General features: G+C 65.6%; 47 protein-coding genes and 4 tRNA genes (1 of these 51 only partly in view). 31 read left to right on the top strand and 20 right to left on the bottom strand.

Annotated elements, in window-relative coordinates; genetic code table 11:
• Nucleotides 1-275 precede the first annotated feature (275 nt).
• Genes V9L21_RS12145 through V9L21_RS12130 form a run of 4 tightly spaced genes read right to left on the bottom strand, consistent with a single transcriptional unit; the run spans nt 276 to nt 6833 of the window.
• Entirely contained in the window at nt 276-3386 is a 3111-nt protein-coding gene (locus V9L21_RS12145) for an efflux RND transporter permease subunit (protein WP_337312127.1), read from the bottom strand.
• On the bottom strand, nt 3383-4618 hold the full coding sequence (locus V9L21_RS12140; protein ID WP_337312125.1) for an efflux RND transporter periplasmic adaptor subunit: 1236 nt from the start codon (nt 4616-4618) through the stop codon (nt 3383-3385). The genes V9L21_RS12145 and V9L21_RS12140 overlap by 4 nt, the downstream gene beginning before the upstream one ends.
• Nucleotides 4615-6114 carry an efflux transporter outer membrane subunit gene (locus V9L21_RS12135; RefSeq protein WP_337312123.1) on the bottom strand — a complete coding sequence of 500 codons (1500 nt, stop codon included), beginning with the start codon at nt 6112-6114 and terminating at the stop codon, nt 4615-4617. The genes V9L21_RS12140 and V9L21_RS12135 overlap by 4 nt, the downstream gene beginning before the upstream one ends.
• Nucleotides 6111-6833: a CerR family C-terminal domain-containing protein gene (locus V9L21_RS12130; protein WP_337312121.1), complete on the bottom strand. Its 723-nt coding sequence runs from the start codon at nt 6831-6833 to the stop codon at nt 6111-6113. The genes V9L21_RS12135 and V9L21_RS12130 overlap by 4 nt, the downstream gene beginning before the upstream one ends.
• A gap of 157 nt (nt 6834-6990) precedes the next feature.
• Here V9L21_RS12130 and V9L21_RS12125 point away from each other — a divergent pair, with 157 nt between their 5' ends.
• The 9 genes from V9L21_RS12125 (at nt 6991) to V9L21_RS12085 (ending at nt 16738) form a co-directional block, all read left to right on the top strand.
• A complete protein-coding gene (locus V9L21_RS12125) occupies nt 6991-8544 on the top strand; it encodes a sigma-54 interaction domain-containing protein (RefSeq protein WP_337312119.1) in 1554 nt (517 codons plus the stop codon).
• A 193-nt stretch (nt 8545-8737) separates the two neighbouring features.
• Nucleotides 8738-9925, top strand: coding sequence for a substrate-binding domain-containing protein (locus tag V9L21_RS12120; protein WP_337312117.1), 1188 nt, complete (start codon nt 8738-8740; stop codon nt 9923-9925).
• Nucleotides 9926-10096: 171 nt separating this feature from the next.
• Nucleotides 10097-11554 carry an extracellular catalytic domain type 2 short-chain-length polyhydroxyalkanoate depolymerase gene (locus V9L21_RS12115; RefSeq protein WP_337312115.1) on the top strand — a complete coding sequence of 486 codons (1458 nt, stop codon included), beginning with the start codon at nt 10097-10099 and terminating at the stop codon, nt 11552-11554.
• Nucleotides 11555-11592: 38 nt separating this feature from the next.
• On the top strand, nt 11593-12357 hold the full coding sequence (locus tag V9L21_RS12110; RefSeq protein ID WP_337312114.1) for an ABC transporter ATP-binding protein: 765 nt from the start codon (nt 11593-11595) through the stop codon (nt 12355-12357).
• Nucleotides 12354-13073 carry an ABC transporter ATP-binding protein gene (locus V9L21_RS12105; RefSeq protein ID WP_337312112.1) on the top strand — a complete coding sequence of 240 codons (720 nt, stop codon included), beginning with the start codon at nt 12354-12356 and terminating at the stop codon, nt 13071-13073. Before V9L21_RS12110 ends, V9L21_RS12105 begins: the two co-directional genes overlap by 4 nt.
• 154 nt (nt 13074-13227) lie before the next feature.
• Nucleotides 13228-14211, top strand: coding sequence for a branched-chain amino acid ABC transporter permease (locus V9L21_RS12100; protein WP_337312109.1), 984 nt, complete (start codon nt 13228-13230; stop codon nt 14209-14211).
• A 13-nt stretch (nt 14212-14224) separates the two neighbouring features.
• Nucleotides 14225-15292 carry a branched-chain amino acid ABC transporter permease gene (locus V9L21_RS12095; RefSeq protein ID WP_337312108.1) on the top strand — a complete coding sequence of 356 codons (1068 nt, stop codon included), beginning with the start codon at nt 14225-14227 and terminating at the stop codon, nt 15290-15292.
• Nucleotides 15289-16179 (top strand): alpha/beta fold hydrolase, encoded by an 891-nt coding sequence (locus V9L21_RS12090; protein WP_337312106.1) that lies wholly within the window; start codon nt 15289-15291, stop codon nt 16177-16179. Before V9L21_RS12095 ends, V9L21_RS12090 begins: the two co-directional genes overlap by 4 nt.
• A gap of 52 nt (nt 16180-16231) precedes the next feature.
• Complete coding sequence (locus V9L21_RS12085; RefSeq protein ID WP_337312104.1) at nt 16232-16738, top strand: DUF1993 domain-containing protein; 507 nt, start codon at nt 16232-16234, stop codon at nt 16736-16738.
• Here V9L21_RS12085 and hemH read toward each other — a convergent pair.
• On the bottom strand, nt 16735-17769 hold the full coding sequence (gene hemH, locus V9L21_RS12080) for a ferrochelatase (protein ID WP_337312102.1): 1035 nt from the start codon (nt 17767-17769) through the stop codon (nt 16735-16737). The genes V9L21_RS12085 and hemH overlap by 4 nt on opposite strands.
• A gap of 15 nt (nt 17770-17784) precedes the next feature.
• On the opposite strand from hemH, the gene V9L21_RS12075 reads away from it, so the two are divergent.
• The gene (locus V9L21_RS12075; protein ID WP_258506880.1) at nt 17785-18516 is read left to right on the top strand and encodes an HAD family hydrolase; all 732 of its coding nucleotides are present in this window, start codon (nt 17785-17787) and stop codon (nt 18514-18516) included.
• A gap of 8 nt (nt 18517-18524) precedes the next feature.
• Here V9L21_RS12075 and V9L21_RS12070 read toward each other — a convergent pair whose 3' ends face one another.
• From V9L21_RS12070 to hpnC, 5 genes are all read right to left on the bottom strand, one after another.
• Nucleotides 18525-18830 carry an NIPSNAP family protein gene (locus V9L21_RS12070; RefSeq protein WP_337312100.1) on the bottom strand — a complete coding sequence of 102 codons (306 nt, stop codon included), beginning with the start codon at nt 18828-18830 and terminating at the stop codon, nt 18525-18527.
• Between the two features lie 42 nt (nt 18831-18872).
• Nucleotides 18873-19175: a hypothetical protein gene (locus V9L21_RS12065; RefSeq protein ID WP_337312099.1), complete on the bottom strand. Its 303-nt coding sequence runs from the start codon at nt 19173-19175 to the stop codon at nt 18873-18875.
• Entirely contained in the window at nt 19172-20431 is a 1260-nt protein-coding gene (hpnE, locus tag V9L21_RS12060; RefSeq protein ID WP_337312098.1) for a hydroxysqualene dehydroxylase HpnE, read from the bottom strand. The genes V9L21_RS12065 and hpnE overlap by 4 nt, the downstream gene beginning before the upstream one ends.
• Nucleotides 20432-20585: 154 nt before the next feature.
• Entirely contained in the window at nt 20586-21425 is an 840-nt protein-coding gene (gene hpnD, locus V9L21_RS12055) for a presqualene diphosphate synthase HpnD (RefSeq protein ID WP_157614314.1), read from the bottom strand.
• Nucleotides 21422-22279, bottom strand: coding sequence for a squalene synthase HpnC (hpnC, locus tag V9L21_RS12050; protein ID WP_337312095.1), 858 nt, complete (start codon nt 22277-22279; stop codon nt 21422-21424). Before hpnC ends, hpnD begins: the two co-directional genes overlap by 4 nt.
• 126 nt (nt 22280-22405) lie before the next feature.
• Between hpnC and V9L21_RS12045 the strand changes: the two genes are divergently transcribed.
• The 13 genes from V9L21_RS12045 to V9L21_RS11985 all read left to right on the top strand — a co-directional run bounded on the left by V9L21_RS12045 (nt 22406) and on the right by V9L21_RS11985 (nt 37495).
• Nucleotides 22406-24328 (top strand): potassium transporter Kup, encoded by a 1923-nt coding sequence (locus tag V9L21_RS12045; protein ID WP_443304727.1) that lies wholly within the window; start codon nt 22406-22408, stop codon nt 24326-24328.
• A 110-nt stretch (nt 24329-24438) separates the two neighbouring features.
• Nucleotides 24439-25638 carry an efflux RND transporter periplasmic adaptor subunit gene (locus V9L21_RS12040; RefSeq protein WP_337312093.1) on the top strand — a complete coding sequence of 400 codons (1200 nt, stop codon included), beginning with the start codon at nt 24439-24441 and terminating at the stop codon, nt 25636-25638.
• Complete coding sequence (locus V9L21_RS12035) at nt 25635-28790, top strand: efflux RND transporter permease subunit (protein WP_337312091.1); 3156 nt, start codon at nt 25635-25637, stop codon at nt 28788-28790. Before V9L21_RS12040 ends, V9L21_RS12035 begins: the two co-directional genes overlap by 4 nt.
• A gap of 122 nt (nt 28791-28912) precedes the next feature.
• Nucleotides 28913-28999: transfer RNA gene (locus V9L21_RS12030), tRNA-Leu, on the top strand.
• 26 nt (nt 29000-29025) lie between these two features.
• Entirely contained in the window at nt 29026-30342 is a 1317-nt protein-coding gene (gene tig / locus V9L21_RS12025; RefSeq protein ID WP_157614310.1) for a trigger factor, read from the top strand.
• Nucleotides 30343-30467: 125 nt separating this feature from the next.
• Nucleotides 30468-31076: an ATP-dependent Clp endopeptidase proteolytic subunit ClpP gene (gene clpP, locus V9L21_RS12020; RefSeq protein WP_337312087.1), complete on the top strand. Its 609-nt coding sequence runs from the start codon at nt 30468-30470 to the stop codon at nt 31074-31076.
• A gap of 120 nt (nt 31077-31196) precedes the next feature.
• Entirely contained in the window at nt 31197-32462 is a 1266-nt protein-coding gene (clpX, locus tag V9L21_RS12015) for an ATP-dependent Clp protease ATP-binding subunit ClpX (RefSeq protein WP_126749562.1), read from the top strand.
• A gap of 130 nt (nt 32463-32592) precedes the next feature.
• On the top strand, nt 32593-35031 hold the full coding sequence (gene lon / locus V9L21_RS12010) for an endopeptidase La (RefSeq protein WP_337312085.1): 2439 nt from the start codon (nt 32593-32595) through the stop codon (nt 35029-35031).
• Between the two features lie 55 nt (nt 35032-35086).
• Nucleotides 35087-35162: transfer RNA gene (locus V9L21_RS12005), tRNA-Gly, on the top strand.
• A 63-nt stretch (nt 35163-35225) separates the two neighbouring features.
• Nucleotides 35226-35299 (top strand) — tRNA-Cys (locus V9L21_RS12000).
• 105 nt (nt 35300-35404) lie between these two features.
• Nucleotides 35405-35496 (top strand) — tRNA-Leu (locus V9L21_RS11995).
• Nucleotides 35497-35518: 22 nt separating this feature from the next.
• Complete coding sequence (locus tag V9L21_RS11990) at nt 35519-36151, top strand: DUF6806 family protein (protein ID WP_337312083.1); 633 nt, start codon at nt 35519-35521, stop codon at nt 36149-36151.
• Nucleotides 36152-36193: 42 nt separating this feature from the next.
• Nucleotides 36194-37495, top strand: coding sequence for an MFS transporter (locus tag V9L21_RS11985; RefSeq protein ID WP_337312081.1), 1302 nt, complete (start codon nt 36194-36196; stop codon nt 37493-37495).
• Between the two features lie 8 nt (nt 37496-37503).
• Here V9L21_RS11985 and V9L21_RS11980 read toward each other — a convergent pair whose 3' ends face one another.
• From V9L21_RS11980 to proV, 6 genes are read right to left on the bottom strand one after another with little or no spacing between them, the layout of a single operon-like run.
• Nucleotides 37504-38286, bottom strand: coding sequence for a hypothetical protein (locus V9L21_RS11980; RefSeq protein ID WP_337312079.1), 783 nt, complete (start codon nt 38284-38286; stop codon nt 37504-37506).
• An 11-nt stretch (nt 38287-38297) separates the two neighbouring features.
• Nucleotides 38298-39110, bottom strand: coding sequence for a glutamate racemase (gene murI, locus V9L21_RS11975; protein WP_337312077.1), 813 nt, complete (start codon nt 39108-39110; stop codon nt 38298-38300).
• 58 nt (nt 39111-39168) lie between these two features.
• Nucleotides 39169-40722: a fumarate hydratase gene (locus tag V9L21_RS11970; RefSeq protein WP_258506846.1), complete on the bottom strand. Its 1554-nt coding sequence runs from the start codon at nt 40720-40722 to the stop codon at nt 39169-39171.
• A gap of 57 nt (nt 40723-40779) precedes the next feature.
• Nucleotides 40780-41787: a glycine betaine/L-proline ABC transporter substrate-binding protein ProX gene (proX, locus tag V9L21_RS11965; RefSeq protein WP_337312075.1), complete on the bottom strand. Its 1008-nt coding sequence runs from the start codon at nt 41785-41787 to the stop codon at nt 40780-40782.
• Nucleotides 41788-41810: 23 nt separating this feature from the next.
• Complete coding sequence (gene proW / locus V9L21_RS11960; RefSeq protein WP_337312073.1) at nt 41811-42998, bottom strand: glycine betaine/L-proline ABC transporter permease ProW; 1188 nt, start codon at nt 42996-42998, stop codon at nt 41811-41813.
• A gap of 23 nt (nt 42999-43021) precedes the next feature.
• Nucleotides 43022-44275 carry a glycine betaine/L-proline ABC transporter ATP-binding protein ProV gene (gene proV / locus V9L21_RS11955; protein ID WP_337312071.1) on the bottom strand — a complete coding sequence of 418 codons (1254 nt, stop codon included), beginning with the start codon at nt 44273-44275 and terminating at the stop codon, nt 43022-43024.
• 502 nt (nt 44276-44777) lie between these two features.
• On the opposite strand from proV, the gene fumC reads away from it, so the two are divergent.
• A complete protein-coding gene (gene fumC, locus V9L21_RS11950) occupies nt 44778-46175 on the top strand; it encodes a class II fumarate hydratase (RefSeq protein ID WP_337312069.1) in 1398 nt (465 codons plus the stop codon).
• A gap of 66 nt (nt 46176-46241) precedes the next feature.
• Here fumC and V9L21_RS11945 read toward each other — a convergent pair whose 3' ends face one another.
• Complete coding sequence (locus V9L21_RS11945) at nt 46242-46859, bottom strand: NAD(P)-dependent oxidoreductase (protein ID WP_337312068.1); 618 nt, start codon at nt 46857-46859, stop codon at nt 46242-46244.
• A 101-nt stretch (nt 46860-46960) separates the two neighbouring features.
• On the opposite strand from V9L21_RS11945, the gene V9L21_RS11940 reads away from it, so the two are divergent.
• Nucleotides 46961-47878 (top strand): LysR family transcriptional regulator, encoded by a 918-nt coding sequence (locus V9L21_RS11940; protein ID WP_337312066.1) that lies wholly within the window; start codon nt 46961-46963, stop codon nt 47876-47878.
• Between the two features lie 24 nt (nt 47879-47902).
• Here the strand turns inward: V9L21_RS11940 and V9L21_RS11935 are convergent, their stop codons facing one another.
• On the bottom strand, nt 47903-48538 hold the full coding sequence (locus V9L21_RS11935) for a YqhA family protein (protein WP_258506833.1): 636 nt from the start codon (nt 48536-48538) through the stop codon (nt 47903-47905).
• A gap of 145 nt (nt 48539-48683) precedes the next feature.
• Between V9L21_RS11935 and acs the strand changes: the two genes are divergently transcribed.
• Nucleotides 48684-50684, top strand: a complete 2001-nt coding sequence (acs, locus tag V9L21_RS11930; RefSeq protein WP_258506831.1) for an acetate--CoA ligase — start codon at nt 48684-48686, stop codon at nt 50682-50684.
• 140 nt (nt 50685-50824) lie between these two features.
• Nucleotides 50825-51325 (top strand): LapA family protein, encoded by a 501-nt coding sequence (locus tag V9L21_RS11925; RefSeq protein WP_337312064.1) that lies wholly within the window; start codon nt 50825-50827, stop codon nt 51323-51325.
• Here the strand turns inward: V9L21_RS11925 and V9L21_RS11920 are convergent, their stop codons facing one another.
• Nucleotides 51326-51631 carry a c-type cytochrome gene (locus V9L21_RS11920; protein WP_157614294.1) on the bottom strand — a complete coding sequence of 102 codons (306 nt, stop codon included), beginning with the start codon at nt 51629-51631 and terminating at the stop codon, nt 51326-51328.
• 106 nt (nt 51632-51737) lie between these two features.
• Here V9L21_RS11920 and V9L21_RS11915 point away from each other — a divergent pair, with 106 nt between their 5' ends.
• Both V9L21_RS11915 and V9L21_RS11910 read left to right on the top strand, forming a co-directional pair.
• On the top strand, nt 51738-51986 hold the full coding sequence (locus tag V9L21_RS11915; RefSeq protein ID WP_126749684.1) for a TIGR04438 family Trp-rich protein: 249 nt from the start codon (nt 51738-51740) through the stop codon (nt 51984-51986).
• 48 nt (nt 51987-52034) lie between these two features.
• Nucleotides 52035-52859, top strand: a complete 825-nt coding sequence (locus V9L21_RS11910; protein WP_337312062.1) for a DUF3592 domain-containing protein — start codon at nt 52035-52037, stop codon at nt 52857-52859.
• A 7-nt stretch (nt 52860-52866) separates the two neighbouring features.
• Here the strand turns inward: V9L21_RS11910 and ilvD are convergent, their stop codons facing one another.
• A complete protein-coding gene (ilvD, locus tag V9L21_RS11905) occupies nt 52867-54561 on the bottom strand; it encodes a dihydroxy-acid dehydratase (RefSeq protein ID WP_258506827.1) in 1695 nt (564 codons plus the stop codon).
• A 122-nt stretch (nt 54562-54683) separates the two neighbouring features.
• Here ilvD and V9L21_RS11900 point away from each other — a divergent pair, with 122 nt between their 5' ends.
• Together V9L21_RS11900 and lgt are read left to right on the top strand one after the other, a co-directional pair.
• Entirely contained in the window at nt 54684-55643 is a 960-nt protein-coding gene (locus V9L21_RS11900) for a LysR family transcriptional regulator (protein ID WP_337312060.1), read from the top strand.
• A 45-nt stretch (nt 55644-55688) separates the two neighbouring features.
• Nucleotides 55689-56436 carry the 5' portion of a prolipoprotein diacylglyceryl transferase gene (gene lgt / locus V9L21_RS11895; protein ID WP_337312058.1) on the top strand. 74 nt of this gene lie beyond the right edge of the window, so the window shows 748 of its 822 coding nt (coding positions 1-748); its start codon is at nt 55689-55691; the stop codon falls past the right edge of the window.

Raw genomic sequence — 56436 nt, 5'->3', positions numbered from 1 at the left:
GGCACCCCATCAGCGGGTGCGTTGGGCAGAGCCGTGGTTGATCAGCGGAGCACCAGGAGCGTGCCCTGGTGCACAGGGCATCGGGTGCTCCGCGCAGCGAAATAAAGGAGGAGGGGCGCAGCCCCGGGGGACATTCGCGGAGGGGAGTACCCGGTGGCCTTTGCACAAGCCCTGAACAGCGGCGCCCAAACAGCGGCGCCCCAAACAGCACTCCGCAACCAACGGCATAAAAACCAACGCCCTCCCCGCAGCGAGCAGGAGAGGGCACAGCACATTCAAGTCCGTGGTGCTTCGACCAGGTCGTCGTCGATATGCGGATCAGCCGGCTGCCCCCGCACCTTGCGCACAGTTCGCCGAATCCAGTGCTCGATGTCGTCCACATAAGTGAACACAGCCGGCACCACCAAGAGACTCAGCACGGTAGATGTAATCAGCCCCCCGATCACCGCCATCGCCATCGGTGAGCGGAAACTCGAGTCAGCTGCGCCCAGACCCACCGCAATGGGCAGCATGCCCGCGCCCATGGCCAGCGTGGTCATGATGATGGGCCGTGCGCGCTTGTGGCAGGCATCGCGCAGCGCCTCCCAGCGGCTCATGCCGTGGTCGCGCCGCGCCACGATCGCGTACTCCACCAGCAGGATCGAGTTCTTCGTCGCAACGCCCATCAGCATGATCAACCCGATCAGCGACGGCATTGAAAGCGCCTTCTGCCCGATCAGCAGGCCCACGAACGCTCCGCCCAGTGCCAAGGGCAATGCGCAAAGAATCGTCACCGGATGCAGGAAGTCCTTGAACAGCAGCACCAGCACGATGTAGATGCACAGCACACCCGTGAGCATCGCAAGGCCGAAGCTGGCGAACAGTTCTGTCATCACTTCCGCGTCGCCGATCTCGGTTACGCGCACGCCGGGCGGCAGCTTCTGGATCGATGGCAGCGACGTGACTGCCGTCTTGGCATCGCCCAGGCCCACGCCCGAGAGTTCGATTTCGAAGTTGACGTTGCGCGAGCGGTCGTAGCGGTCGATGACGGCCGGGCCGCCTTCCATCGTCAATGAAGCGACCTGGCTCAGCATGACCGGGCCGCGTGTACCAGGCACCGAGAGGCGGCCGAGCAGGTCGAGGTTCTGGCGGGCCGAATCTTCGAGCTTCACCACGATGGGCACCTGCCGTTGCGCGAGGTTGAGCTTGGCCAGCGCCTGGTCGTAGTCGCCCAGCGTGGCCACGCGCAAGGTCTCGGCAATGGCCGAGCTGGTCACGCCAAGATCGGCGGCGCGCGCGAAGTCGGGCCGCACGGCAATCTCTGGGCGAATCAGGCTCGCGGTGGAGGTGATATTGCCTAGGCCGGGCACCGTGCGCAGGTCTTTCTCGACCGCACTGGCCGCGCTGGCCAAGGCCGCAGGGTCTTCGCCGGTGAGCGCAAGAATGTATTTTTCGCCCGAGCCGCCAAGGCCCACCGTGCTGCGCACGCCGGGCAGCGTTTCGAGCGCGGCGCGAATCTGGTTTTCGATCACCTGCTTGCGCGGCCGGTCGCCGCGATCGTCCAGCTTGATGGTGAGCGTGGCCTTGCGCGTTTCGGGCGTACCGAAGTTGGCGAACGGGTCGCCGCCCGCACTGCCGCCGGCCACCGTGGTGTAGACGCTCTTCACGTGCTGGATCTTCATCACGCGGTTTCGCGTTTCTTCCGCGGCCGCGCTGGTCTGCGCAAGCGTGGAGCCGGGCGCGAGCGAGAGATAGATCTGCGTCTGCGAGTTGTCGTCCGGCGGAATGAAGCCGGTCTTCAGCAGCGGAATCATCGCCAGTGAACCGAAGAAGAAGAGGGTGGCGAACACCATCGTCTTGAAGCGGTGATGCGTGCTCCACTCCACCGCGCGCATGTAGGCTGTGAGCCAGCGCGGCTCTTTTTCGGCGCCGACGACCGGCTTCAGGATGTAGGCCGCCATCATCGGCGTGAGCACCCGCGCCACCACCAGCGAGGCGAACACCGCCAGCGAAGCCGTCCACCCGAACTGCTTGAAGAACTTGCCCGCCACCCCGCTCATGAACGCCGTGGGCAGGAACACCGCAATCAGCGTGAAGGTGGTGGCGATCACCGCCAGGCCGATTTCGTCGGCCGCCTCCATGGCCGCTTCATACGGCGACTTGCCCATGCGCAGGTGGCGCACGATGTTTTCCACCTCCACGATGGCGTCGTCCACCAATATGCCGACCACCAGCGAGAGCGCGAGCAGGGAGATCACGTTGACCGAAAAGCCCAGCAGGTGCATGCCGATGAAGGCCGGAATCACGGACATGGGCAATGCCACGGCCGAGACAAAAGTGGCGCGCCAGTCGCGCAGGAACAGCCACACCACGATCACCGCCAGGATCGCGCCTTCGTACAGCAGGTGCAGCGAGCCGTCGTACTCTTCTTCCACCGGGTCGACGAAGTTGAAAGCTTCGGTCAGTTCGATGTCGGGGCGCTGCACGCGCAAGTCGGCCAAGGCTTTCTGGATAGCTCGGCCCACTTCCACTTCGCTGGCGCCGCGGCTGCGAGCCACTTCGAAGCCGACCACCGGCTTGCCGTTGAGCAGCGCCGCGGCGCGCGGCTCGGCGATGGTGTCGCTGATGCGCGCCACTTGGTCGAGCCGGATGCGGCGGCCGTCGGAAAGGGCGATCTGCATGTCGGCAAGCTGATCGGCCGACTGCACCGTGGCCAGCGTGCGCACCGGCTGTTCGCTGCCTCCCAGGTCGATGCGGCCGCCCGCGCTTTCGGTTTGCACTTGCCGCAGCTGGCGCGAGATGTCGGCCGCCGAGGCGCCCAGCGCCTGCAGCTTGGCCGGGTCCAGGTCGACGTGCACCTGGCGCGTGACGCCGCCCACGCGGTTGACCGCGCCCACGCCGGGCAGTGCGAGCAGCTTCTTGGTGATGTCGTTGTCGACGAACCAGCTCAGTGCCTCGATGTCCATGCGCGGCGAGGCAATGGTGAATGCCAGCACCGGCTGGGCTGCAAAGTCGAGCTTGGTGACGACGGGGTCGCGCACGTCGGCCGGCAGGTCGGCGCGCACGCGCTGCACCGCGGAGCGCACATCGTCCACGGCCTCTTGCACCGGCTTCTCGAGGCGGAACTCGACGATGAGCGTGGCGGCGCCGTCCTGCACCTTGGTGGTGATGTGCTTCAGGCCCTGCACCGTGGCAATGGAGTTCTCGAGCTTGCGCGCAACGTCGGTCTCCAGCTGCGAAGGCGCGGCGCCGGGCAGCGATGCCGAGACCGTCACGGTCGGCAGGTCGATGTCCGGAAAGTTCTGCACCTTCATCGCGTTGAACGACAGCAGCCCACCGAAGGTGAGCAGCACGAACAGCATCACCGCCGGAATCGGGTTGCGGATGGACCATGCGGAAACGTTCATGGGCGGGCCTTTGTTTCGTTGGCGCCGGCGTTGCCCGCGGGCGCCGATGCGGCGGATGCGGCAGGCTGGGTTCCGGCCGCTGCAGGTGCGGGCGCCGCCACGACGCGCACCAAGTCGCCGTCGTTCAGGAAGCCCGCGCCTTGAACCACGATCTGCGCGCCTTCGGGCAGCGCGCTGGTGATTTCGACGCGCTCGCCGACGCGGCGGCCGGTCTGCACCTTGAGCTGCGCCACGCGGTTGTCGGGCAGCAGCATGAACACGTTGTTGAAGCCGTCGCGCGGAACGATGGAGCTCTGCGGCACGGTGGGTGCCGTGCTGCGTCCGAGTTCGAAGTCGCCGCGCGCGAACATGCCGGCCTTGATGCCGGTGTTCTGCTGCACGTTCGGCAGGTCGACATAGACCAGTGCCGCGCGCGTTTGCGGATCAACCGTGGGAGCGATGCTGCGCACCTTGCCGCGCACTTGGGCGCCGCTTGCGCTGACCACGAAGGCGGTGGTGCCTACCGCGATGCGACTGAGTTCGGCCGAGGTCACCTCGGCGCGCCATTCGAGCCGGCCCTGGCGGATCAGCCGGAACAGCTCGGTGCCGGCGGCCACCACGCTGCCGACCGTGGCGGTGCGCGATGAGATTACGCCGTCGTCGGGTGCCAGCACTTGCGTATTGCGGCCGCGCACTTCTTGCGCCGCCAGCACGGCCTCGGCGGCTTCGACGCGCGCCTTGGCGGTTTGCTCGGCTGTCTGGTACTGGTTGATCTGCTGCTGGCTCAGTGCGCCCGTGGCTTGCAGCGTGCGGGCGCGCGCCGCGTTGCCCGCGGCGTCGGCGGCGGTGGCCTTTGCTTCCGCAAGGGAGGCGCGCGATTGCGCGATGTCGGCACGCACCGTCTCTGGCGAGAACACGGCCAGCACCTGGCCCTTCTTCACCAGGTCGCCCACGTTCACGCGAACCTCTGCCAGCTTGAGGCCGCTCGATTCGGAGCCCACGCTGGCCTCTTGCCACGCGGCCACGTTGCCGTTGGCCGCCAGCGTGAGCGTCAGCTCGGTGGGCTCGGGTTTGGCGACGGTCACCGTCAACGTGGGCCGAGGCGGCGGTGCGCCGTCCTTGCCCTTGGCGGCCGCGGGCGCGGCGCCGGGCTCGCCCGCCGGCTTGCTGCGCGTCAGCCACAAGGCCGCGGCAACTACGATGACGAGCGCCAGCAGCGCGATGACGAGGGTAGAGCGTTTGATTCTTTTCATGGCGACGTCGCGACCTTGGCGGTCGGGTTGGAGGTCATAGAGGGCGATTCGGGGCGGGCCCATCCGCCGCCCATCGAGCGGTAGAGCGCAACCCAGGCTTCAGTGCGTTCGCGCTGCAGCGAGACGCGCGCGGTTTGCGCCGCAAAGAGCGTGCGGCGCGAATCCTCCAGTTCGAACAGGCTGGCCAGGCCGCTCTGGTAGCGGGCCTGGGTGGCGTCGAACGAGGCCTGGTAGTTCTGCACGGCCGTGTCGGCATCGGTGGCGCGCGCGCTGGTGCTGTCGAGGTTGACCAGGGCTTCTTCCACCTCTCGCACCGCCTGGCGCACGTTGGCCCGATAAAGCGAGACGGCTTCGGTGTAGCGCGCCTTTGCCGCTTCGGCGCTGGCAGCGCGCGTGCCGCCGTCGAACAGGGGCACGGTGAGTGACACAGGCCCCACGGTCCAGGTGTCGAGCGATTCGCGGAAGCCGCTGGTGCGAATCTGCATGCGGCCGATGGAACCTGAGAGCGACAGGCGCGGATAGCGCGCGGCCTCGGCCGCACCCACATCGGCACTTGCGGCGGCCACGCCCAGTTCAGCGGAATACACATCAGGCCGCTGCGAGATGGCCTGTGCCGGCACGCTGGCAATGCTGCCCACCGCCGGCAGGGCGCGCTGTGCCGGCGAGGCTGCGAGCTTTTGCTCCAGCGTTGTTTCGTCGATGCCGCTGAGCGCCACCAGTGCCTTTCGCTGCACGGCGCACAAGGCGCGCTGCTGGGTCAGGCGGCCGGAAGCGTCGGATGCGCTGGCGCGAGCGAGCGCGGCATCTGCCGGCGCGGTAAAGCCTGCGCGTGCCGAAAGGTCGGTGAGCCGCGCGGTTTCGCTTCGCGAGCGGGCGTCCGATTCAGACACGCGCAACTGCTGCCGGCAGGCGCGCTCTGCGAAGTAGGCGTTCGCGGTTTCGGCCGCCACTGCAACGCGCGCGTCATGCCACTTGGCATCGGCGCTTTCCTGCCGGTTGCGCGCAGCGTCTCGGTCGGCACGCAGCCGGCCGAACAGGTCGATTTCCCATTGCGATTGAAGGCCCGCCTGCAGCGTGGTAACCGGCGCAAGTGCGGTGGCGCCGCCGCTGCCGGACGAGGCGCCTGAAGCGCCCGAGCCAAGCGAAGAGCCCGAGACGCCACGGCTGGCCGAAAGCGTGCCGTCCAGGTTGGGCAGCAGCGCCGCACCGGCCGCAATACGCGTGGAGCGCGCCTCGGCCACGCGCGCCGCTGCGCTCGCAACATTGGGGCTCGCGGCTTCGGCTGCGGCAATGAGTTCGACCAGCAGCGGGTCGTCGAGCTGGCGCCACCAGTCGGCCAGCGACGCGAGCGAGCCGCCGTGCGGCAGCGGGGCGTGCCACTGCGCGGGCATCGGCGCTTCCACCGCGGCGGGCGGCCTCATGAAGCCGCAGCCCGTGAGGCCGAGCCCGAGGCCGAGCGGCAGGCATAGCGTGTAGATCAATCGAAGTCTTCTCATGTCTTCTTTCTCCCGGATCGGACTGGTGCGGCCGCAGGCTTGGCGGCGGCCTGGCGGCGCACGGCTTCGGCCTCGACCAGCGCAAGCGCATAGCTGGTGAGGCGCTGGGCCCACGTGTCGACGCTGCGAGGCGTGTTCAGCAAAGAGGGGCGTATGGCTTCGACGAGGTCCTGGCTCACGAAGAGCTGCATGGCCAGGCCGGTGATGGCGAAGGTCAGGCGATGCACGTCGTCGTCGGGCCGCGAAAGGCCGAGCCGCCGGCACAGAATGCCGGCAATGGCCTTGTGCGGCGCCTTGATGTCGCGTTCCATCTCTTCGGCCCACTGGCTGGTGGGTTCGAGCATTTCGCGCAGGTGCAGCTGGATGCACTGCCGCACGATCTCGCCTTGCTTCAGCGGCTCGATCATGTGCGTGAAGAAGATGTGCAGCGCCTCTTCGATCGGCATGTCGGGTGCGTCGTAAAGCTGCACGAAGTCTCCGGCATTGCCGCCCATCGGCTCGCCGAACGTGGCGGCATACAAACCGGCCTTGTCGCCGAAGTAGTAGCTGATGGCCGAGATGTTGACACCGGCGTTGCGCGCAATTTCGCGTGTGGAAGTCTTGGCGTAGCCGTTGGCGGCAAAGAGCGCGAGTGCGGCGTAGAGAAGGCGCTGGCGCGCTTCAACGCCGTCGCTTCGAGGGGCGCGGGCGGTAATGGCTTGAAGGGCGGAGGCGCTCATGCCCGCGATTAGACCACGCAGCTAATCAAACGATTGATTTACTTAGGGCCGAATGAGGGCTTTAGTCGCACTCGTCGGTTGAATGTGAATTCTGGACAATTCCAGTGCCGCATTGATGTCCGATTTGTTGCGGATTGATGCAGGCTACGATCCGCCCATGTCCGCTGCTCCGCCCGTCGCCGCATCTTCCGCATCCTCCGCGTTGCCGCTCGACGCAGAGGGCATCCTCGCGTTGGCTGCGCGCTCGATGTTCCATCTGTTCTCGAGTATCAGCCAGGGCATGTTCCTGGTCGACCGCAGCGGCCGCATCGTGTGGGTGAACGAAGGCTACCGGCGCTTTCTGCCGGCGCTGGGTTTTTCTTCGATCGACCAGTTCCTGGGGCACATGGTCGAAGACGTGATTCCCAACACGCAGATGCGGCGCGTGCTCGAAACCGGCGAGCCGATCTTGGTCGACCTGCTCACCAACAAGGCAGGTACTTTCGTTGTCAGCCGCATCCCGCTGCGCGCCGAGCACGACGGTCGCGAGGGTAGGGCGGGAGAGGTCATTGGCGCCATCGGCATCGTGCTGTTCGACCAGCCCGAAACCACGCTGCAGCCGCTCATCAGCAAGTTTGCGCTGCTGCAGCGCGACCTCGACGATGCGCGGCGGGAGCTGGCAACCCAGCGCAACAACCCGCTCTACCTGCATGCGGCCGACGGCCAGCGCCGCTCGAAATACACCTTTGCGAGCTTTATCGGCAGCAGCCCTGCGGCGGTGGAAGTAAAGCGCCATGCGCGACGCGCCGCGCAATCGACCAGCCCGGTGCTGCTGCTCGGCGAAACCGGCACCGGCAAGGAGTTGCTCGCGCATGCGATCCACGCGGCATCGGCACGGGCCAAGGGGCAGTTCGTCAGCGTCAACATCGCGGCCGTGCCCGACACGCTGCTGGAGGCCGAGTTCTTCGGATTTGCGCCAGGCGCCTTCACCGGCGCCGACCGGCGCGGGCGCGAGGGCAAGTTCAAGCTGGCGGACGGGGGCAGCCTGTTTCTCGATGAGATCGGCGACATGCCGCTCGGCCTGCAGGCCAAGCTGCTGCGCGCGCTGCAAGAGGGCGAGATCGAGCCGCTCGGCTCCAACAAGCTTGTGCCCTTCGATGCGCGCGTGATCGCAGCCACCTCGCGCGACCTGCCCGAGCTGGTGCGCCGCGGCCAGTTTCGCGAAGACCTGTACTACCGCCTCAACGTGCTGCCGCTGCGCGTGCCGCCCCTGCGTGAACGCCGCAGCGATATTCCGGCGCTGGTCGAAGCGCTGGGCGAAGACATGGCACTGCGCAGCGGCGAGGCGCCGCCCGAGCTCACACCCGATGCGCTGGCGCTGCTTGCCGGGCAGCATTGGCGCGGCAACATCCGCGAGTTGCGCAACGTGCTGGAGCAGGTGACCATGCGCAGCGATTCGCAGCGCATCGATGCGGCGCAGCTGGAGCGCATCCTGCGCGAGGCGGGGCTGGAGCAGATCGAGCTGCCGGCCACGCTGCAGAGTGCGCACGATGCCGACGAGCAGGCGGCGCTCTTGCGGCCGCTTGCGCAGCAGGTGGCTGAACTGGAGCGCAAGGCGATCGCGGCGGCGCTGGAGACCACCGGCGGCAACAAGCTGGCGACCGCGCGCCTGCTCGGCATTTCGCGTGCAACCTTGTATGAGCGGATGACGAGCCAGGAGCGGCAGGCGTGAAAGCCCATGCGACTTGGCCTGCTCCGCAAAAACCCTGACTGATTGGCAGACATGTGATCAAAATTCAGACACATTAGTTGTTCTGAATTCAGTCGCCAGGCGCTTCTTCCAAATGAAGAAGCGTTTGTTATCAATGGGTTAGCCACTGGCACGAAGTGTGCAATATTCAGTCACCTATCAAAGGAGACAAAGAATGAACCGTCGCCACCTCGTTGCGTTGGCCGCACTCGCTGCCTGCGCCGCCACGGCACCCGCCTGGGCCCAGTCCAACGAAATCCGCATCGCGCACATCTACAGCAAGACCGGCCCGCTCGAGGCCTACGGCAAGCAGACGCAGACCGGCTTCACCATGGGCCTGGACTACGCCACCGGCGGCACGATGACCGTCAACGGCAAGAAGCTCGTGGTAATCGAGAAAGACGACCAGGGCAAGCCCGACCTCGGCAAGTCGCTTCTTGCGGCCGCCTATTCCGACGACAAGGCCGCGCTGGCGGTAGGCCCCACGGCTTCGGGCGTGGCGCTGGCCATGCTGCCGGTGGCCGAGGAGTACAAGAAGATCCTGATCGTGGAGCCCGCGGTGGCCGATTCGATCACCGGCGACAAGTGGAACAAGTACATCTTCCGCACCGGCCGCAACTCGAGCCAGGACGCGATTTCCAACGCGGTCGCCATCGACAAGGCGGGCGTGACCGTTGCCACGCTCGCGCAGGACAACGCCTTCGGCCGCGACGGCGTGAAGGCCTTCGGCGCCGCGCTCAAGAAGGCGAAGCTGGCGCACGAGGAGTACCTGCCGCCCGCCACCACCGACTTCACGGCCGGCGCGCAGCGGCTGATCGACAAGCTCAAGGACCAGCCCGGCCGCAAGATCATCTGGATCGTGTGGGCCGGCGCGGGCAACCCGTTCAAGATTGTCGACCTGGACCTGAAGCGCTACGGCATCGAGATTGCCACCGGCGGCAACATCCTGCCCGCCATGGCGGCCTACAAGAACCTGCCGGGCATGGAAGGCGCGGCGTACTACTACTTCGGCATTCCGAAGAATCCGGTCAACGAGGCGCTGGTGTCGGCGCACTACAAGGAATTCAAGACGCCGCCGGACTTCTTCACGGCCGGCGGTTTCTCGGCCGCGATGGCGGTGGTCACGGCGCTCAAGAAGACGGGCGGCGACACCAGCACCAACAAGCTCATCGGCGCCATGGAAGGCATGAGCTTCGACACGCCCAAGGGCAAGATGACCTTCCGCAAGGAAGACCACCAGGCGATGCAGTCGATGTACCACTTCAAGATCAAGGTCGACCCGGCGTTCGCGTGGGGCGTGCCCGAGCTGGTGCGCGAGATCAAGCCCGAAGAGATGGACATCCCCATCAAGAACAAGCGCTGAACTGAGCGCCAACGCACAACCGCGGCCCTGAGGCCGCACTCCCTTCGCCCCGGATGGCCTCCGGGCGAAGCGCCAGCCTGCGCCTTCGTGGCGCGGACGCGGCGCAAGCAACGGCCGATTCGTCAGCAATCAAGCAAGCGTTCGACACACCTACAACAGAAGGAGACAGCGATGGCAGCGATGCGATGGAACTGGAAGGGATTGGCCGCGGCTGCGGCAATGGCGTTTGGCGCGCATGCCTGCACGGCAACTGCGGCGGTGCCGCTGCCGTCGCTGGGCGCGAACCCGGCGGAGGTGAGCGTGTCCGGCCTTTCGGCGGGCGGCTTCATGGCGGTGCAATTGCACGTGGCCTATTCGGCCACCTTCAAGCGCGGCGCCGGCGTGGTGGCAGGCGGGCCGTATTACTGCGCCGAAGGCTCGGTGCTCAACGCCACCGGGCGCTGCATGACGCACAGCACCAGCATTCCGGTGTCGACGCTCGTGAGCACCACCAACAGCTGGGCCGCCAGCGGCGCGATCGACCCGGTGTCGAACATGACCGCTTCGAAGGTGTACCTGTTCTCCGGCACCTCGGACAACACCGTGAAGCCGGCGGTCATGGACGACCTGAAGACCTACTACCAGAGCTTCGTGCCCGCCGCCAACACGGTCTACAAGAACAACATCGGCGCCGGCCACGCCATGGTGACCGACGACTACGGCGGCGCCTGCAGCACCACCGCCGCGCCCTACATCAACAACTGCGGCTTCGATCTTGCGGGCGACATCCTGCAGCATCTCTACGGGCCGCTGAACCCGCGCAACAACGGCACGCTGGGAGGCACGTTCACCGAGTTCAACCAGTCGGAATTCATCACCGGCCATGGCGTGGCCGCGACCGGGTGGATCTACGTGCCGCAGGCCTGCACCACAGCTTCATGCCGCGTGCACATGGTGCTGCACGGCTGCAAGCAGAACTACACCGACGTGGGCGACCAGTACGTGCGCAAGACCGGCTACAACCGCTGGGCCGACACCAACAACATCGTGCTGATCTATCCGCAGACCAGCACCGCGGCCACCAACAGCTGCTGGGACTGGTGGGGCTACGACAACGCGAACTACGCGAAGAAGTCGGGCCCGCAGATGGCGGCGCTCAAGGCGATGGTCGACCGCGTGACGGGTTCGGGCGGCGGCTCGTCGCTGCCGGCGCCCACCGGCGTGGGCACCTCGGGCGCGACCAGCAGCAGCATGGTGATCGGCTGGGCCGGCGTCTCGGGTGCGAGCGGCTACAACGTCTACCGCGGCGGGAGCAAGGTCAACGCCGCGCCCGTTGCCGGCACCAACTACACGGACACCGGCCTCGCGGCATCCACCACCTACAGCTGGACCGTGGCTGCGCTCGATGCGAACAACGCGCAGGGTGCGATGTCGGGCGCGGCCACGGGCACCACGCTGGCCGGCAGCGGTGGCGGCGGCACCTGCTACACCGCCAGCAACTATGCGCACACCGTGGCCGGGCGCGCCTATGCACTGTGGGGCCTAACCTATGCCTATGGTTCGGCGCAGGCCATGGGGCTGTGGAACATCTACGTGACCACCACGCTGAAGCAGACCGGGCCCAACTACTACGTGATCGGCAGCTGTTGAGCCCGATCGACTTTTCCGTTTGAGAAAAATGACCAACGATGCTTGAGACCCGAGACCTGACCATCCGCTTTGGCGGGCACGTGGCCGTCAACAACGTGAGCTGCGCCTTCGCGCCGGGCACGTTGACGGCCATCGTCGGCCCCAACGGCGCGGGCAAGACCACCTACTTCAACCTGATTTCGGGCCAGCTCAAGGCGAGCGCGGGCACGGTGTCGCTCGACGGGCAACTGCTCTCGGGCCTGTCGCCGTCTGCGCGCACGCATGCGGGGCTGGGGAGGGCGTTTCAGCTCACCAACCTGTTTCCCAATCTCACGGTGCTGGAGAACGTGCGCCTTGCGGTGCAGGCCACGCGCGAAGGCGCGCATCGGCGCGGACTCAACCTGTGGAGCATCTGGAGCGACCACAAGGCGCTGACCGAACGCGCGGACCAGATCCTGGCCGACGTGGCGCTGAAGTCCCGCGAGCACGCAACGGTGGCGAGCCTGCCGCACGGCGACCAGCGCAAGCTGGAGGTGGCGCTGCTGATGGCGCTCGAGCCCAAGGTCTTCATGTTCGACGAACCCACGGCCGGCATGAACGCGGCCGAGGCGCCGGTCATCCTCGATCTGATCCGCAAGCTCAAGCAGGACAAGAGCAAGACCATCCTCCTGGTCGAGCACAAGATGGACGTGGTGCGCGAGCTTGCGGACCGCATCATCGTGCTGCACAACGGCACGCTGGTGGCCGATGGAGAACCGGCCGAGGTGATTGCATCGCCGGTGGTGCAAGAGGCCTACCTGGGCATTGCGAAGGAGGCCGCATGAACCTGCTCGAACTACAAGGCGTGCAGACGCACATCGGGGCTTATCACATCCTGCACGGTGTCGACCTGCAAGTGCCCAAAGGCCAGCTCACCATGCTGCTGGGCCGCAACGGCGCGGGCAAGACGACGACGCTGCGAACCATCATGGGCCTGTGGCATGCGTCGGAGGGCAGGGTGCGCTTCGGTGACAAGGACATCACGGCCATGCACACACCGCAGATCGCGGAGCTTGGCATTGCCTACGTGCCCGAGAACATGGGCATTTTTTCCGACCTTACGGTGAAGGAGAACATGCTGCTGGCCGCGCGTGGTGCGAAGAACGCCGAGCAGATGGACGATGCGCGCCTGAAGTGGATCTTCAAGCTCTTTCCGGCGGTCGAGAAGTTCTGGAACCATCCCGCAGGCAAGCTCTCGGGCGGCCAGAAGCAGATGCTGGCGGTGTCGCGCGCCATTGTCGAGCCGCGCGAACTGCTCATCGTCGACGAGCCCAGCAAGGGGCTCGCGCCGGCCATCATCAACAACATGATCGATGCGTTCGGCGAGCTCAAGCGCAGCGGCGTGACGATTCTGCTGGTGGAGCAGAACATCAACTTCGCGCAGCGCCTGGGCGACACCGTCGCGGTGATGGACAACGGCCGCGTGGTGCACAGCGGCGGCATGGCGGAGTTTTCCGCGGATGCGCAACTGCAGCAATCTCTTTTGGGTCTCGCGCTATGACGTACTTGATGTCTTGTTCCCTCTCCCTCTGGGAGAGGGCTAGGGTGAGGGCAGACGGCCTGTGCAAAGGCCATGCCCTCACATCGGCGCCGCTGGCCCTCACCCCAACCCTCTCCCGCAAGCGGGAGAGGGGGCAAGAAAAGGGAGCGCAAAAATGAAAACGATCGACTTCGACTGGAAGCCGCTACTTCTCGCTCCCATCCTCGCGCTGGCCGCGCTACCGCTCACCGGCTCGTTCTCGACCTGGCTCACGCTCACGGTGGCGGGCCTGGCCATGGGCATGATCATCTTCATCATCGCCTCGGGCCTCACGCTGGTGTTCGGCCTGATGGACGTCCTCAACTTCGGCCACGGCGTGTTCATTGCGCTCGGCGCCTTCGTGGCCAGCAGCGTGCTCGGCCTGATGGGTGACTGGACAGGTTCGCAGGAGCTGTGGCGCAACCTCGTCGCCGTGTTCCCGGCCATGCTGGTGGCCATGGCGGTGGCGGGCGCCGTGGGGCTGGCGTTCGAGCGTTTCATCGTGCGGCCGGTGTACGGCCAGCACCTGAAGCAGATTCTCATCACCATGGGCGGCATGATCATCGGCGAGGAGCTTATCAAGGTGATCTGGGGCCCTGCGCAGGTGCCGCTGCCGTTGCCCGAAGCCCTGCGCGGATCGCTGCTGATCGGCGATGCGGCCATCAGCAAATACCGCCTGCTTGCGGTGGCGGTGGGCGTGCTGGTGTTCGGGCTGCTCGCCTGGACGCTGGGCCGCACCAAGATCGGCCTGTTGATCCGTGCCGGCGTGCAAGACCGCGAAATGGTCGAGTCGCTTGGCTACCGCATCGGCCGGCTGTTCGTCGGCGTGTTCGTGGTGGGCAGCGCGCTGGCCGGCCTGGGCGGCGTGATGTGGGGACTGTTCCAGCAGAACCTGGTGCCGCAGATGGGCGCGCAGGTCAACGTGCTGATCTTCATCGTGATCATCATCGGCGGGCTGGGTTCGACGGGCGGGGCGCTCATCGGCGCGCTGCTGGTGGGCCTCATGACCAACTACATCGGCTTTCTGCTGCCCACGCTCACCCAGTTTGCGAGCATCTTGCTGATGGTGGCGGTGCTGCTGTGGCGGCCGCAGGGCGTGTACCCCGTGGCCAACCGTTGAGAAAGAAGACGCCATGTTCCTGAAACGACTTCTCTCCAACGACATGCCCCGGAGCCGCCTGCTGGCGCTGCTGCTGGTGGCGCTGTTCATTGCGCTGGCATTCGCGCCGTTCATCTTTCCGGGTGTGAAGGCGCTCAGCGTCGCGGCCAAGATACTGGTGTTCGTGGTGCTGGTGGCCAGCTTCGACTTGCTGCTGGGCTACACCGGCATCGTGAGCTTTGCGCACACCATGTTCTTCGGCATCGGCGCCTACGGCATCGCCATTTCGGCGTCGCGGCTCGGGCCCAGCTGGGGTGCAGTGCTGCTCGGGCTTGGGGCCGCACTCGCAATCTCGCTGGTGCTCTCGTTCGCCATCGGGCTGTTCTCGCTCAGGGTGCGCGCCATCTTCTTCGCGATGATCACGCTGGCGGTGGCCTCGGCCTTCCAGACGCTGGCGTCCCAGCTGTCTGACTTCACGGGCGGCGAAGACGGCCTGACCTTCAAGCTGCCCGAGCTGATTTCGCCGAGCTTCGAATTCTCTGAAGAGCCGTTTCTCGGCGTTTCGCTCGACGGCCGGCTGCTGTGCTACTACATGCTGTTCGTGGCCGCGGTGGTGCTGTTGCTGGCATTGCTGCGCATCGTGAATTCGCCGTTCGGCCGCGTGCTGCAGGCCATCCGAGAGAACGAGTTTCGTGCCGAGGCCATCGGCTACCGCGTGGTGGTTTACCGCACCACGGCGGCCGTTCTGTCGGCGCTCTTCGCCACGCTGGCCGGCGCCATGCTCGCGATCTGGTTGCGCTACAACGGGCCAGACACGTCGCTGAGCTTCGAGATCATGATCGACGTGCTGTTGATCGTGGTGATCGGCGGCATGGGCACCATGTACGGCGCGGCCATTGGCGCGGTGCTGTTCGTGCTGGCGCAAAGCTACCTGCAGGACCTGCTGCGTGTCGGCAGCGAGGCCGCGAGCGGGCTGCCCTGGCTTGCGGCGCTACTCTCGCCTGACCGCTGGCTGCTGTGGCTGGGCGTGCTGTTCGTGCTGTCGGTGTATTACTTTCCGACCGGCATCGTCGGCAAGCTCAGGGCGAGGGCTGCGCGATGAGCAACGATCTTTCGGTTCCGGTCGTCTCCCGCTACGCCCAACTCGCGGGCCGCGAAGTCCATTGGCTCGATTGGGGCGCGCCCGATGCGCCGGTGATCATTGCCTGGCACGGGCTGGCGCGCACCTGCCGCGACATGGACGAGCTGGCACAGCACTTTGCCGCGCGCGGCTTCCGCGTGATCTGCCCCGACACCATCGGCCGGGGCCTGAGCCAATGGAGCCCGCTGCCGGACGAGGAATACCAGCTCTCGTTCTACGCGCGCCTTGCAGGCGCGCTGTGCGACGAGCTGCGCCTGGGCCGCGTGCACTGGGTCGGCACTTCCATGGGCGGCGCCATTGGCACGGTGTGCGCTTCAGGCCTGTTCGAGCCGCGGATGAGAGGGCGCATTGCGAGCCTGGTGCTCAACGACAACGCGCCGCAGCTTGCACAGGCGGCCATCGACCGCATCCGGGCCTATGCCGGCGAGCCGCCCGCATTCGACACGGTGGCCGAGCTCGAGCTCTTCTTTCGCACTGTCTACAAGCCCTACGGCTGGCTCAGCGATGCGCAGTGGCGTCGCCTCACCGAGAGCTCCACCCGCCGCCTGCCGGACGGCCGGGTAACGCCGCACTACGACCCGGCCATGGTCCGGCAGTTCAGCGCACACGACAACGACTACCTGATCTGGCCGCACTACGACGTCATCGACATACCGGTGCTGTGCCTTCGCGGCGCCGAGTCGGACCTGGTGCTGCCCGAGGTCACGCAGCAGATGCAGCAAAGAGGGCCGGGCGTTTCGGGCCGGCTGCAAGTGGTCGAAATTCAGGGGTGCGGCCACGCGCCCGCGCTCAACGTGCCGGAACAACTGGAGCTCATCGAAGGGTTTATTCGGGCCGCCGGTCGCTAGGGGCGAGTCGGCGAGACAATCGCCGCCGATTCCAACCACAAGGACTAACGCCATGGCGCTTTCGATGTACGACCTCTCCGTGCCGGTCTTCTCCCGCGGGCTCGGCCAGCTCACCCATCTGCTCGAAAAGAGCCTGGCGCATGCCAAGGCCAACGACATCGATCCCGCGACGCTGGTGGACGCCAAGCTGGCGCCGGACATGCTCACGCTGGCCGGCCAGATCCAGCGCGCGAGCGATGCCTCTAAGCTCGGCGTGGCCCGCATCGCCGGTATCACCGCGCCGAGCTTTCCGGACGAGGAAAAGACCTACGACGACCTGCTGGCTCGCATCGAGAAGACGCAAGCGTTTCTTGCCACCGTGGACCGCACGATGATCGACGGGCAGGAAGAACGCCAGGTAACCATCAAGTCCCGAGAAGGAGAAGCGCATTTCACTGCGCAGCGCTACCTGCTCCAGTTCGCGCTGCCCAACTTCTTCTTCCACGTGACCACGGCCTACGGCGTGCTGCGCCACAAGGGCATGCCCATCGGCAAGATGGACTATCTGGGCAAGTTCTAGGCGCGGGCCGGCCCTTGGGTCGGCCAGCCTGCGAGATTGCGTTCGGCAATTTCCGCCAGCGCGGTGATCCATGCCGGGCTGTCGTTGAGGCACGGGATGTAGCTGAAGGCCTCTCCGCCGGCATGCATGAAGGCCTCGCGGCCCTCCATGGCAATTTCTTCCAGCGTTTCAAGGCAGTCGGCCGGAAATCCCGGACACACCACGTCGACCCGCTTCACGCCGCTCGCGCCGAGTTCGCGCAACGTGGGCTCGGTGTAGGGCTCGAGCCATTTGGCACGCCCGAAGCGCGACTGAAAGGTCACGCGATGCTGCGCCTCCGAAAGGCTGAGCCGCGCCGCGAGCAGGCGCGCGGTTTCGAGGCACTGCGCCTGGTAGGGGTCGCCGAGTGCGATGTTGCGCGCCGGAATGCCATGGAAGCTCATCAGCAAGACTTCGCCGCGGCCCTCTTTCTTCCAGTGCTGCTCGATACCCAGCGCAAGCGCCTCGATGTAGGCCGGGTCGTCGTGGTACTGGTTGACGAAGCGGAACTCCGGAATGCGCCGCTGGCGGCGGCTCCAGTCGTTGACCGCATCGATCACGCTGGCGGTGGTGGTGGCCGAGTACTGCGGATAGGCCTGCAGCACCAATACACGCGTGGCGCCTTCGGCCTGCAGCGCATCGAGGCGCGAGGCGATCGACGGACTGGCGTATCGCATGGCGTCGCGCACCGTCACGCGGTGGCCGCGCTCACCCAGCCAACCGGCAAGCAGCGTGGCCTGCCGTTGCGTCCATACCTTCAGCGGCGAGCCCTCGGGCATCCAGATGCTCGCGTACTTGGCGGCCGACTTGGCGGGCCGCACGCGAAGGATGATGCCGTGCAGGATCAACGCCCACACCAGCCTTGGAATCTCGACCACGCGCGGATCGCCGAGAAACTCCGCAAGGTAGGGCCGAACTGCGGCCGCTGTGGGCGCGTCGGGCGAGCCCAGGTTGCACCAGAGCACGGCGGTGCGCCCGGCGATGGAACTGTCGTTCGTGTTGTCTTGAGGCATGCGATATTCTCGGGCATGACCTCCGCTTCCACGGCGCTCGCGAACGCCGCGCCCCTCGACATCAAGCGCATCGCCGCGATCTCGCTCGACCTGGACGACACCCTGTGGCCGATCTGGCCGACCATCGAGCGCGCCGAGACGGTGCTGCAGGAGTGGCTGCTGCGCGAGGCACCCAAGACCGCCTCGCTGCTGCTGACCCCGGGCATCTTGCGCGAGCTGCGCGAAGCCACCGCGAAGGAGCGTTCAGACCTGGCGCACGACCTGAGCGCGCTGCGGCGCGAATCGATTCGCACGGCGCTGAAGCGCTCGGGCGAAGACCCGGCGCTGGCCGACCCCGCCTTCGACGCTTTCTTTGCCGAACGACAGCGCGTGACGCTGTATGAAGACGCGCTGCCCGCCCTCAAGTGGCTCAGCGAGCGCTATCCGCTGGTGGCGGTGTCGAACGGCAACGCCGACATTCACCTGACCGGCGTAGGCCGCTGGTTTCGAACTGCCTTCAATGCACGCGCATTTGGCAGCGGCAAGCCGCATGCACCGATCTTCCGTGCCGCGGCCGCTTCGGTCGGCCTGCTGCCGAAAGACGTGCTGCATGTGGGCGACGACGCAGAGCTGGACGTGGTGGGCGCGCTCAACGCCGGCATGCAGGCGGCCTGGCTGGTGCGCGACGAGCGTCCCTGGGTTCACGGCGCGCGGCCGCAGCTGATCGTGCCGAACCTGCATGCGCTGTGCGTGGCGCTTGGTGCCTGATTGCCGGATTACGAAAACACAGGCCGGAAGAAGCTGCGCTCGTAGCTCACGATGCAGCGGGTTTCTTCGGCGTACCTGAAGGCGGCCTGGCATTCGGGGTCTTGCATCGAGTCTGCGCGGTATTGCTCGTAGGCGGCCAGGCTCGCAAAGCTGAACATCGCCAGCGCCACATTGTTGGTGCCTTCCGAAGGCAGGAAGTAGCCATGGTGCTGACCGCCGAACTTCTCGACCAGCGGAATCCACAGCTTGCCGTAGTGTTCGAATTCCTTGAGCTTGTAGGGATCGACGATGTAGCGGAGATAGCAGGTGACCATGGTTCTTTCCGTGAACGAGTGGGGATCGGCAAATCGGCTTTGTCAGTCCAGCTTGAACTGTTCGCGCAGCGCCGCGCAGAAATCGGCGGTGCCGCTGAGCGAGAAGGTCACGGTGTCGAGCTCCGGCGCTTCGCTCGTCTGCTGCAGGTCGAAGTCCCAGGCGGCTCCGTCTTCCAGGGCGCCTTGCGCATTGGGGAAGGTGGCGTTGGCCCAGGCCAGCACCTGCGCAACTTCTGCAAGCACCTCGCGCGTATTGGCGGGCACCGTCGTCGCCATTGCATCGAAGGTGCCGTGGCCTTCGGTGTCTTCGCTGTAGTCGAAATCGAGATAACGCAGGTGGTTCATGGTGTGTTCAGGGCGTTGGCGGCGGCGAGCCCGCTGAGTACAGCGCCTTCGAGCGTGGCGGGGTAGGGCCCTTCGGTGTAGTCGCCGCAGGCCCGCAGGCCGGGCGCGATTTTCGCAGGCGGCCGCGCCAGCGCCGGCGTGCAGGCAAAGGTGGCGCGCTTCTCGACCACGGTCTGCACGAGCTGCAACGAGGTTTGTCCCAACTGTGCGGCGGCCTGCGCCATCGCTTGATGCTCCAGCGCTTCGCGCGGAGTTTCGTTCGCGCTCACGACCATGGCAAGCACGCCCTCGGGCCCACCGAGCTGGCCGCGATCGAACACGAACTGCGCCGGCGCGGTGGCGGGGTGGCTGCGCAACGCGAGCATCGGCTCTGCAAGAGGTGTGGCGCCGCGCACATAAACAGTGGCAATGGCTTCGAAGCGCAAGGCCTCGGTGGTCTCGCACCAGCGCTCCGCCGACAGGCCGGATGCGCGCACGAGCCGGGCCGCATCCCACGGCGCGCAGGCCAGCACAACCTGGTCGAAGCACTCGTCGTCGACATGCCATTGCTCGCCTTGACGCGAGATGGCGCGCACGCGCGTGCCAATGCGCAGCGTGGCACCGTGTTGTGTGAGCCACGCCAACGCAGCATCGGGAAAAAGCGCACCCAGGTCCACACGCGGAATCAGCAGGTCGGCGCCGCCGCTGCCGCTGAAAAGCGCATCGTGCAGCACGCGCAAGAACACTTCTCCGCTCGATTGATCGACCGGCGTGTTGAGCGCCGAAACGCACAGTGGCTCGATCAGCTCCTGCATCACGCGCGGCGTGAGGCCGGTGCAAAGCGCGGCGACGGTGGTGCCGGCGCCGCAGCGGAAACCGCCGAGGCGCCATTGCACGGCGGTGCGCAGCAAGGTGGATTTGTCGCGCCATGTCCAGCCGCGTGCGCTGAAGATGCCGGCGAGCAGGTCGAGCGGCGCCGGCAGCCGCGGCAGCTTCAATCCGCCGCCGTCGGCAAAGCGCAGCGAAAGCGGCATGCGCAAAAGCGCACTGCCTGCATCGACGCCCACATCGCGCATCAGCTTCAGCGTTGCGGTGTAGGCGCCGATGAGGATGTGCTGCCCGTTGTCGAGCGCCATCCCATGTATGTTGTCGACCCGCCGCGCGCGGCCGCCCGCCATGTGCGCGGCTTCGTAGAGCGTGACGGCATGGCCGAGGCGGGTGGCCTCGACGGCGCAGGCGAGGCCGGCCCAGCCGGCGCCGATGACGGCCGTCTTCACTCGTCAGCGCCTTGCTGCCACGCGACGAGCTTGACGGGCGTCTGCGCGGCCGTATTGCCAGGAACACCGCGGAACGGGCTCTGCCCGGCCGCAGGTGTTGCCCCCGGTAGGGGGAGGGAGAAGCGACACGAAGTGCGCGGAGCCTGGGGGCGAGTCATATCCTCCCCAGCGCCTGAACCTTCCACGCCAGCCAGAACTTGCGCACCGGCGTCAGGCTCACGCGCTGGTTCAGCACCTGGAAGTTGTCGCGCTCTATTTCGCGCAGCAGCGTACGGTAGATGCTGGCCATCATGAGGCCGGGCTTCTGGGCGCGGCGGTCCGCGGCGGGGAGGAGGGCGAGAGCTTCGTCGTACGCCGCATGCGCGCGCTCGGCCTGGAACTTCATCAGCGCGACGAAGCGCTCCGAATGCACGCGGTTGAGGATTTCGTGCGCCTTCACATCGAACTTTTGCAACTCATTCACGGGCAGGTAAATGCGCCCGCGCAAAGCGTCTTCTCCCACGTCGCGAATGATGTTGGTGAGCTGCAGCGCCAGGCCGAGCTTGTGCGCATAAGCGGTGGTCTGCGGATCGGTCTGGCCGAAGATGCGCGCGGCCACCTCGCCGACCACGCCGGCCACCAGGTGGCAGTAGCGCGCCAGGCCCGGAAAGTCGAGATAACGGGTTTGGTCGAGGTCCATCTGGCAGCCGTCGATCACTTCGTTGAGCTGCCGCGGCTCGATGCCGTAGGCGGCGGCATGCGGCACCAGCGCCTGCATCACCGGGTGCCGCGGCGGGCCCGAGAAAGACTGCGCCACCTCGGTGCGCCACCAGGCGAGCTTGGTCGCGGCCACGCCGGGGTCGCTGACCTCGTCGACCACGTCGTCGATCTCGCGGCAGAAGGCATAGAACGCCGTGATGGCCGCGCGCCTTTGCTTGGGCAGGAACAGGAAGGCGTAATAGAAACTGCTGCCCGAAGCGGCGGCTTTGTCTTGTACGTATTGCTCGGGAGTCATCGGGGGAGCGCTTTCATGGGCGGCAATTGTCTCCGCATCCGCAGGGCCCGCCAGACCAGCAGCGGGGCATCGGTCTTGCCGATCTTGGGGCGCTGCGAAAAGGTGTCGAAGCCCAGGTCTTCGATCTTGTCGAGAATGCGCAGGCCGCCTTGCACGACGAAGCGCAGCTCCCAGCCGGCGCGGCCCGGCAGCCGGTGGATCAGCGGCGCGCCCTGGGTCATCAGTTCGCGCGCCCATGCGCTTTCCACGGAGATGAGGTTGATGGCTTCCTGCGGAGGCGGTGCGTCGGCCAGGGGTGCAAAGACCTTGAAGCTCTCGCGGGTGAGGCTGCGCCGGGCGCAATCGGTGAGTGGAAAGTAAAAGCGGCGGCGAGGCAGGTCCACGCTCGGGTCCTGCCAGAAATTGATGAGTTGCAGCGCGCTGCAGATGGCATCGCTCTGCGCCAGCGCCTGTGCATCGTTCACGCCATACAGATGCAGCAGCAGGCGGCCGACGGGATTGGCGGAGCGGCGGCAGTAGTCGAGCAGTTCGGCGCGGTCGGCGTAGGTTCCGCCGTCGCGGGTTTTCTCGATGTCCTGGATGAAGGCGCTCAGCAGGTCGGCCAGCAAGTCTTCGGGCAATGCGAACTGCGCAATGCTGTAGGCGAGCGGTCCGAACACCTCGGGCCAGCGCGAGGACGGCGGCACGCTGCCCAGGGCGGCGGCGCGGAGTTCTTCGCGGTAGGCGTGCAGGTCGGCCAGCCGCTCGCCGGGCGAGGCGTCGCCTTCGTCGGCAATGTCGTCGGCGGTTCGGGCGAAGTGGTAAATGGCGGCAATCGGCGCACGCAGGTGCGGCGGGCACAACCAGGAGGCCACGGGAAAGTTTTCGTAGTGCGCCGGCGGGGCGGCAGTATGGGATGGTGCGGACACGCGGCGATTGTCCGCGACGACCGGGACCGCGGACTATGCTCGTGGTGTCGCCATCATCAAGTTCCTGCTTTCATGAATCCATCGGCACCGGCTCCCTCTGCCCCGACACCAGCGCCCGGCGAGGCGCCTCATCCGGCGGGGCCGAGCCTGATGATTGCTGCCCTGGGCGTGGTGTTCGGCGACATCGGCACGTCGCCGCTGTATGCCTTCAAGGAAACGCTGAACCCCGAGCATGGGGTGGCGTTCACGCCTGATGCGGTGCTGGGCCTGCTCTCGCTGATCTTCTGGGGGCTGATGTTCGTGGTGACGCTCAAGTATGTGGTGTTCGTGCTGCGCGCCGACCACGACGGCGAGGGCGGCATCCTCGCGCTGCAGGCGCTTGCGCGCAGCGCGACGGCGGGTCCCCGCGCCCGGCCATGGGTGTGGAACGCGATCGGGGTGCTCGGCCTGGTGGGAGCGGCCATGTTCTATGGCGACACCCTGATCACACCGGCCATCTCGGTGCTGTCGGCGGTCGAGGGGCTGGAGGTGCAGGCGCCGGTTCTGCAAAGGGTCGTGATTCCGATCACCATCGTCATCCTGGTCGGGCTCTTCGCGGTGCAGCGCAAGGGGACCGGCGTGGTGGGCAAGGTTTTCGGGCCCGTCATGCTGCTGTGGTTTGTGGTGCTCGCGCTCGCGGGGGGCTGGCAGGTGCTGCAGAACCCGCAGGTGCTGGCGGCCCTTCACCCGGGGCGGGCGGTGGGCTTCCTGGTCGAGCATCGCGTCCAGTCGCTGGCGGTTCTGGGCGCCGTGTTTCTTGCCTTCACAGGCGGCGAGGCGCTGTATGCGGACATGGGGCACTTCGGGGCCAGGCCGATCCGTCTCGCGTGGCTTTTCATCGCGCTGCCGGGCCTGGTGCTGAACTATTTCGGGCAGGGCGCGCTGGTGCTGGCAAACCCCGCGGCCGTCGACAACCCGTTCTTCCGGCTCTTTCCTTCATGGGGCGTGGTGCCGATGGTGGTGCTTGCTGCCATGGCTACAGTGATTGCCTCCCAGGCCGTCATCTCGGGCGCCTTTTCCCTCACGGCGCACGCCATGCGCATGGGCTACCTGCCGCGCATGCGGGTGGTGCAGACCTCGGGCTCTGCCATCGGCCAGATCTACGTGCCCACGGTCAACTGGCTACTGATGGTGGGAGTGCTGTTGTTGGTGCTTGGCTTTCGCAGTTCGGGCGCGCTCTCGGCGGCCTACGGCATTGCGGTGTCGATCACTATGGTGACCACCACGCTGCTGGCCGGCATCGTGGCCTGGGGCCTTTGGCGCTGGAACCGGGTGGCGGTCGTGCTGGGCGTTGTGGCTTTCGCGGTGGTCGACCTGACCTTCGTGGTGGCCAACAGCCTCAAGGTGGCCGAGGGTGGCTGGCTCACGCTGGCTGTTGCGGCAGGGGTGATGGTGCTTTTCACCACCTGGGCCAAGGGGCGCCGGCTGGGGCTGGAAGCCGCCGCGGCCGAAAGCCTGCCGCTCAAGCCGTTCTTCGAATCGCTGGCGCTGCACATGCCGCACCGCGTGAGCGGCACGGCTGTATTTCTGAATGCCGATGCGGCGTCGGTGCCGCACGCCTTGCTTCATAACCTCAAGCACAACCAGGTGCTGCACGAGCAGGTGATCGTGCTGCGGGTACTGGCCTGCGACACGCCCCGGGTGGAGGCGCGCATGCGTATCGAGGCCGAGTCCTTGATGAAGGGCATTTGGGTGGTTACCGCGCGCCACGGCTTCATGGAGCGGCCCGACGTGCCCGAATTCATCCGCATCCTGGCCTACCAGAAGGCATTGGCCGTCGACTCGATGAAGACCTCGTATTTCGTGTCGCGCGCTTCGGTCGGAGAAGAAAACCTCCCGGGCATGAACCCCGTGCGGCGCGCGCTCTTTGGCTGGCTGCAGCGCAACGCAGGGCGAGCGTCTGACTATTTCGAGATTCCGGGTAACCGGCTGGTGGAAATGGGACAGCGAACCTAGGGCGAAGCTGCCCCGACTGTCACGCCGCGATTGACAGTGTTTAAGGTTTACCCTAGATTACTAACCGGTGGGTCAGTAATTGGCCCGGTTCGACCTTTCTAGGGTGTCTCATGACCGCCTCTTCCGGCTTCTCTCCTCTTGCCCGCGGTGCCGCCTGGCTACTGCTTCCCGCCTTGTTCCTGGCCGGCTGTTCACAGTCGAAGCCGGCCGAGGAACCTGTGCGCGCGGTCAAGCTGGTGACCGTCGGCACCAGCGACTTCGACACCCAGCCCGAATTCTCGGCCGAGGTCCGCGCGCGCGTCGAATCGCGCCTGGGGTTCCGCGTGGCGGGCAAGATCATCAAGCGCCAGGCTGAACTGGGCCAGCATGTGCAGGCCGGGCAGGTGCTGGCGCAACTCGATCCGCAGGACTACCGGCTCGCAGCCGAAGCGGCCCGCGCCCAACTGGCCGCGGCGCAGACGAACCGCGATCTCGCGGCGGCCGATCTCAAGCGCTATACCGAATTGCGGGCGCAGAACTTCATCAGCGGCGCCGAACTCGAGCGCCGCGAATCGACCTGGAAAGCCGCGCAGGCGCAACTCGAACAGGCGCAGGCCCAGCTTTCGTCTCAAGGTAATCAGGCGAGCTACACCACCTTGGTGGCCGACGTGGCCGGCGTCATCACCGCCATCGAAGCCGAGCCGGGACAGGTGGTGCAGGCTGGCACGCCCGTCGTTCGCATCGCGCAGGACGGCGCGCGCGACGTGGTGTTTGCAGTACCCGAAGACCGGGCTGCGCTGATCAAGCCCGGCTCGCCGGTCATGGTGCGCGGCTGGTCGGGCGGCGACGAGTTGCAGGGCCAGGTGCGCGAAGTGGCGGCCAGCGCCGACGCGGTCACTCGCACTTATTCGGTCAAGGTGTCGATCGATGCGGCAACCTCGCCGGCGCTCGGCGCCACGGTGTATGCGCGTCCGCAGGCGCTGGCGCGCGCCGGCGGCGCGGTCATGAAGCTGCCGACCAGCGCGCTGCGTCAAGAGGGCAAGGGCACCGCGGTCTGGGTGCTGGACAAGGCAACGATGACGGTGCGCTCACAGCCGGTGCAGGTTGCCACGGCCGACGGAAACGAAGCCGTGATCGGCGGCGGACTCACCCCCGGCATGATGGTCGTCGCCGCGGGCGTGCATGTGCTTTCGCCGGGGCAGAAGGTCACCATCTACCAGTCGAAGGAGGCTGCCGCAGCAGCCGCCAACGCCAACACCAGCGGGTCGGCAAAGCCCGTCGAACCCGTTGCGGCGACGAAGAAGGAGATCGCTGCAGGTGCTTCCAAATGACGGAAGGCGCAGCAACCACCGACAAGCCCGCAGGCTTCAATCTCTCCAAATGGGCGCTCGACCACGGGCCGCTGACGCGCTACCTCATGGTGGTGCTGATGGTGCTGGGGGCCTTTGCCTACTTTCAGCTCGGGCAGGACGAAGACCCGCCGTTTACCTTCCGTGCCATGGTGGTGCGTACCTACTGGCCCGGCGCCACCGCGCAGCAGGTGGCCGAGCAGGTGACCGACAAGCTCGAGCGCACGCTGCAGGAAGCACCCTACGCCGACAAGATCCGCAGCTATTCGAAGCCGGGCGAGTCGCAGATCATTTTCCAGATCAAGGATTCGTCCAAGGCCGCCGACGTGGCCAACGTCTGGTACACGGTGCGCAAGAAGATCGGCGACATGCGCAACACGCTGCCGCCGGGCGTGCAGGGCCCGTTCTTCAATGACGACTTCGGCGATGTGTATGGCGTGATCTACGCGCTGGAGAGCGAAGGCTTCAGCTACGCCGAACTCAAAACCCTGGCCGACGAAGTTCGCCAGCAATTGCTGCGCGTGAAAGACGTTGCCAAGGTCGACCAGTTCGGCGTTCAGGACGAAAAGGTGTACGTCGAGATTTCGCAGAAGCGCGTTGCGCAGCTGGGGCTCGACTTCAACGCCGTGCTCGCGCAGCTCGGTTCGCAAAACGCGGTGGAAAGCGCGGGCACGATCCAGTCGCCGCTCGACGTGGTGCAGGTGCGCGTGGCGGGGCAGTTCACCAGCGTGGAGCAACTGCGCGAAATGCCGATCCGCGGCAGTTCGGGCAACCAGCTGAAGCTCGGCGACATCGCCGAAATCCGCCGCGGCTATGTCGATCCGCCGGCCGTGAAGGTGCATCACCAGGGCAAGGAAGTCATTGCGCTGGGCGTCTCGATGACCAAGGGCGGCGACATCATTGCACTGGGCGAGGCATTGCGCGCCACCACCAAGCAGATCGACCAGCGCCTGCCGGCCGGCGTGAAGCTGGCGCAGGTGCAGGACCAGCCGGTGTCGGTGGCCAGCTCGGTCAATGAATTCGTCGGCGTGCTGATCGAGGCCGTGGCCATCGTGCTGGCCGTGAGCATCATTTCGCTCGGCCTGCACAAGGGCGGGCGCCTCGGCTGGTACATCGACATCCGTCCGGGGCTGGTGGTGGCCATCACCATTCCGCTGGTGCTGGCCGTCACGTTCCTGGCCATGAACTACTTCGGCATCGGGCTGCACAAGATATCGCTGGGGTCGCTGATCATTGCGCTCGGCCTCCTGGTGGACGACGCGATCATTGCGGTCGAGATGATGGTGCGAAAGATGGAAGAGGGCTACGACAAGGTGCGTGCCGCCACCTTTGCCTACGACGTCACCGCCAAGCCCATGCTCACCGGCACGCTCATCACCGCGGCAGGCTTCCTGCCGATCGGCATTGCCAAGTCGGTGACGGGTGAATACACCTTCGCGATCTTCGCGGTGACGGTCATCGCGCTGGTGCTGTCGTGGATTGTTTCGGTGTACTTCGTGCCTTACCTCGGCACGCTGCTGCTCAAGGTCAAGCCGCACGACCCCGACGCACCGCCGCACGAGCTGTTCGACACCCGGTTCTACAACAGCTTCCGCCACGCGGTGAACTGGTGCGTACAGCACCGCTGGCTGACCATCGGCGCCACGGTGCTCATCTTTGCGCTGGGCATCGTGGGCATGGGCAAGGTGCAGCAGCAGTTCTTCCCGGATTCGAGCCGCCCCGAAATCATGGTGGACATCTGGTTCCCGGAGGGCACCTCGTTCCCCGCGAACGAAGAGGTTGCCAAGCGGGTCGAGCAGCGCATCATGAAGGAAGAGGGCGTGAAGACGGTCAGCACCTGGATCGGTTCCGGCGTGCCGCGCTTCTACCTGCCGCTGGACCAGGTGTTTCCGCAGACCAACGTGTCGCAGCTCATCGTGCTGGCCAAGGACCTGAAGGTGCGCGAAAGCCTGCGCATCAAGCTGCCCGCGCTGCTGGCGGAGGAGTTCCCGGAAGTGCGCGGCCGCGTGAAGCTGCTGCCCAACGGGCCGCCGGTGCCGTACCCGGTGCAGTTCCGCGTGATCGGCACCGACCCGGCGCAACTGCGCGCGCACGCCGACGAGGTGAAGGCCGTGCTGCGCGAGAACGCCAACATGCGCGGCGTGAACGACAACTGGAACGAGTCGGTCAAGGTGATCCGGCTCGAGGTCGACCAGGCCAAGGCACGCGCGCTCGGCGTCACCAGCCAGGCAATCGCCCAGGCGTCCAAGACGATGTTCTCGGGCACCACGGTGGGCCAGTACCGCGAGAACGACCTGCTGATCGACATCGTGCTGCGCCAGTCGGCGGACGAGCGCGAGGCCATTTCGGACATCGGCAACGCCTATCTGCCCACGACCTCCGGGCGTTCGATTCCGCTCACGCAGATCGCCCGGCCTGTCTTCACCTGGGAACCCGGCGTGATGTGGCGCGAGAACCGCGACTACGCCATCACGGTGCAGGGCGACGTGGTCGAAGGGCTGCAAGGCGCCACGGTCACCGAGCAACTGCTGCCCAAGCTGCGCGAACTCGAAGCCGGCTGGCATGCGGCGGGCGAGGGTGCCTACCGCATCGAGGTGGCAGGTGCCGTCGAGGAAAGCAGCAAGGGCTCGGCTTCCATCGTGGCGGGCGTGCCGATCATGCTGTTCCTGGTGTTCACGCTGCTGATGCTGCAACTGCACAGCTTCAGCCGCTCACTGCTGGTGTTCATTACCGGCCCCATGGGCATTGCCGGCGTTGCCGGGGCGCTGCTGCTGCTGAACCGGCCGTTCGGCTTCGTTGCGCTGCTGGGCGTGATTGCGCTGATGGGCATGATCCAGCGCAATGCGGTGATCCTGATCGACCAGATCGAGAGCGACCGCGCGGCGGGCGTGCCTGCCTGGGACGCCATTGTCGAGTCGGCCGTGCGGCGCTTGCGACCCATCGTGCTGACTGCCGCGGCGGCGGTGCTGGCGATGATTCCGCTCTCGCGAAGCGTGTTCTGGGGGCCGATGGCGGTTGCCATCATGGGCGGGCTGATCGTGGCCACCGTATTGACCCTGCTGGCGCTGCCGGCAATGTACGCGGCTGCATTCCGCGTCAAGCGGGAGCCGAAAGAGGGTCTGATTAGCGCTTAAAATACGCGGTTGACCGATTTCAGGCGGACGGTCTTTGGGCGGCAGGCATCCGATATCGGCGATATCGAATGCCTGTGGCACCAGGGCCGTCCGCCTTTGCATTCACCTGAAAAATTTGGCAAGCGCGGGTGGCGAAATTGGTAGACGCACCAGGTTTAGGTCCTGACGTTCGCAAGAACGTGCCGGTTCGAGTCCGGCCCCGCGCACCAGCCACACCCCTCACAAGGAAGACACCATGACCGTGACCGTTGAAACTCTCGAGAAGCTCGAACGCAAGATCACGCTGACCCTGCCGGTCGGCACCATCCAGTCCGAAGTCGATTCGCGCCTCAAGAAGCTCGCGCGCACCGTCAAGATGGATGGCTTCCGTCCGGGCAAGGTGCCAATGAATGTCGTGGCCCAGCGCTACGGCTACTCGGTGCACTACGAAGTCATGAACGACAAGGTCGGTGAAGCCTTCTCGCAAGCTGCCAACGAAGCCAAGCTGCGCGTGGCCGGTCAGCCCCGCATCACCGAGAAGGAAGAGTCGCCCGAAGGCCAGCTCGCCTTCGACGCGGTGTTCGAGGTGTTCCCCGAAGTCAAGATCAAGGACCTGTCGGGTGCCGAAGTCGAGAAGCTCTCGGCCGAAGTGGGCGACGACGCCATCGACAAGACGCTCGACATCCTGCGCAAGCAGCGCCGCACCTTTGCCCAGCGCGCACAAGACGCCGTGGCGCAAGACAACGACCGCGTGACCGTCGACTTCGAAGGCAAGATCGACGGCGAGACCTTCCAGGGCGGCAAGGCCGAAGACTTCCAGTTCATCGTCGGCGAAGGCCAGATGCTGAAGGAATTCGAAGACGCCGTGCGCGGCATGAAGGCCGGCGACAGCCGCACCTTCCCGCTGTCGTTCCCGGCCGACTACCACGGCAAGGACGTGGCCGGCAAGCAAGCCGACTTCATGGTCACCGTGAAGAAGATCGAAGCCTCGCACCTGCCTGAAGTCAATGAACAGCTCGCCAAGTCGCTCGGCATTGCCGAAGCCACGGTCGAAGGCCTGCGCGCCGACATCAAGAAGAACCTCGAGCGCGAAGTCAAGTTCCGCCTGCTGGCCCGCAACAAGAACGCCGTGATGGACGCGCTGGTGGCCAACGCCGAGCTCGACCTGCCCAACGCCAGCGTGCAGTCCGAAGTGAACCGCATGATCGAAGGCGCCCGCGCCGAGCTCAAGCAGCGCGGCATCAAGGACGCTGACAAGGCGCCGATTCCCGAGGAAGTGTTCCGCCCGCAAGCCGAGCGCCGCGTGCGCCTGGGCCTAGTGGTGGCCGAACTGGTGCGTGCCAACAACCTGCAGGCCAAGCCCGAGCAGATCAAGGCCCACATCGACGAGTTGGCCGCCAGCTACGAAAAGCCGGCCGACGTTGTGCGCTGGTACTTCAGCGACAACAACCGCCTGGCCGAGGTCGAGGCTGTCGTCATCGAGAACAACGTGACCGAATTCGTGCTCAGCAAGGCCAAGGTCAACGAAAAGTCGGTGTCGTTCGACGAGTTGATGGCTCAGCAGCAAGGCTAAGCGCCGGGCCTGCGCCGCCGCCCGCAACGCCAATGGGGCTTGTGCTTTAGGGCACGAGCCCCATTTCACTCAGGCGTACAGTTAAATTCGAACAGCGAACGAACCCTTTTCCGGAGAGCAAATCAATGAGCGCACAGGATATTAAGGCCCTCGGCATGATCCCGATGGTCATCGAGCAGTCGGGTCGCGGCGAGCGGTCTTATGACATTTATTCGCGTCTCCTCAAGGAGCGCATCATTTTCCTGGTGGGCGAAGTGAACGACCAGACCGCCAACCTCGTGGTGGCGCAGCTGCTGTTCCTCGAGAGCGAGAATCCGGACAAGGACATTTCGTTCTATATCAATTCCCCGGGCGGCAGTGTGAGCGCCGGCATGGCCATTTACGACACCATGCAGTTCATCAAGCCCGACGTTTCCACCATGTGCATCGGCTTTGCGGCCAGCATGGGCGCCTTTTTGCTGGCGGCCGGTGAAAAGGGCAAGCGCTTCTCGCTGCCCAATTCGAAGATCATGATCCACCAGGTGCTCGGCGGCGCACGCGGCCAGGCCACGGACATCGAAATCCACGCCCGCGACATCCTGCGCACCAAGGACCAGATGAACCGCATCCTGGCCGAGCGCACGGGCCAGCCGCTGGAAAAAGTCAAGTCGGACACCGAACGCGACTATTTCCTGACCGCCGACGAAGCCAAGGATTACGGCCTGGTCGACCAGGTCATTGCAAAGCGCAGCTGATCAATCAGCCCGCGCCACGGCGCCGGTGGCGCCAAAAAGGCAAAGACGGCGTTTTCCCCACGGGAAACGCCGTTTTTGTTTAGTTATCATTGTCCTACCCCGTTAACGAGGCACCTGTCCATGGCCGAAAAAAAAGGCTCTTCCAGCGAAAAAACGCTTTATTGCTCGTTCTGCGGCAAGAGCCAGCATGAGGTCAAAAAGCTGATCGCGGGCCCTTCGGTCTTCATTTGCGACGAGTGCATCGACCTTTGCAACGAAATCATCCGCGACGAGCTGCCGGCCGGTGAAGAGGCACGCGAGGCGCGCAGCGACCTGCCCACGCCGCTGGAGATCAAGACCAACCTCGACAACTACGTGATCGGCCAGGAGCCGGCCAAGCGCATGCTGTCGGTGGCGGTCTACAACCACTACAAGCGCCTGCGCCACAAGGAAAAGGCCAAGGGCGAGGACGTCGAGCTCAGCAAGAGCAACATCCTGCTGATCGGCCCCACGGGTTCGGGCAAGACCTTGCTCGCGCAAACGCTGGCGCGCATGCTCGACGTGCCCTTTGTCATGGCCGACGCCACCACGCTCACGGAAGCGGGCTATGTGGGCGAAGACGTCGAGAACATCATCCAGAAGCTGCTGCAAAGCTGCAATTACGAAGTCGAGCGCGCCCAGCGCGGCATCGTCTACATCGACGAAATCGACAAGATCTCGCGCAAGTCGGACAACCCGTCCATCACGCGCGACGTGTCGGGCGAGGGCGTGCAGCAGGCGCTGCTGAAGCTCATCGAAGGCACCATGGCCAGTGTGCCGCCCCAGGGCGGGCGCAAGCACCCGAACCAGGACTTCCTGCAGATCGACACGACCAACATCCTGTTCATCTGCGGCGGCGCATTTGCCGGCCTGGAGAAGGTCATCGAAAACCGCACCGAGGCTTCGGGTATCGGCTTTGGCGCTTCGGTCAAGAGCAAGGCGCAGCGCAGCATCACCGAGGTGTTCCGCGAAGTCGAGCCCGAAGACCTGATCAAGTTCGGGCTGATTCCCGAGCTCGTCGGCCGTATGCCCGTGGTGGCGTCGCTGGCCGAGCTCAGTGAAGACGCGCTGGTGCAGATCCTGACCGAGCCCAAGAACGCGGTGGTCAAGCAGTTCACCAAGCTGCTGCAAATGGAAGGCGTCGACCTCGAGATCCGCCCCGCGGCGCTCAAGGCCATTGCCCGCAAGGCGCTGGCCCGCAAGACCGGGGCACGGGGCTTGCGCTCGATCCTCGAACAGTCGCTCATCGACACCATGTTCGAGCTGCCGAATGCCACCAACGTCGACAAGGTTGTGGTCGAAGAATCCACAATTGATGAAAACAAGCCGCCGCTGCTCGTGTACCGAGAAGCGGCCAAGAAGGCTTGAGCGAGGCTTGAATGAACGCGGCGCCGGCTCTTTTCACCAAAGCTCTCGGCGCCTTCGACAAAGACCGGGTGCGCGGGCTTGAAATGCCCCAACACCCATCCATCTTTGCCTGATCAATCAAAGGATATTCATGTCCGGTCATACCCCCCTGCCTGCCGACGCGATCGACCTGCCGCTGCTGCCGCTGCGCGACGTCGTCGTGTTCCCCCACATGGTGATCCCGCTGTTCGTGGGGCGCCCCAAGAGCATCAAGGCGCTCGAGCTGGCCATGGAGGCCGAGCGCCGCATCATGCTGGTGGCGCAGAAAGCCGCTGCCAAGGACGAGCCCTCGGTCGAGGACATGTTCGAGGTCGGCTGCGTCTCCACCATTTTGCAGATGCTCAAGCTGCCAGACGGCACCGTGAAGGTGCTGGTCGAGGGCCAGCAGCGTGCACGCGTGAACCGCATCGACGACGGTGAAACCCACTTCACGGCCAACGTGACGCCCGTCGAGGCGCCCGAAGGCGGCGAGAAGGGCACCGAGGTCGAGGCGCTGCGCCGTGCCGTGATGCAGCAGTTCGACCAGTACGTCAAGCTGAACAAGAAGATCCCGCCAGAGATCCTCACCTCGATCTCGAGCATCGACGATCCGGGCCGCCTGGCCGACACCATTGCGGCGCACCTGCCGCTCAAGCTGGACAACAAGCAGGCCGTGCTCGACCTGGACGACGTGAAGTCGCGTCTCGAAAACCTGTTCGGCCAGCTCGAGCGCGAAGTCGACATCCTCAATGTCGACAAGAAGATTCGCGGGCGCGTGAAACGCCAGATGGAAAAGAACCAGCGCGACTTCTACCTCAACGAGCAAGTCAAGGCGATCCAGAAGGAGCTCGGCGAAGGCGAAGAGGGCGCGGACATCGAGGAGATCGAAAAAAAGATCAAGCTCGCCAAGATGCCCAAGGACGCGCTGAAGAAGGCCGAAGGCGAGCTCAAGAAGCTCAAGCTCATGTCGCCCATGTCGGCCGAGGCCACCGTGGTGCGCAACTACATCGACGTGCTGGTGGGCTTGCCCTGGAGCAAGAAGACCAAGATCAAGCACGACCTGGCCAACGCCGAGGCGGTGCTCAATGCCGACCACTACGGCCTCGAGAAGGTCAAGGACCGCATCCTTGAATATCTCGCGGTGCAGCAGCGCGTCGACAAGGTCAAGGCGCCCATCCTGTGCCTGGTGGGCCCACCGGGCGTGGGCAAGACCTCGCTCGGGCAGTCGATCGCCAAGGCGACCGGCCGCAAGTACACCCGCATGGCGCTCGGCGGCATGCGCGACGAAGCCGAGATCCGCGGCCACCGCCGCACCTACATCGGCGCGCTGCCTGGCAAGGTGCTGCAGGGGCTGAACAAGATCGGCACGCGCAACCCGCTGTTCCTGCTCGACGAAATCGACAAGCTGGGTACCGACTTCCGCGGCGATCCTTCGAGCGCGCTGCTCGAAGTGCTCGACCCGGAGCAGAACCACACTTTCGGCGACCATTACGTCGAGGTCGACTTCGACCTTTCCGACGTGATGTTCGTGGCGACCTCGAACTCGATGAACATCCCGCCGGCGCTGCTCGACCGGATGGAAGTCATTCGCCTGTCGGGCTACACCGAGGACGAGAAGACCAACATCGCGATCAAGTACCTGCTGCCCAAGCAGATGAAGAACAACGGCGTGAAGGAAGACGAGCTGCTCGTCACCGAGGAGGCCGTGCGCGACATCGTGCGCTACTACACGCGTGAAGCCGGCGTGCGTTCGCTCGAGCGCGAGCTCTCCAAGATCTGCCGCAAGGTGGTGAAGGGCCTCCTGCTCAAGCAGCTCACGCCCAAGGTCACGGTCGACGGTGTCAACCTCAACGACTTCCTCGGCGTGCGCAAGTACAGCTTTGGGCTGGCTGAAAAGCAGAACCAGGTCGGCCAAGTGGTCGGCCTCGCGTGGACTGAAGTCGGCGGCGACCTGCTCACCATCGAAGCCGTCACCATGCCGGGCAAGGGCGTGATCAGCCGCACGGGTTCGCTCGGCGACGTGATGAAGGAATCGGTCGAGGCCGCGCGCACCGTGGTGCGCAGCCGCTCGCGCCGCTTGGGCATCAAGGACGAGATCTTCGAGAAGCGCGACATCCACATCCACGTGCCCGACGGCGCAACGCCCAAGGACGGCCCGAGTGCGGGTGCCGCCATGACGACGGCCTTTGTTTCGGCGCTCACCGGCATTCCCGTGCGCGCGGACGTTGCCATGACCGGCGAGATCACGCTGCGAGGCGAGGTCACCGCAATCGGCGGGCTGAAGGAAAAACTGCTGGCGGCATTGCGCGGCGGCATCAAGACCGTGCTCATTCCCGAGGAGAACGCGAAAGACCTGCAGGACATTCCCGAGAACGTGAAGAACGGCCTCGAGATCGTGCCCGTGAAGTGGATCGACAAGGTCCTGGAAATCGCGCTCGAGAAAATGCCGGAGCCGCTGTCCGACGAAGAAGTTGCGGCCTCCGCCGCTGCCGTGGCCGAGCTGGCCAAGCAGCGTGAAGCGCGCGCTTCCGAAGGTTCTGTCAAACATTGATTTGGCAAAACTTGCCGGGCCCCGAAAAAGTGTTCTATAATTCGAGGCTCGAAACGCGGGAATAGCTCAGTTGGTAGAGCGCAACCTTGCCAAGGTTGAGGTCGAGAGTTCGAGACTCTTTTCCCGCTCCAGTTTTTGAAAAAGGGAAGCAATGCTTCCCTTTTTTTCGCGAGTTCGATTTCGTTTTTCAGCGTGGCGCGATAGCAAAGCGGTTATGCAACGGATTGCAAATCCGTCTAGCCCGGTTCGACTCCGGGTCGCGCCTCCACCTCTCTCTGATCAAGTTCGATCCAACCTCCACTGAAAACGAGCCCCGCCAACCTGCGTTGCCGGGGCTCGTTTTGTTTGGGTTATCGTCGATGTTCAACCCGAGGCCCGGATGGTGAAATTGGTAGACACATCGGACTTAAAATCCGCCGCTTCCTTAATCGGGGCATACGGGTTCGACCCCCGTTCCGGGCACCACATCTAGACAAGGGAGCACACAATGCCTCGTTACAACGCTCCATTTGAAATTCATGTGCACGGCGACGTGCCGCTGCGGTCCGACGTCAGCTTCGACCAGATCCAGGAAGCGCTCAAGCCGCTCTGGGCGTATGCGGGCGCCAAGTCGCTGGCAGACGGTGCCACCAGCACCTACGAGGAAGAACCCGGCATTCGTTTCGAGCAGAAGGACCACATGCTCCAGATGTGCTGGACGGTGCCGGGCGACGAAGACTTTCGCCAGGCGCTCGACGAGATGTGCATGGCGCTGAACGAACTCTCGGAGCGCGGCGCGGCCATCGAGGTCACGTTCTACGACACCGACTTCGACGAAGAAGAGGGCGACCCCGAGGAAGAATCCCGCGACGATTTCCTGATGCTGTTCGTCGGCCCCAATCCGGCCGCGATCATGCAGGTGCAGCGCGACTTGCTCGTGGAAGACGTCATCAACCTGATGGAGCGCCACTTCGACGGCGCCGAGCTGGGCGGCGTGGTTTCCGAGATCGACCGCCTCTTCAGCGACCGCTTCGATGCGCTCGTGAACTCGCTCGAAATCGGCAAGCGCCCGCGCGGCACCGGCGGCAGTGGCAGCGGCGGCGGACATGGCGGCGGCCGCCGTCCGCGCCACCTGCACTGACGTACTCCGCGGAACGCCCGGCGACCTGATCGACAACGCCTCATGGCGCTGTTTCCGTCCTCAGCCCTGAACCCCGGCGTGCGCAAGCGCGAGGTTTTCGGCTGGGCGATGTACGACTTTGCGAACTCGGGCTACACCACCGTCGTCATCACGGCCGTGTTCGCCGCCTACTTCGTGGGCGGCATCGCCAAGGGGGCGCCCTGGGCGGCCTTTGCATGGACAGCGGCGCTCAGCATCTCCTACGCCATCGTCATGCTCTCGATGCCCGCCATCGGTGCGTGGGCCGACCGGCGCGCAGCCAAGAAGTGCGTGCTTGCCGTGGCGACGCTGGGCTGCGTGGTTGCGACCGCAGCGCTCGCGCTCACACCGGGGTTTTCGGGCACCCAAGGCGTAGCCATCGCCATGGCGCTGGTGATCGTCTCGAACACCTTCTATTCGTATGGCGAGTCGCTGACCGGCGCCTTCCTGCCTGAACTCGCGACAGCCGAGGGAATGGGCAAGGTCAGCGGATGGGGCTGGGGCTTCGGCTATATCGGCGGCATGCTCGCGCTCGGCCTGTGCCTGGCTTATGTGCTGTCTGCCCAGGCCAAAGGCCTGCCGGCATCGCACTTCGTTCCGGTCACCATGCTGATCACGGCGGCCATCTACGGCGCGGCAGCCTCGGCCACGTTTGCATTGCTGCCCGAGCGCGCACAGCCCCAGGCGGCAACCAAGGCATCGGGCACGTGGCAGCAACTGCGCGCAACCTTCCGGCAAGCTCGCGCGTACCGCGACTTCATGCAACTGCTCATTTGCACGGTCTTCTACCAGGGCGGCGTGGCGGTGGCCATCACGCTTGCCGCCATCTACGCGGAGCAGGTCATCGGCTTTGTTGCGAGCGAGACCATGGTGCTGATCTTCGTGCTCAACCTGGCGGCCGCGCTGGGCGCCTTTAGCTTCGGCTATGTGCAGGACCGCGTGGGCCACAAGATCTCGCTGGCGGCCACGCTGGTGGCGTGGATTGCCGTGTGCGTGATTGCGGCCATGGCAACCACCAAGGGCGCCTTCTGGTGGGCCGCCGCCATCGCCGGTCTCGCGATGGGGTCGAGCCAGTCGGCAGGCCGGGCAATGACCGGCTACCTCGCGCCGCCGCAGCAGCTTGCCGAGTTCTTCGGGCTCTGGACTTTTGCCACGCGGCTGGCGAGCATCATCGGTCCGCTCATGTTCGGCGCCATTACCTGGGCCGCGGGCGGCAACCAGCGCATTGCCATTCTCTCGACCGCGGTGTTGTTCGTGGCGGGCTTGCTGCTGTTGCTGCCCATCGACATGGCGCGCGGCCGGGCAGCCGCGCTGCGCAGCCGGTAGCGCCCCGGTCAGGGCATCTGCTGTTGCCGTAGCGACTTGGGCACGCGGTAGCGCTCGCCGTCGTAGCGCAGCGTCACGTTGCTGAACCGGGCGGGCAGGGCTTTCTCTGTGCAGCCCAGGTCTTCCTGCATTTGCGCGTGGCTCTGCACCAGCGTGCGCGAGAGTTGCAGGTCGGCAAAGCCGTTGCTTTCCGACTTGCCCACCGAAAGCATGGTGCGCAGTTTCTCGAAGCGGCCGGTGCAGGTTCTGTCCCATTCGCCGCTGTCGTGGTCGAGCTCTACTTCTTGCAGCACCTGCCGCAGCTTGCTGCCGTGGTGCACGTAAAGGTGAATGGTTTCGCTCGCGGCCGAGCTGCCCGGTGCCGTGCTCCTGTAGCGCACGCGCAGCCCGAAGGCGCGCGTGTCGGAAGACAGCACATAGCGCGAGGTGTCGATGCGAATGTCCTGAATGGCGGTTGCGCTGTCTTCGTCGAGCGCCTCGGGCTGGAAGACGCGGCCGATGACGGTGTCGCGCTCGGTATTGCCGTTGTCCGGGCGCTGGATGAGCAGCAACTCCAGATCGAACACCTTGGCGCCCGTGCTGCTGGTTTCGCGCGGCACCGGCAGCACCACGATGCTGCGGCCCGGAAAGGCCGGCCAAGGCTTGCATGCGGCCAGTCGCTCGTCGAGCGCGCGATTCGGATACAGCTTGGCATGCATGCGCTCGGCCAGGCCGCTCTCGCAGGCGGCATGGCTCAGGCCGGCGGCCGAGAGGCACAGCAGGAGCACGGTGTGGCGCAAAAACAGGCGCATGCCGAACGGCTTCAGACGGCGCTCGCGGCCGGGGTTGCCGCACTTTGTTGTCGAGGCTCTCGCAGCCAGTGCGTGGCGGCGGCTTCGAGCATGGCCAAGTCGCCGCTGCCCTGCAAGACCAGTCCGCCGTCGCCGCCATCCGCAAGCCGACCGAGCGAAGCCAGTACACGCCGGGTCTGCTGCGCAACCGGTGCGCTGGTATCGATGAAGCGCAGCGTGGGCGGCGCGTGGCGCTGCAGTTCGTTTTTCACGAGCGGGTAGTGCGTGCAACCGAGCACCACGGTATCGACCTGGCCCGGCGCATCGCCGAAAGGGCCGGCCTCGGCCATGTAGCGTTCGCACAGCGCGGCAATGGCCGCGGTGTCCAGGCCTTCGATGGCCTTCACCAGGCCGTCGCAAGGTACCGCACGCACATTGGCTGATCCTGCGAAAGATTCCCGCAGCGCCGCGTACTTGGCGCTGGCCAGCGTGCCGCGCGTGGCCATCACCGAGATGTGCCCGGTGCGGCTCGTTGCCACGGCGGGCTTGAGCGCCGGCTCCAGGCCCACGATGGGCAGCGCCGGGTGCTCGGCCCGCAGCAGGTGGATCGCGGCCGTGGTGGCTGTGTTGCACGCCACCACAAGGGCCTTGATGCCGTGCTCGGCGACCAGCTGTTCGGTCACCTTGCGCGAGCGCTCGATCACATAGGCGTCGCCGCGCTCGCCGTAGGGCGCGTAGGCCGTGTCGGCGAAGTACACGAAGCGTTCGTGCGGCAGTTCGGCGCGCAGCGCGGCGAGCACGCTGAGCCCGCCGACACCGCTGTCGAACACTCCGATGGAAGGCATCAGAAAACCTCCGTGCTGCGCACTGCGGTGCGAGCGCCTTCGGGCGGCCGGGCGTCGCTCAAGCTTCTTCCATCATGATGGTCTTGAATTCGCCGCTGGCAATGCGCTTCTGCCACTCGGCCGGGCCGGTGATGTGCGCACTGGTCCCGCCCGCGTCGACCGCCACCGTCACGGGCATGTCGACCACGTCGAATTCATAGATCGCTTCCATGCCCAGGTCTTCGAAGCCCACCACCTTGGCGGTCTTGATGGCCTTGCTCACCAGGTAGGCGGCGCCGCCCACGGCCATGAGGTAGGCGCTCTTGTGCTTCTTGATGGCTTCGATGGCAACCGGGCCGCGCTCGGCCTTGCCGATCATCGCGATCAGGCCGGTCTTGGCCAGCATCATCTCGGTGAAGCCGTCCATGCGCGTGGCGGTGGTCGGGCCCGCGGGGCCCACGGCTTCGCCCTTCACCGGATCGACCGGGCCTACGTAGTAGATGACGCGGTTGGTGAAGTCCACCGGCAGCTTCTCGCCCTTGGCCAGCATGTCCTGGATGCGCTTGTGCGCAGCGTCGCGGCCGGTGAGCATCTTGCCGTTCAAGAGGAGCGTGTCGCCCGGCTTCCAGCTTGCCACTTCGGCGGGCGTGAGCTTGTCGAGGTCGACGCGCTTGCTCTTCTTTTCGTCGGGTGCCCAGTTCACATCGGGCCACAGGTCGAGCGACGGCGGGTCGAGATACACCGCGCCGCTGCCGTCCATCACGAAGTGCGCATGCCGCGTGGCCGCGCAGTTCGGGATCATCGCCACGGGCTTGCTGGCTGCGTGCGTCGGGTACATCTTGATCTTGATGTCGAGCACGGTGGCCAGGCCGCCCAGGCCCTGCGCGCCGATGCCCAGCGCATTGACCTTCTCGTACAGCTCGATGCGCAGCGCCTCGACCTTGCTGAGCTCGGCACCCGAGGCCTTCTTGGCCTGCAGTTCGTGCATGTCCAGGTCGTCCATCAGGCTTTCCTTGGCCATCAGCGCGGCTTTCTCGGCCGTGCCGCCGATGCCGATGCCCAGCATGCCGGGCGGGCACCAGCCGGCGCCCATCGTGGGCACCGTCTTCAGCACCCAGTCGACCACGCTGTCGCCGGGGTTCAGCATGACCAGCTTGCTCTTGTTCTCGCTGCCGCCGCCCTTGGCCGCCACCGTCACTTCGACGGTGTTGCCCGGAACGATCTCGGTGAAGATCACCGCGGGCGTGTTGTCCTTGGTGTTCTTGCGGTCGAACTGCGGATCGGCCACGACTGAGGCGCGCAGCGTGTTGTCGGGGTGGTTGTAGCCGCGGCGCACGCCTTCGTTGACGGCGTCTTCCAGGCTGCCGGTGAAGCCGCCCCAGCGAACGTCCATGCCCACCTTGAGGAACACGTTGACGATGCCGGTGTCCTGGCAGATCGGGCGGTGCCCGGTCGCGCTCATCTTGCTGTTGGTCAGGATCTGCGCAATGGCGTCCTTGGCGGCGGGGCTCTGCTCGCGCTCGTAGGCCTTGGCCAGGTGGGCGATGTAGTCGGCGGGGTGGTAGTAGCTGATGTACTGCAGCGCGGCGCTGATCGATTCGATCAGGTCGGCCTGCTGGATCGTGGTCGTCATGGTGGGGGTGTTCTTTGGAGTGTGGAAACGCCCCCCGATTATCTCAGCCGCCGCGTTCTACCTGGCGGCGGCCCGGGCTTCCTCGATCCAGCCGTCGAACAGCGGCCGGTGCGCCCGGATCCAGCCGTCGGTATGGCGCTCCAGGTCTTGCTGCGTATTGGCACCCTGGCTCATGCGCAGGTTCTGGGCGTTGATGTCCCCGATCGGGAGTTTCATCACTTCGAACAGCCTGCCGGCGGCCGGATTTTTCTCGACGAAAGCCCTGTTGGCGACGATCTGTTCCTGGTTGGCCTGGAACCCGTAGTTCTTGCCGTTGGGAAGCTGCGTGTCCGCACCGCCGCCCTGGGAGGAAGAGAAGGGCACCTGCAGCCATACCACGTCCGCACCCGGCCGAAGCACGGCGCTAACCCAGTAGGGCGTCCAGGTGTAGTACAGCACCGGCTTGTCCTGCTTGAAGCGGGCGATGGTGTCGGCCATCAGTGCGGCGTAGCTGCCCTGCTTGTGGGTGACGGTGTCGCGCAGCTGGTAGGCAGTAAGGTGGTTCTCGATGGCCAGTTCGCACCCCCAGCCGGGGTTGCAGCCCGTGAGGTCGGCTTTGCCGTCGCCATCCGCATCGAAAAGCCCGGCGATCGCCGGATCCTTCAGCTGCGCGATGTTGGTGATGTTGTATTGCTCGGCCGTCTTGCGGTCGACGAGGTAGCCCTGCACTGCACCGTCGGAGTACACGCCGGTGCGCGAGAGCTTCGCGTCGCCGCCGCTGTTCTTGTAGAAGTCCGCATGCAGCAGGCTCCAGTGGTTGGCCATGAAAGTGGCGTCTCCGTTGGCAATGGCCAGGTGCTCGGTGGCGGGCTCGAGGTCCTTCATAGGTTCCACCGTGTAGCCGAGCTTTTCGAGCGCGCGCATCACGAGCAGCGTCTGGAAAGCCTCTTCGGCAAGCGAGCTCTTGAGCGGCTGAACGGTAATGCCCTTGCCGGGCAGGTCGTTGGCGGCCTGTGCGGCTGCGCCCATGGCGATGAAGCCGAGCGCGAGCAGGCCGCGGGCGATGAGAAGAAGGGTTTTCTTCATGCGTTGATTTCCTCCGTGGCCTGTCATTGCGTGGAAAGCGTGGAAAGCGTGGAAAGCGCGGGAACGGGGGCGCCCGCATCGCGCGATGGCGTGCCCACGAGCCGCTGCAGCACGCGCAGCGCAAGACCCGCAGGACCCGTGTGCCACCAGCGCCGCCCCGCGCTGCGGCGCGACTTGCCCATCGCCTGCGTCAGCCGGTCGAGCGAAATCGCCAGCAGCACGATGCCCAGGCCACCCACGGTCGCCAGGCCCATGTCGAGCCGGCCGATACCGCGCAACACCATCTGGCCCAAGCCGCCCACCGCGATCATCGAGGCGATCACCACCATCGACAGCGACAGCATCAGCGCCTGGTTGATGCCCGCCATGATCGACGGCATGGCCAGCGGCAGCTGCACCTTCACCAGCATCTGCCAGGGTGAGGCGCCGTAGGCGCGCGCAGCCTCGATCAGGTCGGGCCGCACCTGGCGCAGGCCCAGGTTGGTCAGCCGCACCAACGGCGCCAGCGCGAAGATGATCGTCACGATCACGCCCGGCACATTGCCGATGCCGAACAGCATCACGACAGGCACGAGGTACACGAAGGCCGGCGTGGTCTGCATCGCGTCGAGCACGGGCCGCATGATCCGCTGGGCGCGGTCGCTGCTGGCAAGCAGCACGCCGAGCGGCAGGCCGATGATCATGCAGAAGACCAGCGAGGTCAGCACCAGCGACAGCGTGACCATCGCCTCGGGCCAGATGCCCAGCATGGCCACGAGCAGCAGCGCTGCCGTGGTGCCGATGGCGAGCGCGCGGCCCGCAAACTGCCAGGCGAAGAGGCCGATGAGCGCGATCATCGCGAGCGTCGGCAGGCCGGTCAGCAGGCCCTGCACCCAGTTCAGCGTGCTGTCGATGGGCAGGCGCACCGTCTGGAAAAAGGGGCGGAAATGCTCGACCACCCAGCCCAGGCCCTGGTTGATCCAGGATTCGACGGGGAGGGAGCCGTCCCAGAGGCGGTGCAGTTGAAAACCGCTTGCGGTGCCGTCGGTTTGGCCGGTGAGCTGATGGGCCGTGTTCACCGGCGCATCGAGCCAGGCGCTGGTGGCCGAGGTGTCGGGCGCCGCCGAGAGCGCCTCCCACGGATCGACGAAGGCCGAGGGCTCCGGGGCCGTGTTCAACGCGGCGCCGAGGCCTGGCGCGTTCAGGTCGGAAGGCAATGTGGTGTCGTTCATCGTTCGGTTTGTCCTTCGTGAATTCAGTGCGGCTCGGCGGCGAGCGCGGGCGCGGCATGCGGGGAGACCGGCTCGATCGGCGGCGTGTCGCGGTCCAGGAACTTGAGCAGCGTCGTCTTGCTGATCGCGCCGCAGAAGCGGCCGTCGCCCGCCACCACCGGCAGCGCGCACGGCGCCTGCGCGAGTTGGCCGATCAGGCCGGCCACCGGCGCCTCGGCGTCGATGCGCGGCAGGTCGACCAGGAACGCGTGCTGCAGCCCGAGCGGACCCGAATGCCCGTCGAGCGCGCCGCGCAGGGTGTCGGCCGACACCACCCCGAGGAAGCGCTTGTTCGGGCTGGTCACGTAGGCGAAGTCGCGGTCCTGGTCTTCCAGCAGCTTGAGTGCCGCGCGCGCACCGCGCTCGGGGTGCTCGCACACCACGGTGAGCGACTTGCGCGCGATGTCCGCCGCCTTGAACACGGCCGCCGCGTCCACGCCCCGCACAAAGCTGCGCACGTAGTCGTCGGCGGGGCTGCGCAGGATCTCGTCGGGCGTGCCGACCTGGATCACCTGGCCGTCCTTCATGATCGCGATGCGGTCGCCGATGCGCATGGCTTCGTCCAGGTCGTGCGAGATGAAGACGATGGTGCGGCGCTGCTCCTGCTGCAGGCGCAGCAGCTCCGACTGCATCTCCGTGCGGATGATCGGGTCGAGCGCGGAGAAAGCTTCGTCCATCAACAGGATCGACGGGTCCGAAGCCAGCGCCCGCGCCAAGCCCACGCGCTGCTGCATGCCGCCGGAGAGTTCGTCGGGGTAGCTGTCGCCCCAGCCCGCAAGGCCCACCTGCGCGAGCGCCTTGTCGGCTTGCGCAAGGCGCTCCTTCTTGCTCGTGCCCGAGAGTTCCAGGCCGAAGGCGGTGTTCTCGCGCACCGTCATGTGCGGCATCAGCGCAAACGACTGGAACACCATGCTGATGTCCTTGCGGCGCAGCGCGCGCAGTTGGGTGTCGGAGTGCTCGTTGATGTCGGCGCCGTCGATCACGATGCGCCCGGCGGTCGGCTCGATCAGCCGGTTCAAGAGGCGCACCAGCGTCGACTTGCCTGATCCCGAGAGACCCATGATCACGAAGATCTCGCCGGCCTGGATCTCGAAGGTGGCATCGAACACGCCGATCGACTGGCCCGTTTGCGCAAGGATTTCCTTCTTCGAAAAACCCTGCCGGACCAACTCGAGCGCCTGCTCGGGCGAATCGCCGAACACCTTGAAGACATGGTCGATGAGAATTCCTTTGGCCATACGCCGGGGGCTCCTTGAGTGATGTTTGGACACAGCGCCGCTCCTGAAGCAGGAGGCGGCAACGGTCACGCCATCAGCCGATGGGCAGGCTGAACACAGAGCGCGAGAAAACGCGTGCAATGGCCCGGCGAACCTCTGGGGCTGCCGACAGGCACTGAAGACGACGTGGCGACGAAACCAGTGCCCGCCGAAACGTGGCGTGGCAGTGGGACCGGAAACGATCCGGCCGGTTTTGCCGGGCAGGGCCCGGCGGGAGAACCTTGCACCGCGACGGGATTCGGAGATCCGCGAGTAGTGCAGGGCCGATCAACATGACTTGTTGGTCGTCTGGAGCCCATGATCATAACTTTTTGACATGACGCGAGTCAACCCAATGGGCGTAACGTGATGTTTGGCGGCGGGCCCAATGGCCCCGCCAAATGCGAGCCATTCTTATTGGCCGATACTGGAGCCCGCGCCCGATCAGGCGGCGCGACCATCCAAGACTGCGGAGCTTTTTCTCATGACGAATTCCCCCAAGACCCGTGCCGAGCGCGACACCTTCGGACCGATCGACGTGCCGGCCGACAAGCTGTGGGGCGCGCAAACGCAGCGCTCGCTGCAGAACTTCGATATTTCCGGCGAGCAGCAGCCGCGCGAGATCATCAAGGCGCTGGCGCAGGTCAAGCGCGCGTCGGCGGTGGTCAACCACGCGCTGGGCCTGCAGGACGAAAAGAAGACCAAGGCCATCGTGGCCGCGGCCGATGAAGTCATTGCCGGCAAGCACCCTGGTGAGTTTCCGCTCGTGGTGTGGCAGACCGGCTCGGGCACGCAGACCAACATGAACGTGAACGAGGTGTTGGCCAACCGCGCGAGTGAATTGCTCGGCGGCGAGCGCGGGGAAGGGCGCCTGGTGCACCCGAACGACGACGTGAACCGCAGCCAGTCGAGCAACGACGTGTTCCCCACCGCGATGCACGTGGCCGCCGTGGAGGCCATCACGCACAAGCTTCTGCCGGCCATCGCCAAGCTGCGCGGCACGCTCGAGCAAAAGTCGAAGGACTTTGCAGACATCGTGAAGATCGGCCGCACCCACCTGCAAGACGCCACGCCCCTCACGCTGGGCCAGGAGTTCTCGGGCTACGTGGCGCAACTGGCGCACGGCGAGGCGCATGTGCGCGCCGCGCTGCCGCACCTGTGCGAACTGGCGCTCGGCGGCACGGCTGTGGGCACCGGGCTCAATGCGCCCAAAGGCTATGCCGAGCAGGTGGCAGCCGAACTCGCAAAGCTCACGGGCCTGCCTTTCGTGACGGCGCCGAACAAGTTCGAAGCCATGGCCAGCGTCGATGCGCTGGTGCACGCGCACGGCGCGCTCAAGACGCTCGCAGCCAGCATGAACAAGATCGCCAACGACGTGCGCTGGCTCGCAAGCGGCCCGCGCAGCGGCATCGGCGAACTCAGCATTCCCGAGAACGAACCCGGCTCGTCGATCATGCCGGGCAAGGTCAATCCGACGCAGAGCGAGGCGGTCACGATGCTGGCCGCGCAGGTGTTCGGCAACGACGTGGCCATCAACATCGGCGGCGCTTCAGGCAACTTCGAGTTGAACGTGTTCCGCCCAATGGTGGCGCACAACTTCTTGCAGAGCGTGCGCCTGCTGGCCGACGGCATGGTGAGCTTCAACGACCACTGCGCGGTGGGCATCGAGCCGAACCGAGAGCGCATCACCGAGCTGGTGCAGCGCTCGCTGATGCTGGTGACGGCGCTCAACACGCACATCGGCTACGACAAGTCGGCCTATATCGCGAAGAAGGCGCACAAGGAAGGCACGAGCCTGCGCGAGGCGGCGATTGCCTCGGGCCATCTCACGGCCGAGCAGTTCGACCAGTGGGTGGTGCCGGAGAACATGACCGGCCGGTAAGACCGTCTCGCTCATGAAAAAAGGACCCGCGGGTCCTTTTTTGTTTGCCGGTCGATCAGTGGTCGATCAATAGCCGATGGTGTAGCGCTGGCGCGAATGGGCCGGCTTCTCGAGCTCGTCGATGAACGCGATCGCATAGTCCTCGAAAGTGATCCAGCTGCGGCCTTCGGCGCTCACGAGCAGGTCGTCCTTGCCAATGCGGAACTTGCCGGTGCGCTCGCCTTCGACGAATTCGGCCGAGGGCGAAAGAAAGGTCCAGTCGAGTTCCTTCTCATTGCGCAGCGCGTCGAGGAACACGCCGCCGGCCGTGGCTTCGGCCCTGTAGGCGTCAGGGAAGTTCGGCGTGTCGATCACCTTCAGGCCCGGTGCCGCGAACAGGCTGCCCGCGCCACCGACCACCAGCAGGCGCTTCACGCCCGCGCGCTTTACCGGCTCGATGACGGCCGCTGGCGGCACTGTGGAGAAGTGCGCGGCGCTGAACACTGCGTCGTGGCCTGCCACGGCCTTTTCGAGTGCTGCACCGTCCAGCACGTCGAGGTCGACCGCCTTCACGTTGGCGCGGCCCGAGAGCTTGTCGCTGGCCTTGCGGGCAATGGCCGTCACGGTGTGGCCGCGGCGCAGGGCCTCTTCGAGAAGGCGGCCGCCGGCGCGACCGGTGGCGCCGATGATGGCAATGTGGCTCATGAATGCTCCAGAAAAGTTGATTCGATGAAACGCATCTTAGGTTTCTGGTTTCGAAAGAAATACCTCGATTTTCGCGTTTCTTTATTCCTAAAATCGTTCGAATGGATCGTTTGAACGCAATGCGGGTCTTCGTGACCGTGGTGGATTCGGGCAGCCTCTCGGCCGCGGCCGACAAGCTCGACCTTTCTCGGCCGGTGGTCACGCGCTATGTGGCCGAGCTGGAGCAATGGACCGGCGCGCGCCTCTTGCACCGCACCACGCGCCGGCTGAGCCTGACGGCGGCGGGCGAAGAACTGCTGCCGCGCTGCCGCCAGGTGCTCGAACTGGCGGGCGACATGCAGGCGGCGGTGCGGCACCCGGCGGAGGCGCCGCGCGGGCAGTTGCGCATCACGGCCAGCACCTCGTTCGCGCAGGCGCAGCTGGCCGACGCCGTGGCCGACTATGTGCGGCTCCATCCCGGCGTGGCGGTCGACTTGGTGCTGCTCGACCGGGCGGTGAACCTCGTGGACGAGCGCATTGATCTCGCGATTCGGGTGGCGGTGGAGATCGACCCCAACCTGATTGCGCGCAGGCTCACCGATTGCCGTTCGGTGGTATGCGCTTCGCCCGGGTATCTGAAGGGGCACGGCGAGCCGCTGCGCGTGGAAGAACTGGCCCAGCGCAACTGCCTCACGCACTCTTACTTCGGACGCAGCCTCTGGAACTTCACGCGCAAGGACGACGGCACGCCCGTCTCGGTGGCCGTAGGCGGCAACGTGTCGACCAACGATGCCACGAGCCTGATGCAGCTTGCGCGGTCCGGGGCCGGCATCACGATGCTGCCGACCTACCTGACCTCATGCCTTTTGAAGTCGGGCGAACTGGTGCGGCTGTTTCCGGAGTTCGAGCCGCAGGTGGTGGGCATGTATGCGGTGTACGCCTCTCGCAAGCACATGCCGGCCACGCTGCGCACGATGCTCGACTTTCTGGCCGCGCGTTTCACCGAGGTTCCGGCCTGGGACTTGCCCCGCGCCGGCTGAACCCCTGAGCCGGATCGGCTCGTGTCAGTGCCCGTTGCCGCGCGGCGCGTTCGACGCCATGAGCTTGTCGGTGTAGGCAATGGCCATGGCCGAGAACAGGAACGCGATGTGAATCACGGTCTGCGCAATCAACACGCGATCGGTGTAGTTGTCGGCATTGATGAAGGTCTTCAGCAGGTGGATCGAGCTGATGCCGATGATGGCCGTGGCCAGCTTGACCTTCAGCACCGAGGCGTTCACGTGGCTCAGCCACTCGGGCTGGTCACGGTGGCCTTCCAGGTCCATGCGGCTCACAAAGGTCTCGTAGCCGCCGACGATCACCATGATGAGCAGGTTGGAGATCATCACCACGTCGATCAGTGCCAGCACCACCAGCATGATCACGGTTTCGTTGAGGGTGCCCACCGGCGCGGTGGTCTTGTAGCCGATGCTGGTGATCAGCGCCTGCAGCGCGTCCTTGTTGCCGAAGGCGGCTTCGACAAGGTGCAGCAGTTCGACGAGGAAGTGCACCACGTACACCGCCTGCGCCACGATCAGGCCCAGGTACAGCGGCAGCTGCAGCCAGCGGCTGGCAAAAATCAGCTTGGGCAGCGGCCGAAGCGGCGAGCCACGCGCCGGTACGGGCGGGTTCCGGGTATCGAAAGGGTCGGGAGCGGACATCGGGAGGAAGGTTGGAAACGACCGGCGATTCTAGGGGTGCCCCCGTGTCCGGCCCGTGATAACCCTGCGAACTAATATCGGACCGTCAGTGACCCGTAAGTGGGTCCGCCGACATTACGGCCGCACCTACCCAGGAGACAAGAGAATGAGCAGCAGCGCATCGAAGAACATCGAATCCGTTCTGGTCGAGAACCGCGTGTTCCCGCCCGACACCCGTGCCACCCAAGGTGCCCGCATTGCCGGCATGGCCGCCTACGAGGCGCTGTGCAAGGAGGCCGAGCAGGACTTCGAAGGGTTCTGGACCCGCCAGGCGCAAGCCAACCTCAACTGGACCAAGCCGTTCACCCGCACGCTCGACGAGTCGAAGGCGCCGTTCTACGAATGGTTCGGCGACGGCGAGCTCAATGCCAGCGCCAATTGCCTCGACAAGCACATGGGCACGCCGGTCGAGAACAAGACCGCCATCGTCTTCGAGGCCGACGACGGCACCGTCACCAACGTCACCTACAAGGAACTGCTTGGCCGCGTGAGCCAGTTTGCCAACGCGCTCAAGGCCGCTGGCATCCAGAAGGGCGACCGCGTCATCATCTACATGCCGATGACGGTCGAAGGCGTGATCGCCATGCAGGCCTGCGCGCGCATCGGCGCCACGCACAGCGTGGTGTTCGGCGGCTTCTCGGCCAAGGCGCTGCAGGAGCGCATCATCGACGCCGGCGCGGTGGCCGTCATTACCGCCAACTACCAGCTGCGCGGCGGCAAGGAACTGCCGCTCAAGGCCATCGTCGACGACGGCATTGCGATGGGCGGCTGCGAGTCGATCAAGACGGTGTTCGTCTACGAGCGCACGCCCTCCGCGTGGAACCGCGTCGAAGGCCGCGACAAGACATTCGACGAGGCGCTGAAGGGCCAGAGCACCGACTGCCCGCCCGTGGCGGTGAACGCCGAGCATCCGCTCTTCATCCTCTACACCTCGGGCTCCACCGGCAAGCCCAAGGGCGTGCAGCACGCCACCGGCGGCTACCTGTTGTGGGCCAAGCTCACGATGGACTGGACCTTCGACATCAAGCCCGAAGACGTGTTCTGGTGCACGGCCGACATCGGCTGGATCACCGGCCACACCTATGTGGCCTACGGTCCGCTCGCGGCCGGCGCCACGCAGGTCGTGTTCGAGGGCATTCCCACGTTCCCGCACGCGGGCCGCTTCTGGCAGATGATCGAGAAGCACAAGGTGTCGGTCTTCTACACCGCGCCCACCGCCATCCGCTCGCTCATCAAGGCGGCTGAAGGCGACGAGAAGGTGCACCCGAAGAACTGGGACCTGACCAGTCTGCGTATCCTCGGTTCGGTGGGCGAGCCCATCAACCCCGAGGCATGGATGTGGTACCACCGCAATATCGGCGGCGAACGCTGCCCCATCGTCGACACCTTCTGGCAGACCGAAACCGGCGGCCACGTGATCACGCCGCTGCCGGGCGCCACGCCATTGGTGCCGGGCTCGTGCACCCTGCCGCTGCCGGGCATCATGGCCGCCATCGTCGACGAAACCGGCAAGGACCTGCCCAACGGCGCGGGTGGCATGCTGGTCATCAAGCGGCCATGGCCTTCGATGATCCGCACCATCTGGAATGACCCCGAGCGCTTCAAGAAGAGCTACTTTCCCGAAGAGATGGGCGGCACCATCTATCTGGCGGGCGACGGCGCGGTGCGCAGCGCCGACCGCGGCTACTTCCGCATCACGGGCCGCATCGACGACGTACTCAACGTGTCGGGCCACCGGCTCGGCACGATGGAAATCGAATCGGCGCTCGTCTCCAAGACCGATCTCGTGGCCGAAGCCGCCGTGGTCGGCCGGCCCGACGACGTGACCGGCGAGGCCGTGTGCGCATTCGTCGTGCTCAAGCGCAGCCGCCCCACCGGCGAAGAGGCCAAGCAGATCGCCAACGAGCTGCGTGCCTGGGTCGCGAAGGAAATCGGGCCCATCGCCAAGCCGAAGGACATCCGCTTTGGCGACAACCTGCCCAAGACGCGCAGCGGCAAGATTATGCGGCGCCTGCTGCGGAGCATTGCCAAGGGCGAGGCCATCACGCAGGACACCTCCACGCTCGAAAATCCTGCAATTCTGGAACAGTTGTCACAGACCAATTGATTCGGTCTGTAGGACATGGCCGTTAGTGGGGAGCAGGGGCCGTTGCGGCCCGCGGCCTGAGGTACAACCAGCGGAGTTGCCGTGCGCCGGGGCGCGCATGGCCGGTTCCGTTGTATTCGACCTGTCCGAAGGAGGCCCCCATGGGTGTGAGATCTGCTTTCCTGTTTGCCATTCTGCTGCTGATCGCGGCCCTTGCCGCGCTCAACTGGGGCACGTTGGCTTCGCCCGTGCCGGTCTCGCTGGGGTTCATGACCGTTTCCGCGCCGCTGGGCCTGATGATGCTGGGGCTCACGGTCGCGCTAGGCGTGTTCTTCCTGGTGTACGTGCTGTACCTGCACAGCTCGGTACTGCTGGACGCCAAGCGCCACAACAAGGAAATGCAGGTGCAGCGCGATCTTGCCGACAAGGCCGAGGCTTCGCGCTTTACCGAGCTGCGCAACTTCCTGGAAGTGCAAGAGAACAAGCACATGGCGCAGAACGCCGAGCGCCATGCCGCATTGCTTGCAAGGCTGGGGCAGGTCGAAAGCGTGATCCGTCAGCGCTCGGAGCAGTCGGACAACACCGTGGCTGCGCACATCGGCCAGCTCGAAGACCGCATCGAGCGCCGGCCGTTGCCCACGGACATCGATCCGCGGGTTTGATCAGCGCGTCGACAGCACCCAGGCAGCGAGCTTCTTTGCGTCGGCTTCGCTGACCTGGTTGTTGGCCGGCATCGGCACCGGCCCCCACACGCCCGAACCACCCTTGATGATCTTGGTTGCGAGCATGTCGGCGGCGCCGGCATTGCCCTTGTACTTGGCGGCCACGTCCTTGAACGAAGGGCCGAGCACCTTGCGCTCCACCGCGTGGCAGCTCATGCAGTTTTTCGACGTGGCCAGCGCCAGGTCGGCGAAAGCAGGGGCGGCCAGGCCAAGGCCCAAAACGGCGAACGACAGGAGTCTTTTCATGGGGCTTATTTCGTAATGGCTGGGTTACATTCGATCTAACGCGATTGTAGGTAGCGCCGTGTACCGGCGTCCGGAAGCGTTTCCAACAAAACCCGAGGGATTCGCGATGCTTTTTCTGCTGTTGGGCCTGCTGGGCATAGGCCTGAAATACTTCGAAGTGGGCATGGTCGCCGGCTGGAGCTGGTGGATTGTCCTGTCGCCTTTTGCACTGGCCGTGGCGTGGTGGGCCTGGGCCGATTCGTCGGGCTATACCAAGCGCAAGGTCATCGAGCGCGAAGAGCGCCGCAAGCAGGCGCGCATCGACCGCCAGCGCAGCAACATGGGCCTGCCGCCCAACAACCGCCCGAAGCGCTGACACCCGGGCGGGGCCGCCTCACAAATTGCACGCGTTGCGGTCCACGCCATGGACGAGGAAACCATCCAGCATGCGGTGCTGGTTTTCGGGCTCTCGCTCCTGGTCGGGCCTGCCATCGGCGGATTGGCCGGATGGCTCAAGAACTTTTTCTGGGGCGTGGGCATTGGGGCGCTGCTGATCGGCTGCGCCGGGCTGTATGCCGCGGCCACGGTTGGCTGGCAGCGCTACCAGTCGATTGAAGGCACCGCCAGCGTTCAGGGCAGCCTGGTTGAATTTGTCGAAGAGCGCAGCAAGGACAGCAACGGCCGCACGACCGTTTCGCGCGCCCCGGTGGTCGAATACGTCGCGGCCGACGGCCAGAAACGCTTGGTCAAGGGGCTCGGCGGCGGCTTGTCGGACAAGGAGTGGGGCGACGCTGTCGAGGTGCGCTACAGCATCGCCGACCCGGCGCAGGCGCTGGTCGCCGATTTCCAGAACATGTGGGGCCCCGTGTGGGGATTCGGCATCTTTGGGCTGTTCCCGACGATGTTCGGCCTGTTCTTCACCGGCATGGCCATCAAGGAAGGCCGCCCCGCCAGCAGGCGGCCTGTGGAGCGCGCGGCCACGCCGACGCAGCAGCGCTGGCGCACGCGCGGCACCGTGCTTGCCAACCTCGTTTTCGTGGCCGGCTTCGCCGTGTGTTTTCTCTATCCGGGCGAGAGCATGGGCAAGGCGCTCGGCGCCGGGTTCATGACCATCGGCGCCGGCGCGTTGCTGCACTTTGCGGTGCAGAGTTTGCCTCCGGCCATGGCGTTCGAATCCCGCAGCATCCTTGCGATCGTCGGCCTCGGGTTTCTGGCCTTCGGCTACGGCGCGTGGATGATGCTGGCCTGAGGCTTCCTCAGAACTTGTCGAGCACCGCGCCCGAGCTTGCGCTCGAGGCGTTGAATGCGAACTTGGCCTGCACGCCGCGCGTGTAGCGCGGTGCCGGCGGCTTCCAGCCTTCGCGGCGCTTGGCAAGCTCGGCTTCGGGCACGTTGAGTTCGAGCACCAGCTTGTGCGCATCGATGGTGATCGAGTCGCCTTCGTTCACGAACGCAATGGTGCCGCCGGCCGCCGCTTCGGGCGCCACGTGGCCGACCACCATGCCCCAGGTGCCGCCCGAGAAGCGGCCATCGGTGATCAGGCCCACGCTTTCGCCCAGGCCCGCGCCGATGAGCGCGCCCGTCGGCGCCAGCATTTCGGGCATGCCCGGACCGCCCTTGGGGCCGAGGTAGCGCAGCACCATCACGTCGCCGGCCTTGATCTTGCCGTCCAGAATGGCCTTGAGCGCCGACTGCTCGTCGTCGAAGACGCGCGCCGGGCCGGTGATGACGGGGTTCTTCAGGCCGGTGATCTTGGCGACCGCGCCTTCGGGCGACAGGTTGCCCTTCAGGATGGCCAGGTGGCCCTCCTCGTACATCGGGTTATTGATGGGGCGGATCACGTCCTGGTCGGCGCGCGGCACGTCGGGCACGTCCTTCAGCACCTCGGCAATCGTCTGGCCGCTGATGGTGATGCAGTCGCCGTGCAGCAGGCCAGCGTTCAGCAGCACCTTCATCACCTGCGGAATGCCGCCGGCCTGGTGCAGGTCGACCGCCAGGTACTTGCCGCTCGGCTTCAGGTCGCAGATCACCGGAACCTTCTTGCGCATGCGCTCGAAGTCATCGATGGTCCATTCGACCTCGGCCGCGTGCGCAATGGCCAGGAAGTGCAGCACCGCGTTGGTCGAGCCGCCCGTAGCCATGATGACGGCCACCGCGTTCTCGATGGCCTTCTTGGTGACGATGTCGCGCGGCTTCAGGTCTTTCTTGATCGCCTCGATCAGCACCTTGGCCGATTCCTTGGCCGAGTTGGCCTTTTCGTCGTGCGGGTTGGCCATGGTCGACGAGTAGGGCAGCGAAATGCCCAGCGCCTCGAATGCGCTGGACATGGTGTTGGCCGTGTACATGCCGCCGCACGAGCCGGTGCCCGGAATGGCGCGCTTCTCGATCTCCAGCAGGTCTTCGTCGCTCATGTTGCCGGCGGCGTTCTGGCCCACGGCTTCGAACACGCTCACGATGTTGAGGTCTTGCCCCTTGTACTTGCCCGGCAGGATGGTGCCGCCGTACACGTAGATGGCCGGCACGTTGGCGCGCAGCATGCCCATGAGGCCGCCGGGCATGTTCTTGTCGCAGCCCCCGACCACCAGCACGCCGTCCATCCACTGGCCGCCGACGCAGGTCTCGATGCAGTCCGAAATCACTTCGCGGCTCACCAGCGAGTACTTCATGCCTTCGGTGCCCATGGCCATGCCGTCGGAGATGGTGGGCGTGCCGAACACCTGCGCATTGCCGCCGGCTTCCTCGATGCCCGCAATGGCCGCGTCGGCCAGCTTCTGCAGGCCCGAGTTGCACGGGGTGATGGTGCTGTGGCCGTTGGCCACGCCGACCATCGGCTTCTTGAAGTCGCTCTCTTCGTAGCCCATGGCGTAGAACATCGAGCGGTTGGGGGCGCGGCTCTTGCCTTCGACGATGTTCGCGCTGCGGCGGTTGATCTGGATTGGCTTGGTGTCCATGGTCGGTGTCTCTTCTCGTGGGGAAATTCTCGGGGGGAAATTCTCGGGGGGAGGCCCAAGTATCGGACTTCTCATTGATTCATTCCAATCCCTTTTTGTGTGTCGATTGATATGCTCGGCATATGAAGGAAGCCTTGATCGACCTGCGTGCCTGGCGCCAGTTCGTGGCCGTGGCCGAAGAACTGCATTTCGGCCGCGCCGCCGAGCGCCTGCACATGACCCAGCCGCCCGTCACGCAGGCCATCGCCCAGCTCGAGAAGACACTGGGCGTGGCGCTGTTCGACCGCACGCGCCGGCGCGTGGCGCTCACCCCGGCCGGCGAAGTCTTGCTGCCTGACGTGCGCGAGCTGCTGGCCCGCGCGCAGGCCCTTCCGGAGAGGGCCCGCGCCGCAGCAGCGGGGCAGGTGGGCCGGGTGCGCATTGCCTTTGTTTCGACCATCGGCTTCGAGAAGCTGCCGGCCTGGGTGCGCGAATTCCGCGTGCTGTGCCCCGAGGTGGCGCTGGAACTCGTCGAGGCCACCGGCGACGTGCAGCTCGAAGCCTTTGCCCGCGGCGAGATCGACGCCGGCCTGATGCTCCATTCGCCGGGCGCCGCGCCGCCAGGGCTCGCGCGGCTGCCGGTGGAGCAGGAGCCGCTGGTGCTGGCCATGCCGGCGCAGCATGCGCTGGCGAGCGCAACGCCCGTGCCGCTGGTGCAGGTGCTGGCAGAACCGCTCGTGATCTTTCCGCGCCGCATCGTGCCGTCGCTGCACGACGCGATCCATGGCCTCTACCATTCGGCGGGCCGCACGCCCACCGTGGCGCAAGAAGCCATCCAGATGCAGACCATCGTCAATCTCGTGTCGGGCGGCATCGGCGTGGCCTGGGTGCCGCAGAGCGTCATGCAGTTCAGGCGCGCCGGCGTGGTCTACCTCCAGGCGCAAGAGTTCAAAGGGGCGGGCCGCGCGCGGGTGGCGCTGCCCGCATGCGAAACCAGCCTGGTGTGGCCGGCGCATGCGGTGCATCCGGCGCTGGCGCGATTCGTGGAGTTCGTTCGCGAGCGGACGCACAAGCGCGTTGAAGAGCGGTTAAACCGCGGTTGACCACGGCGCGAAGGAACGCCACATGGCCGGGGCACAATCTGCGCCATGCTCATGTATCCGCAGATCAATCCCGTCGCCCTGCAGCTCGGGCCCGTCGCCATTCACTGGTACGGCCTTACCTACCTGGCCGCGTTCGCGCTGTTCTACTTTCTTGGCACGCGCCGCCTGCGGCATGAGCCGTATCGCTCGCTCGTCGGCACCGGCGCCTGGCAGCGCAAGGACATCGAAGACATTCTTTTTCTTGGCGTGATGGGCGTCATCGTGGGCGGCCGGCTCGGCTACTGCCTGTTCTACAAGCCCGAGTTCTATCTGGCGCATCCCCTCGAAATCCTCTACGTGTGGCAGGGCGGCATGAGCTTTCATGGCGGCCTGTTGGGCGTGATCGGCGCAATGATCTGGTTCGCGCGCTCGCGCGCACGGCCGTTCTGGCAGGTGATGGACTTCGTTTCGCCGTGCGTGCCCACCGGCCTGGCGGCAGGCCGCGTGGGTAACTTCATCAACGGCGAACTCTGGGGCCGCTTCAGCAGGCCCGACCTGCCCTGGGGCATGGTGTTTCCGCAAAGCGGCTCGATGCTGCCGCGCCACCCTTCGCAGGTGTACCAGTTCCTGCTCGAGGGGCTTCTGCTGTTCGTCATCATGTGGCTCTACGCGCGCAAGGAGCGCAAAGAAGGGCAGGTGGCCGCGGTGTTCCTCATCGGCTACGGCGTGCTGCGCTTCATTGCCGAGTACTTCCGCGAGCCCGACGACTTTCTGGGCCTGCGCGCGCTGAACCTGAGCCAGGGGCAATGGCTCA

The sequence above is a fragment of the Variovorax sp. CCNWLW235 genome (genome assembly GCF_037204085.1).
In the GTDB taxonomy this organism is placed as follows: Bacteria; Pseudomonadota; Gammaproteobacteria; order Burkholderiales; family Burkholderiaceae_C; genus Variovorax.
This window is presented reverse-complemented; position numbering and strand designations above follow the sequence as displayed.

Bases quoted from the DNA above. Each gene is read 5' to 3' on its own strand.
- V9L21_RS12145 (WP_337312127.1), bottom strand. From the start codon at position 3,386: ATGAACGTTTCCGCATGGTCCATCCGCAACCCGATTCCGGCGGTGATG.
- V9L21_RS12140 (WP_337312125.1), bottom strand. From the start codon at position 4,618: ATGAAAAGAATCAAACGCTCTACCCTCGTCATCGCGCTGCTGGCGCTC.
- V9L21_RS12135 (WP_337312123.1), bottom strand. From the start codon at position 6,114: ATGAGAAGACTTCGATTGATCTACACGCTATGCCTGCCGCTCGGCCTC.
- V9L21_RS12130 (WP_337312121.1), bottom strand. From the start codon at position 6,833: ATGAGCGCCTCCGCCCTTCAAGCCATTACCGCCCGCGCCCCTCGAAGC.
- V9L21_RS12125 (WP_337312119.1), top strand. From the start codon at position 6,991: ATGTCCGCTGCTCCGCCCGTCGCCGCATCTTCCGCATCCTCCGCGTTG.
- V9L21_RS12120 (WP_337312117.1), top strand. From the start codon at position 8,738: ATGAACCGTCGCCACCTCGTTGCGTTGGCCGCACTCGCTGCCTGCGCC.
- V9L21_RS12115 (WP_337312115.1), top strand. From the start codon at position 10,097: ATGGCAGCGATGCGATGGAACTGGAAGGGATTGGCCGCGGCTGCGGCA.
- V9L21_RS12110 (WP_337312114.1), top strand. From the start codon at position 11,593: ATGCTTGAGACCCGAGACCTGACCATCCGCTTTGGCGGGCACGTGGCC.
- V9L21_RS12105 (WP_337312112.1), top strand. From the start codon at position 12,354: ATGAACCTGCTCGAACTACAAGGCGTGCAGACGCACATCGGGGCTTAT.
- V9L21_RS12100 (WP_337312109.1), top strand. From the start codon at position 13,228: ATGAAAACGATCGACTTCGACTGGAAGCCGCTACTTCTCGCTCCCATC.
- V9L21_RS12095 (WP_337312108.1), top strand. From the start codon at position 14,225: ATGTTCCTGAAACGACTTCTCTCCAACGACATGCCCCGGAGCCGCCTG.
- V9L21_RS12090 (WP_337312106.1), top strand. From the start codon at position 15,289: ATGAGCAACGATCTTTCGGTTCCGGTCGTCTCCCGCTACGCCCAACTC.
- V9L21_RS12085 (WP_337312104.1), top strand. From the start codon at position 16,232: ATGGCGCTTTCGATGTACGACCTCTCCGTGCCGGTCTTCTCCCGCGGG.
- hemH (WP_337312102.1), bottom strand. From the start codon at position 17,769: ATGCCTCAAGACAACACGAACGACAGTTCCATCGCCGGGCGCACCGCC.
- V9L21_RS12075 (WP_258506880.1), top strand. From the start codon at position 17,785: ATGACCTCCGCTTCCACGGCGCTCGCGAACGCCGCGCCCCTCGACATC.
- V9L21_RS12070 (WP_337312100.1), bottom strand. From the start codon at position 18,830: ATGGTCACCTGCTATCTCCGCTACATCGTCGATCCCTACAAGCTCAAG.
- V9L21_RS12065 (WP_337312099.1), bottom strand. From the start codon at position 19,175: ATGAACCACCTGCGTTATCTCGATTTCGACTACAGCGAAGACACCGAA.
- hpnD (WP_157614314.1), bottom strand. From the start codon at position 21,425: ATGACTCCCGAGCAATACGTACAAGACAAAGCCGCCGCTTCGGGCAGC.
- V9L21_RS12045 (WP_443304727.1), top strand. From the start codon at position 22,406: ATGAATCCATCGGCACCGGCTCCCTCTGCCCCGACACCAGCGCCCGGC.
- V9L21_RS12040 (WP_337312093.1), top strand. From the start codon at position 24,439: ATGACCGCCTCTTCCGGCTTCTCTCCTCTTGCCCGCGGTGCCGCCTGG.
- V9L21_RS12035 (WP_337312091.1), top strand. From the start codon at position 25,635: ATGACGGAAGGCGCAGCAACCACCGACAAGCCCGCAGGCTTCAATCTC.
- tig (WP_157614310.1), top strand. From the start codon at position 29,026: ATGACCGTGACCGTTGAAACTCTCGAGAAGCTCGAACGCAAGATCACG.
- clpP (WP_337312087.1), top strand. From the start codon at position 30,468: ATGAGCGCACAGGATATTAAGGCCCTCGGCATGATCCCGATGGTCATC.
- clpX (WP_126749562.1), top strand. From the start codon at position 31,197: ATGGCCGAAAAAAAAGGCTCTTCCAGCGAAAAAACGCTTTATTGCTCG.
- lon (WP_337312085.1), top strand. From the start codon at position 32,593: ATGTCCGGTCATACCCCCCTGCCTGCCGACGCGATCGACCTGCCGCTG.
- V9L21_RS11990 (WP_337312083.1), top strand. From the start codon at position 35,519: ATGCCTCGTTACAACGCTCCATTTGAAATTCATGTGCACGGCGACGTG.
- V9L21_RS11985 (WP_337312081.1), top strand. From the start codon at position 36,194: ATGGCGCTGTTTCCGTCCTCAGCCCTGAACCCCGGCGTGCGCAAGCGC.
- V9L21_RS11980 (WP_337312079.1), bottom strand. From the start codon at position 38,286: ATGCGCCTGTTTTTGCGCCACACCGTGCTCCTGCTGTGCCTCTCGGCC.
- murI (WP_337312077.1), bottom strand. From the start codon at position 39,110: ATGCCTTCCATCGGAGTGTTCGACAGCGGTGTCGGCGGGCTCAGCGTG.
- V9L21_RS11970 (WP_258506846.1), bottom strand. From the start codon at position 40,722: ATGACGACCACGATCCAGCAGGCCGACCTGATCGAATCGATCAGCGCC.
- proX (WP_337312075.1), bottom strand. From the start codon at position 41,787: ATGAAGAAAACCCTTCTTCTCATCGCCCGCGGCCTGCTCGCGCTCGGC.
- proW (WP_337312073.1), bottom strand. From the start codon at position 42,998: ATGAACGACACCACATTGCCTTCCGACCTGAACGCGCCAGGCCTCGGC.
- proV (WP_337312071.1), bottom strand. From the start codon at position 44,275: ATGGCCAAAGGAATTCTCATCGACCATGTCTTCAAGGTGTTCGGCGAT.
- fumC (WP_337312069.1), top strand. From the start codon at position 44,778: ATGACGAATTCCCCCAAGACCCGTGCCGAGCGCGACACCTTCGGACCG.
- V9L21_RS11945 (WP_337312068.1), bottom strand. From the start codon at position 46,859: ATGAGCCACATTGCCATCATCGGCGCCACCGGTCGCGCCGGCGGCCGC.
- V9L21_RS11940 (WP_337312066.1), top strand. From the start codon at position 46,961: ATGGATCGTTTGAACGCAATGCGGGTCTTCGTGACCGTGGTGGATTCG.
- V9L21_RS11935 (WP_258506833.1), bottom strand. From the start codon at position 48,538: ATGTCCGCTCCCGACCCTTTCGATACCCGGAACCCGCCCGTACCGGCG.
- acs (WP_258506831.1), top strand. From the start codon at position 48,684: ATGAGCAGCAGCGCATCGAAGAACATCGAATCCGTTCTGGTCGAGAAC.
- V9L21_RS11925 (WP_337312064.1), top strand. From the start codon at position 50,825: ATGGGTGTGAGATCTGCTTTCCTGTTTGCCATTCTGCTGCTGATCGCG.
- V9L21_RS11920 (WP_157614294.1), bottom strand. From the start codon at position 51,631: ATGAAAAGACTCCTGTCGTTCGCCGTTTTGGGCCTTGGCCTGGCCGCC.
- V9L21_RS11915 (WP_126749684.1), top strand. From the start codon at position 51,738: ATGCTTTTTCTGCTGTTGGGCCTGCTGGGCATAGGCCTGAAATACTTC.
- V9L21_RS11910 (WP_337312062.1), top strand. From the start codon at position 52,035: ATGGACGAGGAAACCATCCAGCATGCGGTGCTGGTTTTCGGGCTCTCG.
- ilvD (WP_258506827.1), bottom strand. From the start codon at position 54,561: ATGGACACCAAGCCAATCCAGATCAACCGCCGCAGCGCGAACATCGTC.
- V9L21_RS11900 (WP_337312060.1), top strand. From the start codon at position 54,684: ATGAAGGAAGCCTTGATCGACCTGCGTGCCTGGCGCCAGTTCGTGGCC.